Genomic DNA, 56,014 nt, shown 5'->3' with positions numbered 1-56,014 from the left:
CCTGGCCCGGGCCAAGGGCACCCCGGAGCGGCTCGTCGTCTGGAAGCACGGCCTGCGCAACGCCCTGCTCCCGACCACGACCCTCCTCGGCCTCCAGCTCGGCTTCCTCGTGGGCGGCTCGGTCCTCACCGAGACGATCTTCGCCTACCCCGGGGTGGGGCGAGCCATCTACGAGTCCGTCATCCGGCTCGACTTCCCGGTGCTCCAGGGGGCCTTCCTCCTGCTGGCCGCCACGGTCGTCGTCGCGAACATGCTGACCGACCTCGCGTACGGCCTGCTCGACCCGAGAGTGAGGAACTCATGACAGCGGCCCTCGAACAGGACCTCACGGGCGACCTCGCGCCCCGTGGGGAGGTGGGTGAGCCCGCCCGTCGTGAGACGTGGGAGGCCTTCCGCCGCAACCCGATGGGCGTCGCCTCCGCAGCGGTGCTCGGCCTCCTCGTCGTCGTGGCCCTCGCCGCGCCGCTGATCGCCGACTACCCGAGCGGCTTCAGCGCCGACGTGCTCCGGGAACCCTCGGCAGCGCACTGGTTCGGCACCGACAACCTCGGCCGCGACATCTTCGGCCAGGTCGTCTGGGGGACCCGCGTCTCGATGTTCGTCGGTGCCGCGGCGTCGGCCCTGGCCATCGCCCTCGGGGTGGTGGTCGGGGTGCTGAGCGCCTATGTGCGGCGGGTCGACGCGATCCTGCGCATGGTCGTCGACCTGTCGCTGTCGCTGCCCGTGCTGCCCCTGATGATCCTGGTCGCCGCCCTGGCCGGCCCCTCGCTCCCCACGATCATCCTCGTCATCTCCTTCTTCTCCTGGCCGGAGGTCGCGCGTGTCGTCCGGGCGCAGGCGCTGGCCGTGGTCGGGCTGCCCTACATGGACGCCGCCCGCGTGCTCGGCGGCGGGCACGGCTGGATCCTGCGCAAGCACCTCCTGCCCGCCGTGGCCCCCGTGATCAGCGTGACGGTCGTGCTCACCGCGAGCCGCGCGGTCCTGTCGGAGGCCGGGCTGTCCTTCCTCGGTCTCGGCGACCCGACGAGCTGGTCGTGGGGTCGGATCCTCTACGAGTCGCAGCAGTCCGGGTCGATGACGTCGGCGTGGTGGACCACCCTGTTCCCCTCGATCGCGATCCTCGTCCTCGTCATCGCGGCGACCCTCGTCGCCATCGCCTACAACGACGCCCGTAACCCGCGAACCCGGGAGGACTGAGTGGCTTTCCGCCAGCGGCTCGACGCCGAGCACCACCGCGCCGTCCAGCAGACCGTGCGCGACCTCGCGGCGCAGGAGGGGTTGTCGGGGCTGTTCCTGGACCACCCCGAGGACGTCGCCTACCTCACCGGCTTCTTCCACCACCCGTGCGAGCGCCCCGTCGCGGTGTGGCTCGGGGTCGACGGCACCACCGTCCTCCTCGTGCCGCGGCTCGAGCAGGAGCACGCCGGCTGGCAGCGGGTGTGCGCCGAGCTGGTCGTCTACCCGGAGTACCCCGGCGTCGTCGAGCCCCTCTCGCTGCTGGCCCCGCGCGTCGCACGCGGGCGGGTCGGCGTGGCACCGACCACCTCGGTCGGTCGCCTCGAGCTGCTGCAGGCGCTGCTGCCCGCCACCTCGTTCGTCACCTCGCGGGTCACCGTGACGGCGCGCAGCGTCAAGACGGCCGCCGAGGTCGCGCTCCACGCGGAGGCGGGCCGGATCACCGACCTCATGCTCGAGGCGGGCGTCGGGCTCGTCCGGGAGGCCCTCGAGGGTGGCGGTGAGCTGCCGTCGGAGGCCGAGCTGGCCGCCCACGTCGGCTCGGTCGGGGTTCGCACCATGTACGACGAGCACGAGGACGTCGTCGTCACCGGGTTCCTGGCCGGCGGCCTGGTCTACTCCGGCCCGAACAGTGCCCGCCCGCACGGGCTTCCCTCGGGCCACCGGCTGCGCCCGGGGGAGACGTTCATGCTCTCGCTGGGGTGCGCCGTGGGCGGCCGCTTCGTCGAGGGCGAGCGCACCTTCCTGCTCGGTGAGCCGTCATCGGACCAGGTCCGGCTCTACGAGGCGGTGCGGGCCGCGCACGCCGAGGGGCTGCGCAGCATCCGCCCGGGCGCCACCTGCGCCGAGGCCAACGCGGCCTGCCTCGGGGTCATCCGCGACGCCGGGCTCGGCGGGTTCCTCCAGCACCGCCAGGGACACGGCATCGGGCTCGGGATGCACGAGCCGCCGTGGCTCGAGGACGGCGACGACACCGTCATCCGCGAGGGCTTCGTCCTCTCCAACGAGCCCGGTGTGTACGTACCCGGCCACGCCGGCTACCGCATCTCGGACTCCGTGCTCGTCACCGCCGACGGCGCCCGGCCGTTCACCACCCACCCCACGTCGCTCGACAGCATCGTCATCGCGGCCTGAACCAGGAGAAGGTACCCATGTTCGTCGAGATCAACGGCAACGCCCTTGACGTCGAGCTGACCGGCCCGGAGGGGGCCCCGCTCATCATCGTCCACCACGGTGCGCCCGGGCTGGGCAGCAAGGCCGAACCGCGGGCCAGCTTCGGCCCGCTCGCCGACACCTACCGGGTGCTCGTGTTCGACGCCCGCGGCTCGGGCAACAGCGAGGGCAAGGAGCCGTTCACCCACGAGCAGTGGGTCGCCGACGTGGAGGCCCTGCGCGAGTGGGCCGGCGCCGAGCGGTTCGTCATGGCGGGCGGGTCCTACGGCGGCTTCATCTCGATGGAGTACGCCGTGCGTCACCCGGAGCGGTTGCTCGCCATGGTGCTGCGCGACACCTCGCCGGACTCCTCCAACGAGGAGCTGGCGCGGGCCAACGCGCTCGCGAGCGCGCGGGTCGAGCTGGACCTCGAGAAGTTCGGGCGGATCATGGACGGCGCGGTGCGCGACGACGACGACCTGCGCGAGTGCTGGGCCGAGATCCTGCCCCTGTACGACCACGTCTACGACCCGGCCGTCGTCGCCCGCAAGGTCGAGCAGACCCCGTACCGGTACCGCACCCACAACTACGCGTTCACCCACAACATGCCGGCCTACGACGTCACCGACCGCCTCGGCGCGGTGACCTGCCCGACCCTGGTCACCGTCGGGCGGGGTGACTGGATCACGCCCGTCTCGTGCAGCGAGCGCATCGTCGAGCTCATCCCCGGGGCGCGGCTCGAGGTGTTCGAGGAGTCCGGGCACTCACCGCAGGTGGAGGAGGCCGAGAAGTTCCAGAGTATTGTGCGGTCCTTCCTGAGGGAGGCGCTGGAGCGTACCGCTCCCGCGTGAGGGCCGAACCGTGACAGGGGGCGACACGAGGGTGGACGAGCTGGACCGGCGGATCATCGCCGCGCTGCAGGCCGACGGGCGCGCGAGCTGGACCGACCTCGCCGAGCGGGTCGGCAGCTCGCTGGCCACGGTCACCCGGCGTGGCCAGCAGCTCCTGGCCAGCGGGGTCGTGGCGGTGGGCGTCAGCCACGCGATCCACACCCCGCTCGCCGCCGACCTCTTCGTCCTGCGCATCCGCTGCCGCTCGGGCCGGCAGATGGACGTCGCGAAGGTGCTGGCCGAGCGGCGCGACCTGCGCTTCCTCTGCCTCGTGACCGGCGCCAACGACCTGGTCGCCGAGATCGTCATCCCGAAGCTCGACGTGCTGCACGCGCGGCTGATCGACGAGATCCAGGCCATCGACGGGGTCGAGACCTGCCGCACCGACCTCGTCCTCCACCAGTACAAGGTGTCCCAGCACTGGCTCCAGAGCGTCCTCGCGCGCCAGGAGCGGGGCGACGAGAGCGCCGCCGAGCCGCACGTCTGCGACCCGTCGCACTTCGGCGACACCGACCGGCAGATCCTCGAGGTGCTGAAGCTCGACGGTCGCGCCAGCTTCCGCTCGGTGGCCGACGAGATCGGCGTCAACGAGAGCACGGTGCGTCGCCGGTTCGAGGCGATGATCGAGCGGGGGTGCGCGGTCGTGCTGACCCTGGTCTCGGCGCCGGCCCTGGGGTTCGAGGCCGAGATCCTGCTCAACGTCTCGGTGAGCCCGGCCCGCCTCGACGACGTCGCGCGCGCCCTCACCGACTTCGTCGGGGTGCGCTACCTCGCGGCGACCCTCGACTGCTCGCTGATGTGCGAGCTCATCCTCCCCTCCACGTCCGAGGTGTACTCGTTCCTGACCCAGGTGCTCGGCCGGATCGACGGGGTCCTCGGATGGGAGGCCAGCCTGGAGCTCCTCACCATCACGCGCGGCTTCCTCGAGACCCCGTGGTGGCGCGCGGCGGCGGTGGCGTAGGACGGGCGCGCCCCCGCGCAGGGGTGGCGGCCGGTCGGTGTCCGGCCGGGATGACGACCACGCGCCACCCCCGGGGGACGAGCACGCCGGCCACCCGGCGTGCGAGAGTGGGCGTCATGTCCATGCGGCGGATCGACCGGGCGGTGGCCGACTACACCGCCCTGCGCCCCCGCCTCGAGCCGGCCACCCGGGAGTTCGTCGCCGAGGTCACCAGGACCATCGACGAGGCGGGCATCAACTACCTCAGCGTGACGGGGCGCACCAAGTCCGTCCCGTCGTTCGCGGCCAAGGCCCGGGGCGTGCTGGCCGACAGCGGCCGGGCCGACCCCCTGGTCGCCGTCACCGACCAGGTGGGCGTGCGGGTCATCACCTACGTCCAGCGCGACATCGACGCCGTGGCCGACCTGCTGGCCGAGCAGTTCATCGTCCTGGACGACCGCGACCTCGGTGAGGAGACCGCCGCGGCCGGCCGCTTCGGGTACGCCAGCCGCCACCTGCTCGTCACCCGCGCCGCGTCGGCCGACGCCGGGTACGAGCCGCTGCGGTGCGCGTCGATCCAGCTGCGCACGGTGCTCCAGCACGCGTGGGCCGAGTTCGAGCACGACATCCGCTACAAGGGCACGGTGCCGCCCGAGCAGGTCCCCGACCTCGACCGCCGCTTCACCCTGGCCGCCGGCCTGCTCGAGCTGGCCGACCGCGAGTTCGAGACCATCCGCGACCGCCTGCAGGTGGGGCTCGGCGACAGCGACGTCGGCGCCGGCGACGAGCACGACCCGCGCATCGGTGCCCCCGAGCTCGCCACCTTCCTCGCCGGGCGCTACTCGAGCGCCGGCTGGTCGCGCACCGAGCACTACGAGTGGATCTCGGGGCTGCTGCTCGAGCTGGGCATCGCCTCCCTGGAGGAGCTCGGGGCGACCCTGCGCGACGTCGACAGCGCCTCGGTGACGGCCGCCATGGGCTACCGCTACCCGCCCGGGGCGGTGCGCCGGCTCGACGACGACCTGCTCTCGCGGTTCGGCGATGCCTACCTCGGCCTGCACGGCAACGCCCACCGCCGCGAGGCACTCGCGGCGCGACGCGCCAACCTCCTCGGCTGAAGCGACGCGCCGACCGCTCGGCGACCCGGCACCCGCGCCCCCTGGTGGGCGGCTCCTCCGTCGGCGACGATGGCCGGGACGCCTCGGTCACCGACGACGGAAGGACGCAGCCATGCCCGCACGCCTCGACGCCGAGGTCTTCGCCCAGAAGGCCGACGCCATCCTCCAGGGCGTGGTCGACGCCCCTGCTCCCGTCGCCGGCGTGGTCGCCATGCTGACCGACGCCGACGACACGCTCTACGAGGGCACCGCGGGGCAGCGCGTGCTGGGCGGTGACCAGCCGATGACGGCTGACACCGTGTTCGCCATCTTCTCCACGACCAAGGCCGTCACGGCCACCGCCGCCCTCCAGCTGGTCGAGGACGGCCGGCTCGACCTCGACGCCCCGGCCCGGGAGTACGCGCCGGCCATCGGCACCCTCCAGGTCGTCGACGGCTTCGACGACGAGGGGCAGCCGCGGCTGCGGCCCCCCGCGAGCGACGTCACGACCCGCCAGCTGCTGACCCACACCGGGGGCTTCGGCTACGACTTCTTCAACGAGACGTACGCCCGCCTCAACCGCGACCACGGCCAGCCCGGCGTCATCACCGCCTCCCGCGCGGCACTGATGACCCCGCTGCTCTTCGACCCCGGTACGCGGTGGGAGTACGGCAGCAACATCGACTGGGTCGGCCAGGTGGTCGAGGGCATCACCGGGCAGCGGCTCGGTGATGTCCTCGCCGAGCGGGTCTTCGCCCCGTGCGGCATCACGTCGATGACCTTCGCCATCGACGACGCCCGTCGCGCGAAGGTGGCCGGGATGCACGCCCGCGCCGCCGACGGCTCGCTCGCCCCGATCGAGTTCGAGCTGCCCTCGCCGCCCGAGGTCGAGTTCGGCGGCCACGGCCTCTACGGCACCGTGCCCGACTACCTGCGCTTCCTCCGGATGTGGCTGAACGACGGCCGGGGCGAGAACGGGCGCGTGCTGGCGCCCGAGACCGTCGAGATGGCCGTGCAACGCCACCTCGCGAAGGACCTCGAGGTCACGAGGCTGCCCGGCGTCATCCCGTCGATCTCGAACGACGCCGAGTTCTTCCCGGGCCAGCGCAAGTCGTGGTCGCTGCCGTTCATGGTCAACGAGGAGGTCGCGCCCACCGGCCGGCCGGCCGGAGCGCAGGGCTGGGCGGGGCTGGCCAACCTCTACTACTGGGTCGACCGCGAGAACGGCATCGGCGGCTTCTGGGCCACCCAGATCCTGCCGTTCGCCGACGCGCCGTCCTTCACCGGCTACCTGGAGTTCGAGACGGCCGCGTACCAGTCGCTCACCGGCTGAGCGCGATCCGCGGCGTCAGCGGGCGGCGACCGCACGCCGGGCGCCCGCCAGCACCTGCTCGAGGACCCCGATGCCGTGGTCGACGTCGGCGGCGGTCGTGTACGGCGCCACCGAGAGCCGCAGCACCGGGCCCTCGTCGGTGAGGCCGCACCAGAGGTCGACGCCGCGGCCGTGCAGCTCGCGCAGCATCGCCTCGGGGTCGACGTCGGGGAGCTGCACCGAGACCATGGCGGGCGAGCGCGGGGCCCGGGCGAGGGTGCTGACCCCCGGGATGGCCAGCAGGCCCTCCTCGGCCCGCGCGGTGAGGACGCGCCAGTGCGTGAGCAGGCCCTGGGCCAGGACCTCGTGCTGGTAGGCGACCGCCTCGACGCCGACCAGGTGGGCGATGACGTCGTCGGTACCGGCCCACGAGAAGCGCCGGGGCATGGTCTCGGCCTCCGCGTACCAGCTCGTGACGACGGGCCGCACGTCGTCGGCCTCCTCGTCGGGGACCACCAGGAAGCCGGAGCCCTTGGGCAGGTGCAGCCACTTGTGCAGCGTCAGGCAGAGGTAGACCCCGGGCCGCATCACCGGCAGCGGGATCTGGCCCGCGGTGTGGGCGGCGTCGACGACGGTGGCCACGCCCCTGCCCTCGAGGGCGGCGGTGAGGGCGTCGACGTCGTTGACCTGCGACCACGGCGAGGTGACGTGGCTGACGACGACGGCGCGGGTGCGCGGCCCGCAGGCGTCGAGGATGCGCTCGACCAGCCCCTCGTGGCGGCCGTCGACGGTGTCGACCACCACACCACGCTGCTCGAGCAGGCGCATCAGCACGACGGTGGCCTCGTACTCGCGCGAGGTGGTGACGACGTGCTCGCCCTCGCGCAGCGCGAGGTGGTCGACGACCGTCTGCATGGCGGTGGTGGAGTTGCGGACGAAGACCCCGCGGCCCATCGGGATGCCGAGGTGGTCGCACACGGCGCGGCGCGAGCCCTCGAGGACGGGGAAGACGCGGTCGTAGTAGAAGGCGGGATAGTCCTGTTCGGCCTCGATGCGCAGCGCCCGGGCGGCCCGCAGCACGGGCAGGGGGGTGGCCCCGAACGACCCGTGGTTCAGGAAGGTCTTCCCCGGCACGAGCGGGTAGTCGTCGCGTCGGTCCATGCGGTCATCCTGCCCGCGATGGTGCGCCGCGGCGCGCGGGAGCGGGCCGCCACCGCCCGCGTCGAGCCCCTGACCACGGTGTTCGTCGGAATAAGAGGGGGCGCCGCGGGCGCTGGACCTGGCATGACCGTTCCCACCATCACACTCAACGACGGCTCGACGATCCCCCAGCTCGGCTTCGGGGTGTTCCAGATCGACCCCGCCGAGACCGCCGAGGCCGTGACCCGCGCGTTCGAGATCGGCTACCGCCACATCGACACCGCGCAGATGTACGGCAACGAGCGTGGGGTCGGGGAGGCCATCGCGGCCTCCGGCATCCCGCGCGACGAGATCTACGTGACCTCGAAGCTCAACAACGGCTTCCACCGGCCCGAGGACGCCACCCGCGAGTTCGCGCAGACCCTCGAGAAGCTCGGCCTCGAGCAGATCGACCTGTTCCTCATCCACTGGCCGCTTCCCACCCGCTACGACGGTGACTTCGTCTCGACCTGGCGCACCATGGCCTCGTTCGTCGAGGACGGCCGGGCCCGGTCGGTCGGCGTCTCGAACTTCCAGCCCGCCCACCTGCAGCGGATCATCGACGAGACCGGCGTCGTGCCGGCGGTGAACCAGATCGAGGTGCACCCGTACCTGGGCAACGAGGAGGCCCGCGCGGCCAACGCCGCCCACGGCATCGCGACCGAGGCCTGGTCGCCCATCGCCCAGGGCAAGGTCCTCGACGACGCCGTGCTCCGGGAAATCGCGGCGGCCAAGGACGTCACGACCGCCCAGGTGGCGTTGCGCTGGCACATCGAGCGTGGCGACATCGTCTTCCCGAAGTCGGTGACCCCCTCGCGGATGCAGGAGAACTTCGACATCTTCGGCTTCGAGCTCAGCCCCGACGAGGTCTCGCGGATCTCCGCGCTCGACCGTGGCGAGGCCGGCCGCACCGGCCCCAACCCCGACGTCTTCGACTACATCCCCGACTGACGCTCGGCCTGTGACGGCGGCCCCTCGACCCTCGGGTCGGGGGGCCGCTGCTCGCTCAGGGGTGGGCCAGCACCTCGCCGTGCAGGACCACGAACCAGCCGTCGGGGTCGGCCGTCCAGCGGCGCCAGGCCGCGGCGACGTCGGCCAGGTCGGCGCGGGTGCAGCGTCCCTCGGCGACCAGCTGGTCGGCCAGGGCCGAGCCGACGATGCGCTCGGCCCACATCCCACCCCAGTACTCGCGGTCCTCCGGCGTCGCGAAGCACCAGGTGGACGCCGTGGCGACCGGGTCGGGGAAGCCGGCCGCCCGTGCCCAGCCGAGGAGGCGGCGCCCGGCGTCGGGCTCGCCGCCGTTGGCCCGGGCGGCGGCGTCGTAGAGCCGCAGCCAGGTGTCGATCCCGGGATCGCGCGGCCACCAGGTGAAGCCCGCGTAGTCGGCGTCGCGCACCGCCACCAGGCCACCCGGCCGGCAGACCCGGCGCAGCTCGCGCAGCGCCGCGACCGGGTCGGCCACGTGCTGCAGGACCTGGTGCGCGTGCACGACGTCGAACGCGTCGTCGCGAAAGGGCAGGTCGTGCACGTCGCCCACGACCAGGTCGGCCCGGATGCCACGCCGCCGCAGCTCGGCGGCGGTGAGACCCAGTGCCTCGGCGGTGGCCTCGAGGGCGGTGACCTCAGCGGGGGCGACCAGGGCGGCCAGGTCGGCGGTGATGGTGCCGGGCCCGGATCCGACGTCGAGCAGCCGCAGCCCGGGCCGCAGGTGCGGCAGGAGGTACGCGGCCGAGTTCTCGGCCGTGCGCCAACGGTGCGAGCGCAGGACCGGCTCGGCGTGCCCGTGGGTGTAGGACGTCATGTCACCACGCTCCGCGCGGGGGCGCCACCGCGGCAACCGCCGCCCACGGACTGGTCCCCTGTCGGGGTCGGCTCAGTGCGTGACGCGCTCCCACGAGAACGGGCCGAACGACGTCGCGCTCGCCGGTGCGGTGCGCGGCGAGACCGTGAGCCGTAGGTACTCCAGCGGGACGGTGCTGCCGTGCACCACGACACGGTGGATGTTCGCCACGTCGTAGCCCGGGTGACTGTCGTGCGCGTCGTAGGCGCAGACACCGTCGTCCCCGGTGCACGACGCCCCGGCCCGGAACGGGTCGTCCGAGCGGTAGACGTGCGAGTCGCCGTTGAGGAGCAGCACCGGGCGACCGAACGCGGTGGCGCCATCGGCGAGCGCTCCGACCACGGGCTCGTAGCCGGCGACGTGGGAGGCCGCCTTGCCGTCGAGGTCCCAGAGGTCGGCCTGGGTCATCACGACCATGCCACGGGCCCTGGCCTCGCGGGCGGTGGCGAAGGAGCGCTGCAGCCACCGCAGGGCGGCGCCGGTGCGGTTCGCGACCTCCGTCACCTGCTGGGGCGAGGCGGTGGGGGCGCCGTACCAGGGGTCGGTGCCGTTGTTCGAGCCGCCGGGTACGTCGACGGCGACGAAGAGGATGCCGTCACGCATCCAGAGCACGTTCTCCACGTACTGGCCGTCGGTCGGGTGGGCACGGTTGTCGACCTGTGCCTGCGAGAGGACGCGCAGGGAGCCGCTGCCGAGGGTGCGGCCGGGTTGCGGGAAGAAGGTCGAGCGGACCAGGGCCAGGTTGTCGACCGGGTTGCCCCCGGCGTAGTCGGCCGGCGCACCCGAGGCGTCGGTGACGTAGTCGACCTGCCCCGTGGCGGGGTTGTACACGCCCCCTCCCTCCTTCTTCTTGTGGCAGTCGGCCCACTCGTTGTCACCCGGCGTGTAGACGAGCGGGTCGGTGAACCCCCGCCAGAGGTCGGCGACCTGCTGGTCGTAGGCCTGGGTGCAGTACTGGCTGCCGGAGTGGATGTCGCCGACGTGCAGCACGCCCGACACGGCGCGGTCGGCGTTGACGGCCGCGACGAAGGCGGGGGTGGCCTCGGTCTGGGAGGTGTCGGTGGGGGAGGTGCCGTACGGGGCATCCCCGTACACGGCGTACGCGAAGGTGCGCGGCGGGCGGTGGTCGTCGCCGCGCTCGCCGGCGGCGACCGCGGTGGTGGGGGCGGCCAGGGCCACGCCGAGGACGAGGGCAGCGGCGATGCGGGTTCGGGGCAGGCGGAGGACGGGCACGGGGCACCTCGGGGGGACGGAGGGGGCTGACCTTCGGAACCTGCCAGCGGACGAGCCGCGGCGGCCGACGCGGGGGCGAACGTCGGGTGAACTCCCGCCCGGTCGGCCGCGGCCCGGTCAGCCGTCCACGAGGTCATGGCGGTCGAAGGGCGAGCGCGGGATGCGGTCGGCGCCGGCCGCCGCGACGATGGCGTCGGTGCCCTCGGTGACGGTCTGCGAGCCGCGGTGGCCGTTGAGGTCGGTGGCGGTGTAGCCGGGGTCGACCGTCGCGACCCGCACGCCGGGCAGCGCCTTGCCGTACTGGTTCCCGATCATGGTCAGGGCCGCCTTGGACGACTGGTAGACCATCCCGGGCACGCCGAACTCCGTCCGCGAGGGGTCGTTGACGTGCTCGAGCCGGCCCAGCCCGCTCGACACCATCACGAGCCGGGGCCGGGACGAGGCGGTCAGCAGGGGCAGGAACGCGTGGGTGACCCGCACCGGGCCCAGGACGTTGACGCCGAACACCGGCAGGAAGTCGGCCGGTGTGGTCGAGAGGGTGTCGAGGCCGGCGCCGCTGATGCCCGCGTTGTTCACGAGGACGTCGAGCCCGGTGCCCGAGCGGGTCACGGCCTCGACGGCCGCGGCGACCGAGGCGTCCGAGGTCACGTCGAGGGCGACGACGCGCAGGTCGGCGTCGGGCTGCTCGGCGCGGATGCGGGCGGCCGCGGCCTCCGCAGCCGCGGTGTCGCGAGCGGCCATCCAGACCGTCCAGCCTAGGGCGGCGAGCCGGCGGCTGGTCTCGGCACCGAGGCCCTTGTTGGCGCCGGTGACGAGGGCGGTGGTGCGGTCGGTGGGGCGGGTGGTGGGGGTGTCGTGGGTGCTCATGCGTCCACCCTGCGGCCGGCCCGGAGGCTCGGCCAGGGTCGGCGCGTCGTGGGACCGGCGGTACCAGGATCGTCTCCCCGCGAGCGCCCGGGCCGCGTCATGATGAGGAGGTGAAGGGTGACCGCGACGAGCTCGCCACCGCGCTGCGCCGCGCCCGGTCCCGGGTCCGGCCCGAGGACGCGGGCCTGCCGGCGGGGGTCCGACGGCGCGTCCCGGGGCTGCGCCGGGAGGAGGTCGCGTTGCTCGCCGGCGTGAGCGTCGACTACGTCGTGCGCCTCGAGCAGGGGCGCGGCCCCCATCCGTCGGAGCAGGTCGTCGCGGCGCTGTGCCGGGCGCTGCGCCTCGGCGACGACGAGCGCGACCGCGTCTTCCGCCTGGCCGGGGTCGAACCGCCGCGGTCCGGGCGGATCGACCTGCGGGTGCGGCCCAGCGTGCTGCGCCTCATCGAGCGCTTCACCGACCTGCCGGCGCTGGTGCAGAGCGCCAAGGGCGACATCCTGGCCTGGAACGCGATGTCGTCGGCCCTGACCGGTGACTGGTCGGCGCTCGCGCCGGAACGCCGCAACCAGCTGCGGCTGCGGTTCCTCCCCGACCCGAGCGACCCGCCACGCTCGATGGTCGGCGGCTCGGCCGAGGAGCGTGCGGCGACCTCGCGCCAGAGTGTGGCGAGCCTGCGCTCGGCGGCCGCACGCTACCCCGACGACCCCGGCCTGCGGCGCCTCGTGGCCGACCTGCTGGCGGGGTCGGCCGAGTTCCGGCACCTGTGGGAGACGGCCGAGGCCGGCGCCTGGCGCAGCCACACCAAGACCGTGCTGCACCCCGCGCTGGGCGAGCTGGTGCTCGAGTGCGACACCCTCCACCTCCCCGACTGCGACCAGCTGCTGATCGTGTACTCGGCCGAACCGGGTTCTGCGGCAGCTGAGTCCCTCGCCCTGCTACGCGTCGTCGGCATCCAGGACCTCACCGCGCCGGCACCCCGGTAGCGGCCCGTCGGTGTCAGCGTCGCCGGCGCCGGGTGATGCGTTCGAGCGCCACGTCCAGACCCCAGTACAGGCTCGCGACGGCGAGCCCGAAGACCAGGATCGCGGCCAGGGTGCGGGCGACGGCGCCGTAGCCCAGGGCGGTCACGTTGGCGAAGTCGTACGGGTAGGCGCCGATGACGGCGCCGCGCAGGAGCATCCACGCGATCCACAGCAGCGGCACCGCCAGCGCCAGCGGCACCAGGCGGCCGCGCACCCAGCCGCGAGGGCCGGCGACGACCCACGCGAGCACGGTGAGTACCGGGGTGACCTTGTGCAGCATCGGGTCGGTGAGCAGCGACCAGCCCTGCACGTCGGCCGTGGGGGCCAGGAGCACCTGGTAGACGATGGCGGTGATGGTGATCATCAGCAGGGCGTCCAGGCGCAGGACCCGCGCCACCAGGCCCTGGTCGCGGGGCCGGACCAGCAGCAGGGTCGCCGAGAGGGCGACGACGACGTTGGACCAGATGGTGAAGTAGCTCAGGGTGTCCGAGACCCGTGAGAGCACCCCGGCCGCGCCGTCCGGGTGGCTGCCGTAGAGCCCGACGGGGGGCATGGTCTCGCGATACCCGCCGGCGGCGGAGATGACCGTGGTCAGGGCGACCCCGAGCCAGGCGACCCCCGCGTTGAGGGCGAGCAGCGTGCGGGCCGGGCGGGAGGACGGGACGAGGGGCGCGTGGGTCACGCACGGAGTATGCCGTGAGCCGCCCCCGGCGAGAACGGGTCTCGACCAACGCGCCCGGCTCGGTCACACTGTCGCCATGGCCAAGCCCTACACCGTGAGCCGCGAGACCATCGTCGCGGCCCCCCCGGAGCGCGTGCGCGCCCTCCTCGACGACTTCCATTCCTGGTCTCGCTGGTCCCCCTGGGAGGACCTCGACCCCGCGATGCAGCGCACGTACTCGGGTGCCGAGCGGGGGGTCGGCGCTCACTACGCGTGGGACGGCAACAAGAAGGCCGGGCGCGGCACCATGGAGATCACCGGTGCCGAGCCGGAGCGCGTCGAGGTGGCCCTGGCGTTCGAGAAGCCCTTCGCGTCGCGCTCGCAGGTCGAGTTCGTGCTCACCCCGCAGGAGGAGGAGACCCACGTGGAGTGGGTGATGCGCGGCGAGCTGACGGCGGTGATGCGGGTCTTCTCGGTGGTCAAGCCGATGGAGGAGCTCGTCGGGCCGGACATGGAGAAGGGGCTGGCCCGGCTGCGGGATGCGGCGCAGGAGGATTTCGCTGCCGGTCGGGTCTGAGGGCGCCGGCTGTGGGCCGTCTCGGGGTCCACTCGGAGGTCGGGCGGCTGCGCGAGGTGCTCGTCTGCCGCCCGGGCCTGGCGCATCGCCGGCTGACTCCCAGCACGTCGGCCGGCCTGCTCTTCGACGACGTGATGTGGGTCGAGCAGGCGCAGCGTGACCACGCCGACTTCGTCGGCCAGCTCCGGGCCCGGGGCGTCGAGGTGGTGGAGCTGCACGACCTCCTGGCCGACACCCTGGCGGTGCCCGGCGCGCGCGACTGGCTGCTCGACCGCACCATCGTGCCCAACCTGGTGGGGCTCGGGCTGGTCGACGGCACCCGGGCCTTCCTCGAGACCCTGGGTGCGAACCGGCTGGCGGAGTTCCTCATCGGGGGTCTCGCCATCGCCGACCTGCCCGAGGAGTTCCAGTCGCCGTGGTCGATGCTGGCACGCGAGCAGGCCGGTGCGCGGGAGTACCTGCTGCCGCCGCTGCCCAACACCCTCTTCACCCGCGACACGACGTCCTGGATCTACGGCGGCGTCACGCTGAACCCGCTGCACTGGGCGGCCCGCGAGCACGAGACCCTGCTCTACAAGGCCCTCTACTCCTTCCACCCCGACTACCGCGGCGCCCGCGTCTGGTGGGGCGACCCCGAGGCCGAGTGGGGCGAGGCGACCCTCGAGGGCGGAGACGTGATGCCGGTGGGCAACGGCGTGGTCCTCATGGGGATGAGCGAGCGGAGCTCACGCCAGGGCATCACCCAGGCCGCGGCCGCGCTCTTCGCCCAGGGGGCCGCCGACAAGGTGGTCGTGGCCGGGATGCCGAGCCTGCGGGCCGCGATGCACCTCGACACGGTGTTCACCTTCGCCGACCGCGATGTCGTCACGCTCTACCCGCGGATCGTCGACGACGTGCACACCTTCGTGCTGCACCCGGCCGACACGGCTCCCGGCGTGGAGATCGAGGACCGCGGCGCCGGGACGGTCACCCGCGTGGTCGCCGAGGCGCTCGGGCTGGGCGGGCTGCGGGTCATCGAGACCGGGGGCGACGTCTACGCCTCCGAGCGCCAGCAGTGGGACAGCGGCAACAACGCCGTGGCCGTCGAGCCGGGGGTGGTCTTCACCTATGACCGCAACACCACGACCAACGCTCTCCTGCGGGGGGCCGGCATCGAGGTCCTCGAGATCGTCGGCTCCGAGCTGGGCCGGGGCCGCGGTGGCGGGCACTGCATGACCTGCCCGCTGGTGCGCGACCCGGTCGACTACTGACCCGGCGTCGGCGCGAGGGCGTCGAGCTCCTCGGCGACGGGCGTGGCCCCGCCGTTGAACTCGAGGACGTGCCCCGCGGTGGCCGGCCGGTCCAGGACGTCGGCGATGACGTGGGCCACGTCGGCCCGGGGGACCGAGCCCTTGCCGGCGCCGGTGCGCGGGGTCTCGATGCCGCCGGTGGGCTGGTCGTCGGTGAGGGCGCTGGGGCGGACCAGCGTCCACGCGAGGGCCGACTCCTGGAGCCGCTGGTCGGCCGCGGTCTTGGCTTCGGCGTACGCGAAGAACGGGTCATCCTGGGGCACGCCGTGGTTCGGCCCGGCGCCGAAGTACGACACCATCACGTACCGCTGCACTCCGACCGCCTCGGCGGCGTCGATGGAGCGGATCGCGGCATCGCGGTCGACGGCGTAGGTACGCTCCGGACTGCCGCCCCCGGCACCGGCCGACCACACCACGGCGTCGTAGCCGCGCACGAGGTCGGTGAGCTCGGTGGTGTCGAGCTGCTGGACGTCGGCGACGAGCGGGGTGGCCCCGTCGCGCTCGACGTCGTCGGCGTGCTCGGGGTTGCGGATGACCGCGGCCACCGTGTGCGAGCGCTGGGCGAGGAGGGGGTGCAGGAGCCGGGCCACCTTGCCGTGGCCGCCGATCACGAGAACGTTCATGTGAGGGCCAACCCCCGCGCGACGGTCGCTGTTCCGCCGGTCGGCCTCGGGTGGCGGCCCTCACAGGGCCAGGAGCGCGGCGACCAGCCCAGTGACCGTCAGGGCCGCCCGCACCCGGTCGACCCCGAGCAGCCGGCGGAGCAGCGCCGGCTCGGCACCCCGGCGTCCGAGGGCCGCGTGCAGCGGGGCGGCCTGGGCGGCGGTGACGAGGAGGACGGCGGCCTGCGCGGCCAGGGCTGTGAGCGCCGCGGCGCCGAGCGGGGCGGCCACGAGGGCCCATCCGCCCACCAGCAGGACGCCGAGGTAGACGAGCCCGACGAGGGGGACGATGCGGCGCGAGTGGGCGCCGTGCGCGGCCGCGAACCGGTCGGCGGGGACGGTGGCCAGGGCCGGGTAGGCGAGGGCCGTCACGGTGACCTGGAACCCGGCGTGCGCGGCCGCCACCACTGCCAGGGCGACCAGGGGGCTCATCGGGGGCGGGCGAGCCGGCGGGGCATCCCGAACTCGGTCGCGGTCCCGCGCGAGTGCAGGACGCTGGACGGTGGGGTGGCCGCCAGCCCGGGGAACCCGGCCGCCTCGACCAGCTCGTCCTCGAGCGTGACCAGGGTGGCGCGGCGCAGGGGCCAGGGCTCGTGGGTGTTGGGGATCCACCAGGTGCGCCCGGCGATGCGGGTGTGCAGGCCGAAGCGCGCGGTGACGAAGTGCTCCTCCGGCGTCGGCTCGGCCACCGCCTCGCCGACCTCCACGACCATCCGGCTGTGGGCGCCCCGCGGCGCCGGCCAGCGTCGGGTCGAGTCGTACTGCCGGCGCTCGCCGCGCCGTGACTCGCGCATCCGGGCCCAGGTGTAGGGGGTCCCGACGAGGGCCCGGGCGGCCAGGACCACAGGGAGCCGCGACGCCTCGAGCGAGGCGAAGACCACCCCGTGCCGCCCCTGGTCGTCGACCGAGTAGAGCCGGACGTTGGTCTCCAGGAAGGTGCCCAGCCACGGGACGGCGGGTCCGCGGCCGAGGCCCGCCCCCACCATCCGGAACGGGATGAGGCCGACGTAGGTGGCGCCGTCGAGGACGTCCGGGCGGGTGCCGGCCGGCAGGTGGGGGGCGACGACGGCCGGGTCGACGGCCCAGTGCACGAAGGTGATGTCGAGCCACTGCTGGTTCATCGAGCGGGGACCCACCAGTGGCGGGGGGAGAGGGTCGAACGGCACGGGTCGAGTCTGTCCAGCCGGTGCGGGCGTTCGCGCGGCGGGGTGACCACCCTCACGGCGGGCTGTCGAACCTCGACGGGCCGCCCGGCGTGGCTCAGCGCCAATGGCTCAGGCGGACGGGGCGGGGCGGCGGCCGGCCTGCTTGCCGGCGCGGTACTCGGCGAGCCGGCGCTCGGCGTCGTCGCCGAACAGGATGCGGGCGACCTCGTTCAGGCCTTCGGAGCCGTCGATCTCGTCGTCGGGGACGACCAGCTCGATCTTGGAGCGCCGGCGCATGAAGTCGTCGAGCGTCACGACCATCTCGGCCTCGGCCGCGGTGTACAGCTCGGCGCGCAGGTAGTCGGCCGAGCCCATCACGTCCTCGCCCATCGCCGGGTCGGCGCGGATGGCCTCCAGCAGGTCGAAGGCCCGGCGCCCGTAGCGCCGCCACAGGCGGTCGGTGAGCGGCTCGGTGTCGGGCTTGGTGCGCAGGGCGTCGAGCCGCATCAGACGGGCCTGGCGGTAGAACTCGGCGCGGGTCTGGGCGGCGGGCTCGCCGTACCAGGTGCCGTGGTCCTTCTCGAGGGGGATGCCGAGGGCCGCGACCTCGTGGCAGACCTCCTCGCCGACGTTGAGGCAGTCGGTGAGCTTGCCGCCGAGGACGGAGACGACGGCCTCGTGGTCGTCGCGCTCGATCTCGTGCTTGCGCGACAGCGACGTCCAGTCGGCTTCGTTCTGGTCCCCGGTGCCGCGGGTGACGACCAGGGGGCGCACCCCGCAGCGTTCGGCGATGACGTCGTCGGTGGTGAGGGGGCGGGGCAGGTCGAGGCGCGCGTTGATCTGCTCGAGCAGGAACTCACGGTCCTCGTCGGTGACCTCCGTGTACGGCGACTCGACACGGGTGTCGGTGGTGCCGATGACCGAGCGGCGCCCCATCGGGATGACGTAGAAGAGGCGGCCGGTGTCGTCGAAGAACGCGAGCACGCGGTCGTGGCGGGTCGTGGTCAGCCGAGGGACGACGAGGTGGATGCCCTTGGAGTAGACGATGCGGTGCTCGGTGTCGACGCCCCAGGCCTCGTTGAGCCCGTCGGCGAAGGGACCGGCGGCGTTGACGAGGACCCGAGCACTGGTCGTGATCTCGGCGCCGGAGTCGGTGTCGCGCAGCGTGACGACCCAGCGGTCGCCGACCCGCCGGGCGGTGACGACCTCGACGTAGTTGGCGACGGCGGCGCCCGCCTCGAGCGCCGAGCGGACGAACGAGAAGACGAACCGGGAGTCGTTGTCGACGAGGTAGGCGTCCTGGTACTGGATGGCTCCACGCACGTCGCGGGTGTCGATCGCGGGTTCCTCGTCCTTGACGGCCTCGGCGTCGAAGAGCCGCGGGCGCTTGGTGCCGAACAGCCCGATGCCCCAGTAGGCGGTGGCCCCGAGCCCGGCGAACCAGGGGGCGTAGGGGGCGTCCTTGGAGAGCGCGGCCAGGAAGCCGATCTCCTTGATGTTGTCGGGGTAGGCCTTCATCAGGCGGTTGCGCGAGCGGCACAGGCCGAAGACGAGGGGGAGCTCGTAGTTCTCGAGGTACTTGAAGCCGCCCCAGACCAGGTTGGAGGACTCCTGGCTCGTGAAGGCGCCGAAGTCGCCCCGGTCGACGAGGGCCACGGAGGCCCCCCGACCGGCCAGCGCGGCCGCCGACACGGCACCGTTGATGCCGGCTCCGACGACGAGGACGTCGAAGAAGCCTCCGTCGATACGCTCGATGTTCGCCGACCTCAGGCTCATGGCTCCAGCCTATGCCGCGGCCCGGCGGCGCGGGGCGACGGACAGCGAGAGGGGCGGCGCGACGACCCGTCAGAACGGTGGGCGGTCCTCGGGCTCGGGTGGCTGGTGCCGGGGTGGATGGGTTGCGGTGTCGGTGAGGTGGGCGCCGGCGGCTGTCGGGTGGTGGTGGTCGATGCGGCAGCGGGGGTGGGGTCGGCTCGGTTCGGGTGGGCCGAGGGTGTGTTCGAGGTGGTACTCGAGGGTGCTGTGGGGCCCGTCGGGGGTGACGAGGCGGGGGTTGGAGATCACGGGGGCGGGGTCGCTTCCCCGGTCGGGTAGGACGGCGCGGTGGAGGTGGTCGACGGGGTGGGTGGTGCGGTTCCGGCCGGTGGGGTCGGTCCAGGTGAGGGTGGCGGCGGGGTGGAGAACGGCGCGCCAGCCGGGGCGTTGTTTGATGCGGTGGTGTCGGCGGCAGAGGCAGGCCAGGTTGGCTGCTGATGTCGGGCCGGTGGGCCAGGGGGTGACGTGGTCGAGGTCGCAGAAGCGGGCGGCGACGTGGCAGCCGGGGAAGCGGCAGTGTCCGTCGCGGGCCTTGACCAGCGCGACCAGGGCTTTCCCGGGCCGGTAGGAGTCGGTGGTGAGGGCGCCGTCGGGGTCGAGCAGGGCGCCGGTGAGCGGGTCGCATGCTCGCTGCTCGGTCGGGCGTGAGGTGGCGTCCCTCGCGGCGCCGGAGCCTTCGCCAGGGGGTAGAGCGTTCGGGCCGACGCGGTCGAGCCATTCGCGGGGCACGAGCATCGGCTCGCCGGGGCGCACTCCCGTCACCTCGACGAAGTCCGTCGCGCGTTCGTCGTTGTGGACGACCTCGCTCGCGGGAGCGCCCACCGCGACTGCGTGGACGACCTGGACGTCGATGGTCGCGTTCCCGGCGACGAGGTCGGTCAGGGCCTTCGCCCTCGCCCGGTCGACCCGGTCACAGACCCCGTCGGTGACGTACTGCTGGGCGAGGGCGTCGATGGCGGCCCAGGCCTGGGCTGCTTCTTCGGAGGGGAAGGTCCCGTGCCAGGTGTCGACCCCAGGCTCACCGACCCACCGCTCGAGGCGGCACTCGGACCGGGCCCGCACCGCGCGCTGGCGAAGCAGGTCGGGCGAGATCCGGGCGAGCATCCGCCGGACCCGGCGCCGCAGCCTCGGCCCGTCCTCGCTGCCGAAGTACTCGTCCAGGCCGCCGACCACCGACGCGGCGACCTCGGCCGGTGCCTCCTCCAGCTCGGTCGCCACCACCGACGCCCGGTAGGCGTCCAGGCGGCCGGCACCCATCGCCTCGTGCAACCCACCCAGCCCGGTCTCGGTGGGCGTGCCTTCCGGACCGTCCGCGGCCAGCCGCACGGCGGCCCGCACCCGCCGCTCGGCCTGCACCGCCGACAGATTGAGCGTCCACGACACCATCGCGGGTGCGTCAAGCGCGACGTGGCCGAGGGCGCGATGGGTCTCGATGACCTCCCCGTCGTCGAGGACCTGCGGCTCGATCGCCGCCAGCCGCACGATCGCGGCATCCTGCGCGGCGGTCGCGGTGTCGATCACGGCCTGCAGCTCGCCCAGGGCCTGGGCCCACTCCTCCTGCGACCCGCACAACTCGCTCGGGGACAGAGCGTCCGTCAACATCTGACGCGCTGAACGTGCGGCACTCAGAACGTCCTGCGGACCGGTCGTCACTGCCATCGGAACCCCCTCCCCTGTACCCACGATCCTACCCGGAGGAGGTGGCACGAACAAGCGTTCGAGGACACCAATTCAGAATTGGGCCAACGAGTTTCCCGCCAACAGCGCAACGGAAGGGGCGGATGTGACGACCACAGGAGAAGGCGCCGGGCCGCGGCGAGGAGCGACCGCGGAACCCGCCATCCAGGCCGCCTGTGAAGGCCACGCGCAGTGCCACAGCCGGGCCCCAGCCGGGCCCCAGCCGGCCCCGTTGGGTCAAGCCGCCCCGTCGGGCGAAAGCCGGCCCGTCGGGCAGAAGCCGGTCGGGCCTCAGCCGGCGCGCGGGTCGTCGAGCACGTCGCGCCACGAGTGCTGCGGCTCGTACCCGAGCAGCCGGCGCGCCTTCTCGATCGAGTAGAACGTCTCCCGCTCACCCAGCTCGCGGCGCACCTCGACGCCGTCGTAGAACCGCGCCACCAGCTCCGAGGTCGGCGCCGCCACCGAGTGGTCGGCCGCCGCGACGTTGAACACCTCGTAGCCCAGCCCGTCGGTGTGCAGGCAGCGGTCGATGATCTGGCCCAGGTCTCGGGCGTCGATGTAGGCGAAGATGTTCCGCCGCCGCTGCTCGGGCCTCTCGAGGAACGTCGGGAACAGCTCGGCGTACTCGTGCGGCTCGATGACGTTGTTGATCCGCAGCCCGTAGACGTCGGCCCCGGTGCGCCGCTGCACCGAGCGCGCCGTCACCTCGCTCGCGACCTTCGAGATCGCGTAGGCGTCCTCGGGCACCGTCGGGTGCTCCTCGTCGACCGGCAGGTACTCGGGCCGCCACTCACCGCGGGCGAAGCAGATGCCGTAGGTGGTCTCCGACGACGCGAAGACGACCTTGCGGATGCCGAGCAGCGCCGCGGCCTCCAGCACGTTCCACGTCGACACCACGTTGGTGACGTACGTGTCGTGGTCCGAGCGCAGCAGGATGCGGGGCACGGCCGCGAGGTGCACGACGGCGTCGTACGCCCGCTCCTGGGGCTCGTCGAGCTCGGCGAACGAGGCCGGCATCCGCAGCGCCGACACGAGCGCACCGAGGTCGGTCAGCTCGACGTCGAGGTCGGTGACCCCGTCGAGGCCCAGCGGCGCCCGGTCGAGGTTGGTGACGGTGTGCCCGTGCTCCAGCAGGTACGGGACGACGTGGCGGCCGGCCTTGCCGCTGCCGCCCGTGACGAGGATGCGCATGGCCGTCATCCTCACACCGACGCGGCCGCACCGCCGACCGGGGTCAGAACCGGAAGACGACGCCGGTGAGGTCCTCGGAGCGGTCCCACAGCGTGCGGGCCAGGGTCTCGTCGCGGGCCCACTGCGAGCGCTTGGCCTCGCCGACGGCGCCGCGGCTCTCGCCGATGCCGGTGGGGCCCGAGTACGACCCGGGCCGGGCGACGGTCGCGGCGTAGAGCGGGCCCTGCGCACCCTTCTCGGGGCCCGGGAAGACGACCTTGGAGGCCAGCTGCATCAGGGAGCCGACCACGGGGATGGCGCCGAGGCCGTCCTTGCTGGCGATGAGGTTGGTGGCCGAGACTCCCGGGTGGGCGGCGGTCGAGGTCAGGGGCACCCCGGCGGCCGAGGCGCGCCGCTGCAGCTCCTGGGCGAACAGCAGGTTGGCCAGCTTCGAGCGCCCGTACGCGGTCTGCGGGTCGTAGCCCTGGCGCGGGTTGCCCTCGCACACCGCGCCGTCGCCGGCCTGGTGCGCGATGGACGACACCGTGGTCACCCGCGCGGTGGGGGCCTCGAGCAGCCGCGGCAGCAGCAGCCCGGTGAGCGCGAAGTGGCCGAGGTGGTTGGTGCCGAACTGCAGCTCGAAGCCGTCCGCGGTCTCGCGGTAGCGCGGCGGCATCATCACGCCGGCGTTGTTGAGCAGCAGGTGCAGCGGGCCGGTGAACCGCTCGGCGAGGGCCCGGACCGACGCCAGCGACGCGAGGTCGAGGGTCTCGACCGTGACCGACCCCGGGGCGCCGGTGCGGCGGATGCGCTCGGCGGCCTGCTCACCCGCGGCGGTGTTGCGGACCGCCAGCACGACGTCGGCGCCCTTCTGGGCCAGCGCGCGGGCCTCGACGAGCCCGATGCCGGAGTTGGCCCCCGTGACCAGGGCTCGCTTCCCGGTGAGGTCGGGGATGTCCTCGGCGGTCCAGCGGCTCATGGCGTCCTCTCGTGGTGCGGATGGGCGGGGTGGCCCGACGGTGGAACGAGCGAGGCGGACGCACCATTCCGCGCCGCGGGCCCTCCCGGCGGTCCGTGGCTCCCGGCCGGGGCCGGATCGCGCCGGGATCGGGCAGGATGGCCGGATGACGGTCGCGGTGATGGCCACGTGCCTCGGGGACGCGATGTTCCCCGACGCCCCACGGGCCACGGTGCGCCTCCTGCGCCGGCTCGGGGTCGACGTCGCCGTGCCCGACGCCCAGACGTGCTGTGGCCAGCCGATGGTCAACACCGGCTATCTCGACGAGGCCGTCCCACTCGTGCGCACCACCGTCGGGGCGTTCGAGGGGTACGAGGCCGTCGTCGTGCCGTCCGGCTCCTGCGCCGGCTCGGTGCGCCACCAGCACCGCCTGGTGGCCGAGCGCAGCGGTGACGCCGCGCTGGCCGACGGGGTCGCCCGCCTGGCCCCGCGCACCTACGAGCTGAGCGAGTTCCTGGTCGACGTGCTCGGCGTCACCGACGTCGGGGCCACCTTCACCCACCGGGTCACCTACCACCCCACCTGCCATTCCCTGCGGATGCTGCGGGTCGGCGACCGCCCGCTGCGCCTGCTGCGCGAGGTCCGCGGCATCGACCTCGTCGACCTGCCGGGGGCCGAGGAGTGCTGCGGCTTCGGCGGAACCTTCGCGGTGAAGAACGCCGACACCTCGGTCGCCATGGGCTCGGACAAGGCCCGCCACGTGCGCGAGACCGGGGCCGAGGTGCTGGTCGCGGGCGACGCCTCCTGCCTGATGCACGTGGGTGGTCTGCTCTCGCGGCAGCGGGCCGGCGTGCGCACCATGCACCTGGCGGAGGTCCTGGCCTCGACCGCCGAGCACCCGGCCGGGGAGCGCTGATGGGCGCCACCTTCGTGGGGATGCCGCCCTTCCCCGAGGCCGCCCGCACCGCCCTGGCCGACACCCGGCTGCGCCGCAACCTAGGGCACGCCACCGCCACCATCCGGGCCAAGCGGGCCGCGGTCGTGGCCGAGCTCGACGACTGGGAGGACCTGCGCCGGCAGGCCGCGGCCGTCAAGGACGAGACGCTGACCCACCTCGACGAGCACCTCCTGACCCTCGAGGCGGCCCTCACCGAGCGCGGCGCCATCGTGCACTGGGCCCGCGACGCCGCCGACGCGTGCGCCGTGGTGGCCGAGGTCGCCCGGGCCCACGGCATCGACGAGGTGGTCAAGGTCAAGTCGATGGCCACCCAGGAGATCGGGCTCAACGAGGCCCTGGCCGCTCGCGGGATCGCCGCGTGGGAGACCGACCTGGCCGAGCTCATCGTGCAGCTGGGCGACGACCTGCCGAGCCACATCCTGGTGCCGGCGATCCACCGCGGCCGCAGCGAGATCCGCGAGATCTTCCGCACCCGGATGGCGGCCGCCGGCCGCCCGGCACCGGACGACCTCACCGACGACCCGGCCGCGCTGGCCGGGGCGGCCCGCCTGCACCTGCGCGAGAAGTTCCTGGCGGCGCGGATGGCCGTCTCGGGGGCCAACTTCGCCGTGGCCGAGACGGGCACGCTGGTCGTCGTCGAGTCCGAGGGCAACGGCCGGATGTGCCTGACGCTGCCCGAGGTGCTGGTCTCGGTGGTCGGCATCGAGAAGGTCGTGCCCACCTACGCCGACCTCGACCTCTTCCTGCGGCTGCTGCCACGCTCGTCCACCGGCGAGCGGATGAACCCGTACACCTCGACCTGGGCCGGGGTGACCCCCGGCGACGGCCCGCAGGAGGTGCACGTCGTCCTCCTCGACAACGGCCGCACCCGGGCGCTGGCCGACGAGTACGCGCGCCAGGTGCTGCGCTGCATCCGCTGCTCGGCCTGCCTCAACGTCTGCCCGGTGTACGAGCGGGTCGGCGGGCACGCCTACGGGTCGGTCTACCCCGGCCCGATCGGCGCGATCCTGAACCCGCTGCTGAAGGGCGTCGGCTCCGACCCCGTGACCGACTCCCTGCCGTACGCCTCGACCCTCTGCGGCGCGTGCGGCGACGTGTGCCCGGTGGCGATCGACATCCCCGGCATCCTCGTGCACGAACGCGTCAAGGTCGTCGACGCCCACCGCGGTGACCGGCCCAAGGCCGAGGCGCTCGCGATGCGGGCGGCCGCGTGGGGCCTGGGCGAGGCCGGCCGGATGGCGCTCGGCGAGAAGGTCTCGGGGCTGGTCGGCCGGCTGCCGCGCCGGCGGGGGATGCCAGGGGGCCGGGGCGCGCTGTCGTGGCTGCCGTTCCCGGGGTCGCGCTGGACCGGGGCCCGCGACCTGCCCACGCCGCCCGTCGAGTCGTTCCGCGCCTGGTGGCGCCGGGCCGGCCGCGACGAGGAGGTCCGCCGGTGAGCGCCCGCGACGACGTGCTCGCCGCGGTCCGGGCCGCCCTCGGCCCCGAGCGGCGCCCGGCGGTCGAGGTCGACCGCGCCTACCGGGGCCGTGACCCGCTGCCGGCCGGTGCCGGTGTGGTCGACCTGTTCGTCGAGCGCGTCGAGGACTACCGGGCCACCGTGACCCGTTGCACCGCAGCCGATCTCGTGGACGCCGTGGCTCAGGCGCTGGGCGGCGCCGCGCGGGTGGTGGTGCCCGACGGCCTCGACCTCGACGTGCCCGGGGCGGTCCCCGACGACGCCCTCACGGCCACCGCCCTCGACGCGGTCGACGCGGTCGTCACGCGAGCGACCCTGGGCATCGCGGAGACCGGCACCGTCGTGCTGGACCACGGCCCGGGGCAGGGGCGGCGGGCCCTCAGCCTCGTCCCCGACCTGCACGTGTGTGTCGTGGAGGCCGGTCAGGTCGTCCGCGGGGTCACCGACGCCGTGGCGCGGCTCGACCCGGTGCGCCCCCAGACCTGGGTCTCGGGGCCGAGCGCCACCAGCGACATCGAGCTCGACCGGGTCGAGGGGGTGCACGGGCCGCGACGGCTGCACGTCGTCCTGGTCGAGGGCTGAGGTGGTCGGCCGCTCCTCGCCGGGCGTCAGCCGTCCTGCCTCTCGGTGGCGTTGCGCAGGATGCAGAGCTCGTTGCCCTCGGGGTCGGCCAGGACGACCCAGCCGGTGCCCGGCCCGTACTGGCCGCGGTGGTCGGACACCTCCGTGGCCCCGTGGGCCAGGAGCCGCGCCAGCTCGTCGTCGCGGGTGCCCTCGACCGGCTCGAGGTCGAGATGGAGGCGGTTCTTGACCGTCTTGCCCTCGGGGACCTCGATGAACAGCAGCCGGTGCGCGCCGTCGCGCGAGACGATCAGGCACTCCTCGTGGCCGGGCAGGTTGGGGTCCCCCTCGAGGTCGACGTAGTCGAGCACCCCCTTCCACCACTGCGAGAGTGCGTAGGCGTCGTGGCAGTCGACGGTCGTGTGCGCGACACGGGAGGTCATGCCCGCGAGCCTGCCACCGGCCTGCCCACGGTCGCCACCGGGTTCTGGCTCAGACCGTGATGGCGGCCGGGATGCCGTCGGAGAAGACCTCGGGCGGGTCGGGCAGGCGGTGCGAGCGCCCGGCCACCCGGCGGGCGACGGTCCAGGCGACGGCGCAGGCGTCCAGGACGTCGTCGGCCGCGTAGCCGCGACCCTCGAGCACCGACGGCCGGGCGATCCCGGCGGCGGCCAGCGACGCCAGCCGGGCGGCCCGGCCGGCGTCGGTCTTCTTGCCGGGAGCCAGCGGGGCCCCGGCCATGGCCGCGAACGAGACCTCCGGGTGCACCTCGAGCACCTCGACCGTGGGGTGCGAGCGCACCCAGGCGTCGACCTCGAGGATCTTGGCGCGCAGGGCGAACGCCTGGGCCCCGACCCCCTGGCCGCTGAGCCCACGGTTGACGGCGTCGGCCGTGGCGCGGTCGGGCGCGGCGTACGCGGCCCGCGTCAGGGTCGTGAACACCGACGACGCCTTGCCGGGCAGCGCGCGGCGCGCCAGGGCGTCGGCCTGCCGCGTGGTGTCGTCGGGCAGGCCGATGGGGATGTCGATGCCGACGACCCGCACCGCGGCGTTCTCGCGCACCGTCTCGACGAGCTGGGCGATCGTGGCGGCCACCACGACCCGGGGGCGGGGGGCGCCGGGTTCGAGCAGGGCCCCCACCCACCCGGCCGGGCAGCCGTCGACGCCCAGCACCGGCTCGGTGAGCTCGACCGGCGCGGGGGAGCCGCCGCCCGCGGCGGCCGCGAGGAGCTCGGCCACCGCCGCCACGACCTGGTCGGCGAAACCGGCGCCGGCCAGCCGCCGCACGACCTCGGCGGCCACGACGGCCTGCTCCTCGTCGGCTCCCACGGCGCCAGCCTAGGGTCGGGCGGGGCCGGCCTCCACGAGGGAGCCCTCGACGACGTCGCCGCGGTGCTCGTCGATCATCGTGGTCTCGTCGAACGGCCGGTGGCCCGCCAGGACCGCCTCCATCTGCTCGCGGTCGACCGCGTGGACCCAGGTGCCGATGAGCACACAGGCGATGGAGTTGCCCGCGAAGTTGGTCAGCGCCCGTGCCTCGCTCATCAGCCGGTCGATGCCGACGATGAAGCCCACGCCGTCGACCAGGTCGGGGCGGTGCGACTGCAGACCGCCGGCCAGCGTGGCCAGGCCCGCGCCGGTGACGCCGGCCGCGCCCTTGCTGGCGATGATCATGAAGACGAGCAGGCCGATCTGCTGGCCGATGCTGAACGGCTTGTCGAGCGCCTCGGCGATGAACAGCGAGGCCATCGTCAGGTAGATGGCGGTGCCGTCGAGGTTGAACGAGTAGCCGGTCGGGACGGTGATGCCGACGACCGGACGCGACACTCCGAGGTGCTCCATCTTGGCGATGAGCCGCGGCAGGGCCGACTCCGACGACGAGGTCGACAGGATGAGGAGGAACTCACGCGCCAGGTAGCGGAACAGCGAGAACACGCTGATGTGCGCGACCATCCGCAGGATCGTGCCCAGGATCAGGAACACGAAGATGGCGCAGGTGATGTAGAAGGCCACCATGATCAGGCCGAGGCTCTTGAGCGCCTGGAGGCCGGTCGCGCCGACGACCGCGGCCATGGCCCCGAAGGCACCGACGGGTGCGACCCACATGATCATGGCCATGAGGCGGAAGACCAGCTTCTGGAAGTGCGTGATGCCGCGCAGGATGGGCTCGCCGGCGGGGCCCATCTTCTGCAGCGCGAAGCCGACGAGCAGCGCGACCAGCAGGGTCTGCAGCACCGAGCCGGAGGTCAGGGCCGACACGAGGGTGTCGGGCACCAGGCCGAGCAGGAAGTCGACGGTCGTCTCGGCCTCGGCGCCCACCTGGCTCTGCCCGGTCTTGGCGAGCTCGTCGGTGAGGTGCAGGCCCGCACCGGGCTTGACGATGTTGCCGACCACGAGGCCCACGGCCAGCGCGACGGTCGACATGGTGAGGAAGTAGCCGAGGGCCAGACCGCCCACCCGGCCGACCTGCGCCGCACGCCGCACCGAGCCGATGCCGAGCACGATGGTGGCGAAGATGATGGGGCTGATCATCATCTTGATGAGGTTGACGAACAACGTCCCGAGCGGCTTGAGCTCCTTGCCGAACTCCGGGAAGAGGAACCCGATGAGGATGCCGAGCAGCATCGCGACGATGACCGCGATGTAGAGGATGTGGGTGCGGTCACGGCGGGGGGCCGGTCCGGGCTCCCCCTCGTGGCGCCGGGCGGGCGCGTCTGCGGTCATGGCGTGAACTCCTTCGTCCGACGCAGGGGTCCTGCGGTCAGGGGTCATCGTGCTCGCCGGCGCGGCTAGGGTCGCGGTTGTGTACGCAGTGTTCACGGGCCGTCGCGACGGGCCGGCGTGACGACCACCGCGGGCCCCGAGGCCGAGGGAGGCCGCGGCCTCAGCGTCGCGGGGCAGACCGCGGCCCTGGTGGTGGCCCTGGTCTTCGGGGTGATCGCGGCCGGGCTCGGCGCGGCCTACCTGCAGGCGCGGCGGGCGGTGACGGACGAGTCGACGGCCCAGGTGCTGGCCGTCGCCCGGTCGGTGGCGGCCGAGCCCGACGTCGTGGCGGGCACCGCGGCCGGCGACCCCGGCGGTGCCCTCCAGGCCCTCGGCGAGGGGGCCCGCGCCGCCACCGGCACCGACTTCGTCGTCATCATGAGCCCGGCCGGCATCCGCTACAGCCACCCCAACCCGGCCCAGGTGGGCCAGCGCTTCGTGGGCCACATCGCGGCGGCGCAGGCCGGCGGCACGGTGGTCGAGGACTACGTCGGCACCCTCGGGCCCAGCCGCCGCGCCGTCGTCCCGGTGCGCCAGGGCGAGCGGGTCGTCGGGCTGGTCGCCGTCGGGCTGCGCAAGGAGGCGGTGAACGCGCGCCTGACGGGCGAGCTGCCGCCGTTGCTGGTCGCGGGGTCGGTGGCCGGGCTGCTGGCCGCGGTCGGCACCACCCTCATCGCGCGACGGGTGCGCCGCCAGACCCGAGGCCTGCGGGCGGCCGAGCTGCAGGCCATGCACGACCACCACGACGCCGTGCTGCACTCGGTCTCCGAGGGCCTGGTGCTCGTCGACCCCGAGGGGCGCGTCCGCCTGGCCAACGACGAGGCCCGCCGGCTGCTCTCCCTGGATGCCGACCCGCGCGGGCGGCCGGTCGCCGACCTCGGGCTCGCGCCGGCGCTGGTGGAGGCGATGACCGATGCCGACGTGCGCGAGGACGACCTGCACGTGACCGGCGCCCGGGTGCTGGTGCTCAACAAGGCCCGGGCCCACCGCGACGGCGCGGACCTGGGGGCGGTGGTGACCATCCGCGACCGCACCGACCTCGAGGAGCTCACCGGTGAGCTCGGCGCCACCCGCAGCCTGGCCGAGGCGCTGCGCTCGCAGGCCCACGAGTCGGGCAACCGGCTGCACACCATGGTCTCGCTCATCGAGCTCGGCCATCCCGAGCGGGCGGTCGAGTTCGCGACCGGTGAGCTGGCACGGGCCCAGTCGCTGACCGACCGCGTGGTCGAGGGCGTCGACGACCCCGTGGTGTCGGCCCTGCTGCTGGGCAAGGCGGCCGAGGCGCACGAGCGCGGGGTCGACCTCGTGCTCGACCCCGCGTTGCGCTGGCCGGCCGGGGTGGCGGCGCCCCGTGACCTCGTGACGGTGGTCGGCAACCTCGTCGACAACGCCCTCGACGCCGTGCTGCCGCAGACCGGCGAGCGGCGGATCGAGCTGGCGGCCCGTGACCTGGGCGACCGGGTCGAGCTCGTCGTCGCCGACACCGGCCCCGGCATCCCGGCCGAGGTGCGCGAGCGCGTGCTCGAGCGGGGGTTCTCGACCAAGGCCGGTGGCGGGTCCGGGGCGGGGCGCGGCATCGGGCTGGCCCTGGTGCGGGAGACCGTCGAGCGCCTGGGCGGCAGCCTGGTCATCGACGACCCGCCGGGGGCGACCGTGACCGTGGTGCTGCCGGTGGTAGGGGAGGCGCCGTGAGCGGGGCCACGGACACCACGGGTGACGGGGTCGGCCGCGTCGACGGGGTCAGCGGTGCCATCGCCGTGCTGGTCGTCGAGGACGAGCCGGTGGCGGCCCGCGCGCACGCCACCTACGTCGGCCGTGTCGAGGGCTTCGTGGTCTCCGGCGTCGTGCACACCGCGCGCGACGCGCTGCGCCACCTCGGCACCGAGCGCGTCGACCTGGTGCTGCTCGACATGGGCCTGCCCGACCTGCCCGGGCTGGACGTCGTGCGCGCGATGCGGTCCCACGGGCACCGGGCGGACGTCATGGCGGTCACCTCGGCCCGCGACCTGGCACTGGTGCGCGCGGCGGTGTCGCTCGGGGTCGTGCAGTACGTGCTCAAGCCGTTCGTCTTCGCGACCCTGCGTGACCGCCTGCTCGCCTACGCGGAGTACCGGCGCGAGGCGGGGGAGGCCGACACCCAGGCCGAGGTCGACACCCTGTTCACGCGGCTGCGCCCGGTCACGTCGTCGAGCGTGCCGAAGGGGATGACCGAGGAGCTGCTGGGGCGGGCCGCCGTGGCGGTGCGCGAGGCGGTCTCGGCCGACGGCATCTCGGCGGCCGAGCTGGCCGCGGTGCTCGGGGTGAGCCGGGTGACGGCCCGCCGGTACGCCGAGCACCTGGTCGACTCCGGCCGCGCGCGCCGCGGCAACCGGTACTCCGGTGCGGGCCGGCCGGAGGTCGTCTACGCCTGGGAAGGCCCTCGGCAGGCCTCCCACCTGTGACGACGCGGTGTTCTCTCAGGAACCCGCGGGCCATCGGGCCCGCCCGGGATGCGAGAGTGGGGGCATGCCCGAGAACAACCGTGTCACCCGCATGCTCGAGCCCTGGCGCGGTGCGCCCGAGGCCGATGTCGACCCCACCGACGTCGACGTCCACCACCGGCGCAAGGCCGCCGCCGGCCTCGAGGCGGTCGCCGTCTCGATGAACCGCGGCATCGGGCAGATGGGACCGCTGCGCACCCTCAACACGCTGCGCCGGCTGAACCAGACCGAGGGCTTCGACTGCATGGGCTGCGCCTGGCCCGACCCCGATCCCGAGCACCGCAGCTTCGCGGAGTTCTGCGAGAACGGCGCCAAGGCCGTCGCCGAGGAGGCCACCAAGCAGCGCGCCGACCCGGCCTTCTTCGCGCAGCACTCGGTGGCCGAGCTCGCGACCTGGAGCGACTTCCAGCTCGGGCGCGCCGGGCGCATCACCGAGCCCATGCTGCTGCGCGAGGGCGGCACGCACTACGAGCCGGTGTCGTGGGACGAGGCGTTCGCGGTCGTCGCCGACGCGCTGCGCGGGCTCGACAACCCTGACGAGGCCGTGTTCTACACCAGCGGCCGCGCGTCCAACGAGGCCGCCTTCGTCTACCAGCTCTTCGTCCGCGCCTACGGCACCAACAACCTGCCCGACTGCTCGAACATGTGCCACGAGTCGACCTCGGTCGCGCTCGCCGAGTCGATCGGCATCGGCAAGGGCTCGGTGAGCCTCCAGGACATCCACGAGGCCGAGCTCATCATCATCGCCGGCCAGAACCCGGGCACGAACCACCCCCGGATGCTCAGCGCGCTCGAGAAGTGCGTGCAGGGCGGCGGCAGGATCGTGGCGGTCAACCCGCTCCCCGAGACGGGGCTGATCAAGTTCGACAACCCCCAGAAGGTCAAGGGCCTCGTGGGCCTCGGCACCGACCTTGCCACCGAGTTCCTGCCCATCCGGCTCGGCGGCGACCTCGCGCTCTTCCAGGCGCTGGGTGCCCTGCTCATCGAGCGCGGCGCCGTCGACCACGACTTCGTCGACGGGCACACCACGGGGTACGAGTCCTACCGTGCCCACGTCGCCGACCTGGACTGGGACGAGGTGCTGAAGGCCACCGGCCTGCCGCGGGCCCAGATCGAGAACCTGGCCGACATGCTGGCCGCCTCGAACAAGACGGTGTTCTGCTGGGCGATGGGTGTGACGCAGCAGAAGCACGCCGTCGCCGCCATCAAGGAGATCACCAACGTCGCTCTGCTGCAGGGCAACATCGGCAAGCCCGGTGCCGGCCTGTGCCCCGTGCGCGGCCACTCCAACGTGCAGGGCGACCGCACGATGGGCGTCTGGGAGAAGCTCCCCGCCCACTTCTCCGACGCGCTGCGCCAGGAGTTCGGCTTCGACCCGCCCACCGAGCGTGGCCACGACGTCGTCAACACCATCCGGGCCATGCAGGAGGGCAAGGTCAAGGTGCTGGTGGGCCTCGGCGGCAACTTCGCCTCGGCCACCCCCGACACCGACGCCGTCTTCGAGGCGCTGCGCTCGGTCGACCTCGGCGTCCAGATCTCGACCAAGCCCAACCGCACCCACGTGATCCCCGGCAAGCAGATGCTCATCCTGCCGTGCCTCGGGCGCACCGAGAAGGACATCACCGAGGCCGGCTGGCAGGGCCTGACGGTCGAGGACTCGATGTCCGACGTGCACCTGTCGGTCGGCCGCAACGAGCCGGCCGGCCCGATGCTGCACGGCGAGCCGTGGATCATCGCGAAGATGGCCGAGGCCGCGATCGGCGACCGCCCCGAGAGCGCGAGCATCGACTGGGCCGCGATGGCGCAGGACTACCGCGCCATCCGCCGCCACATCGCCAACGTGGTGCCCGGCTGCGACGCGTACGAGGAGAAGGTCTCGCGACCCGGCGGCTTCACCCTGCCGCACCCCCCGCGCGACGGCCGCATCTTCGAGACCCCGTCGGGCAAGGCCGAGATCGCCGTCAACCCGATCGCGGTGCTCGAGGCACCCGAGGGGCACCTGCTGCTGCAGACCCTGCGCAGCCACGACCAGTTCAACACCACCATCTACGGGCACGACGACCGCTACCGCGGGCTCGCCGGTGGCCGGCAGGTCGTGATGGTGCACCCCGACGACATCCGCGAGCTGGGGCTCACCGACGGTGAGCTCTACGACGTGGTGTCGGTGTGGACCGACGGCTCGGAGCGCGTGGTCCACGGCTACCGCGTCGTGTCGTACCCGACGTCGCGCGGGTGTGCCGCCGCGTACTACCCCGAGTGCAACGTGCTGGTGCCGCTCGACCACACCGCGGAGGGCAGCAACTGCCCGGTGTCCAAGGCCGTGGTGGTGCGCTTCGCGCCGCACGGGTCCTGCGACGCGCACAGCGGCAGCGAGCCCTCGCGGGTGTCGTCGGGCAGCGACCGGTCCCACCGCAGCGAGGTCGAGCCCCACCACCTCAGCTGACCCCGCCGGGCAACTTTTCGCCCGATGCGGCAACCGTCAGCCCGGCACCGGAACCGAAGGGGTGCGGACCCCAAGGTTCCGGTGCCGAGCTGCGAGCCGGCTTCCGGATGCTCTCAGGTGTCGCCGGGCGCGGGCGCGGGCTCGGCGTCGGTGTCGGTGTCGGGCGACGGGGCCCGGTTCGGCAGCAGCGCGGCGAGCACCACGACCCCGATGGCGAGCACGGCCGCGACCCCGAAGGCCGCCCGCACCCCACCGACGTAGGCCGCGGCCTCGGTGGCACCACCCCTCGCCAGCTGCGCCGAGCGCCACGACAGGACCGTCACGGTGAGCGCCGTGCCGACCGCCGCCGCGACCTGCTGGGCGGTCGCCAGCAGGGAGCTGCCGTGCGAGTACAGGTGCGGCGGCAGGGCCCCCAGCGCCAGCGTGAAGGCCGGCGTGAACAGCGCGGCCAGCCCGACCATCAGCACCACCTGGATGCCGAGGATGAGCGCGTACGGCGTGCTCTCGGTGAGCCGGCTGAGGCCCACCAGCGCGGCCAGCACCCCGAGCGCGCCCGGCACCATCAACGGCCGGGCCCCGACGCGGTCGAAGACGCGCCCGACCACCGGCCCCAGGAGCCCCATCGCCAACCCACCTGGGGCCACCAGCAGGCCGGTCTGCAGGGGGCTGAGACCACGCAGGTCCTGGAGGTAGAGCGGCAGCAGGATCATCGCGCCGAGCATCGCCAGGAAGGCCAGCGACTGCATCGCGACCGACAGCGCGTAGGTGCGATGGGTCAGGGTGCGCAGGTCGAGCAGCGGCTTCGAGCGACGGGTCAGGGAGCGCTGGCGCAGCACGAAGACGCCCACCAGCGCCAGGCCGCACGCGACGTAGACCCCGGCGGGGACCGCGCCCGCGTGCTGCTCGCCGATGCGGCTCAGCCCGAACACGAGCCCGCCGAAGCCCAGGGCCGAGAGCACGACCGAGAACCCGTCGATGCTGCTGACGCGCGGCTCGCCCACGTCGGTGAGGCGCCGCATCCCGGCCACCGACACCAGCGCCACCACCGGCAGCACCAGCCCGAACAGCCAGCGCCAGCCGGCGAAGCCCAGCACGACGCCGGACAGCGCCGGGCCGAGGGCGGGAGCCACCGAGATGGCGAGGGTGACGTTGCCCATGACCCGGCCACGGTCGCGCTCGGCGACCACCGTCATCAGGGTCGTCATGAGCAGCGGCATCATCACGGCGGTGCCGGCCGCCTGGACGACCCGGCCCGCCACGAGCACGAGGAAGACCGGGGCCAGGGCGCACACCAGCGTGCCGACCGAGAAGACCGACATGGCGACGGCGAAGGCCGTGCGCGTGGTGACGCGCTGCAGGAACCAGCCGGTGACCGGGATGACGACCGCGAGGCTCAGCATGAACGCCGTCGAGAGCCACTGGGCCGAGCGGGCGTCGACCTCGAACTGAGCCATCAGCCGGGGGATGGCGTTGACCATGACCGTCTCGTTGAGGATCACCGTGAACGTCGCCGCCACGAGCCAGCGCAGCACGGGGTAGGTCGCGCGCTCGCCCGGGGTGGCCGACGCCGCCGGCGATGCGGTGTGGGTGGCGGGGTCGACGGTCGTCATGGTGGGATCGACCGGGCGGTACGGGGAAACTCATCGGGGCCGCGACGGATCTCCCGGGCCCGATGAGTCCGCGGGTTCCGTACGGTCGGTACAGGTACGGCGCCGTCCGGTGCCCCGAGGAGGCCCCAGATGACGACCAGCCCCAGCGACGCGACCACCCCCGACGGCTCGCCCGGCTCGACCGGCTCGACGGGCACGACCACCGCGACCCGGCCGGCACCGGCCCCGAGCGACCCCGCGTTCGACGACGCCGTCATCCGTTACCGGCGAGAGCTGCTCGCGCACTGCTACCGGATGACGGGCTCGCCCACCGAGGCCGAGGACCTCGTGCAGGAGGTCTACCTGCGGGCCTGGCGCGCCTACGGCTCGTTCGAAGGTCGCTCGTCGCTGCGTACCTGGCTGCACCGCATCGCCACCAACGTCTGCCTCAGCGCCCTCGAGGGCAAGGAGCGGCGCACCCTGCCCACCGGGCTCGGCGCCCCGTCGTCCTCCGGCGCCGACCCGCTCGACGAGCGCGTCGAGGTGCCGTGGCTCGGGCCGATGCCGGATGCCGCGCTCACCGGCACCGCCGACCCGGCCGACATCGTGGCCGAGCGTGACACCCTCCGCATCGCGTTCGTGGCGGCCCTGCAGCACCTGCCCCCGCGGCAGCGGGCCGTGCTGGTGCTGCGCGAGGTGCTCCGCTGGAGCGCGGCCGAGGTCGCCGAGGCCACCGGGAGCAGCGTGGCGTCGGTCAACAGCGCGCTGCAGCGGGCCCGCGCCACCCTGGCGGCTGTCGCACCCTCGCCGGACGCGCCGTCGCGCCCCGACCTCAGCGACGAGCAGCGGGCCCTCCTCGACCGCTACGTCGACGCGTTCTGGCGCAAGGACGTCGATGCCATCGCCGCCCTGTTCACCGATGACGCCGTCTGGGAGATGCCGCCCTTCGCGGGCTGGTACCGGGGCCCGCGCACCATCGCCGAGCTGGTCGACACCCAGTGCCCGGGCGGCCGTTACGACATGCCCCTGGTCCCCACCGACTGCAACGGCCAGCCGTCGTTCGGGCTGTACATGCGCGAGGACGGTCCCGACGGCGACCGCTACCTGCCGTTCCAGCTGCACGTCCTCGACCTCGAGGGCTCGGCGGTCAGGCACGCCACCGTGTTCTTCGACGAGACCTACTTCGCGCTGGCCGGGCTCCCCGCCGAGCTCGGCCCCCAGGACGTCCCGGCCCGGCCGGGGTCGTGAACGGGCGGCCCGCCGGCCTCCGGCCCCGGGTCGACGTCGAGCTGCTCGAGCGTGCCGTGGGCTGGACCCGGGGTGCGCTGGCCGGCGTCGCCGACGACGAGGCCGGCCGGCCGACGCCCTGCGCCGGCTGGGTGCTCACCGACCTGCTGGTGCACATGGTCGACACCCTCGAGGTGGTGACCGAGCTGTCGCTCGGGAGGATGGCGCGGGTCGGGCCGTCTCCGGCGTCCACCCGCCCGTCGGTGCTGGCCGACCACCTCTCGGTGCTCGGCTGCGCGCTGCTGGAGGGCTGGCTGCGCGGGCCGCCGCCGGGGCCGTTGGCCGTCGGGGAGGGACGCATCGAGCCGGAGGTGGCGGTGGAGGTGTCGGCCCTCGAGATCGCGGTGCACGGCTGGGACGTGGCCCGCGCGCGTGGGCTGGCGACGCCGCTCCCCCCACTGCTGGCGGCGGCCCTGCTGCCGGTGGCCGTGCGACGGGTGCCGCGGGTCGGCCGCGGAGGGCGCTTCGCCCCGCCGGTCACGCCCTCGGCCACCGACCCGGCCTCGTTGCTGCTGGCCCACCTCGGGCGCGCGTGACCGGGGGACGCCTCGTCAGCCAGCGGTCGGCGCCACGACCAGGCGGACGGTGTCGCCCGGGCGCAGCTGGGCCGCGCGGTCGGAGGCGGCCTCGGTGAGCACCGCCACGACGGGATAGCCGCCGGTGACCGGGTGGTCGGCCAGGAAGATCACGGGCTCACCGCCGGGCGGCAGCTGCACGGCGCCGCGGACCATCCCCTCGCTGGCCAGCTCGGCGTCACGCCATCGGTCGACACGCGCGACGCCGGCTCCGCGGGGATCGCTGAGCCGCAGGCCGATCCGGTTGCTGTCGGTCCCGACGACCCAGGCCGGAGCGACGAGAGGTCCGAGGCCGCCGACCCAGGCGGTGCGTGGTCCGGGAAGGACCGCGAGGCGGACCGGCCCGGGGGACGGCGGCCGGTGCGCGACGGCATCCACCTGCGGGAAGGTCGAGGGGGCACGCCCGACCGGCAGGACGTCGCCGGGTGCCACGCGGGGCGGCCCCACCCCCGAGAGGGTGTCGGTGGAACGCGACCCGAGGACCGGCTCGACGTCGATGCCGCCGCGGACGGCGAGGTAGGTGCGCAGCCCGACCGGCGGGGGCGCCAGGGAGAGCAGCCCGCCGTGGGGCACGTCGATGAGGGCGTGGTGGGCCACCGGCCGGCCGTCGAGGGTCGCGGGTGCCGGGGCTCCGGTGAGCGCCACCATGATCCGCCCGCGAGCCCGGACCGTCAGTCCACCCAGGGTGACCTCCAGAGCGGCCAGGTCCTCACCGTGGCCCACCAGGCGCGCGCCCAGGCGGTACGCGCCCCGGTCGGCCGCGCCCGCGCGACCGACACCCACGGCGGCGTAGCCCGGCCGCCCGGCGTCCTGCACGAGGGTGAGCGGGCCGGTGCGCACGACCTCGAGCGCGGGCGTCACGGTCGCGCCCGCTCTGGACCGGCCGCCGTGAACCGGACGACGGCGCCCGGGCGCAGCAGGGCCGGGGGGTCACGCCGCTCGTCCCAGAGCGCCGCGTCGGTCGTGCCGATCAGCTGCCAGCCACCCGGCGAGGCGCGCGGGTAGACCCCGGAGTAGCCACCGGCCAGGCCCACCGCCCCGGCCGGGACCGACGGGCGGGGTGCGCCCCGGCGGGGCACGGCCAGCCGGGGGTCGCCGCCCACGAGGTAGGCGAAGCCCGGGGCGAAGCCGCCGAAGGCCACCCGCCACGGGGAGCCCGTGTGGGCGGCCACCACCTCCTCGGCCGCCATCCCGGTGAGGTGGGCGACCTCGTCGAGGTCCGGGCCGTCGTAGCGGACGGCGATCTCGAGCACCGGTCGCCCGGGGGAGCCGGCGGCGAGCGCACCCGGCGACGGCTCGAGCCCGGCGGCCAGCCGGCGCACGTCGGCCGCGAGGGCGTCGAGGCGGCCGCCCTCCGTGACGTGGAGCAGCACCGTCCGGGCGGCCGGGACGACGTCGCGCACCGCGGCCCAGGGGCCCGCACCGGCGGCGGCGCAGGCGCGGAAGGTGGCGTCGAGGGCGAGCACGGCGCCGATCTCCGACGCGCCGTCCCCCTCGCCATCGGCCCGGCCGACCTCGGGCGCGGCGACCTCGACGAGCAGCGCGCGCTCGCCGGCGGGCAGCAGCCGCACCAGGATGCCGGTCACGGCCGGGCGAAGGCCTCGAGCGCGACCCCGGCGTCGGCCAGGGCCGTGCGCACCGCCGCCGCCAGCCCCACCGCGCCCGGGGTGTCGCCGTGCACGCAGACCGAGCGGGCGTCGACCGCGACCTCGGTACCGTCGACCGCCTTGACGACCCCCTCGCGCGCCATCCGCACGACCCGTGCGGCGACCTCGGCGGGGTCGTGCAGCAGGGCGCCCGGGGCCGACCGCGCGACGAGCCGGCCGTCGGCGTCGTACCCCCGGTCGGCGAACGCCTCGCCGACCGGGGTCAACCCCCGCTCGCCGGCCACCCGCAGCAGCACCGAGCCCGGCAGCCCGAGCAGGGGCAGGGTCGCGTCGTAGGCGGCGACGGCATCCACCACCGCCCGGGCCTGGCTCTCGTCGACGGCGGCCGTCGTGTACAGCGCGCCGTGCGGCTTCACGTAGGCGACGCGGGTGCCGGCGACCCGGCACATCGCCTCGAGGGCGCCCAGCTGGTAGAGCACGTCGGCGGTGAGGTCCTCGGGCGCGACGTCCATCCGGCGCCGGCCGAAGCCCGCGAGGTCGCGGTAGCCGACCTGGGCGCCGACGACCACGCCGCGCTCGGCCGCGCGGGCGACGGTGCGCCGCAACGTGGTCGGGTCGCCGGCGTGGAAGCCGCACGCGACGTTGGCGCTCGTGACGACCCCGAGCATCGCGTCGTCGTCGCCCAGCACCCAGGTGCCGAAGGACTCGCCGAGGTCGGCGTTGAGGTCGATGACGAGGCTCACCTCGCCGACGCTACCGGGCCTGGGTCACGGCCGGCCCGGCCTAGCCTGGGGACATGGACGCCCTCCTCCACCCCCTGGCCGCCGCGAAGTACGTGCAGCTGACGACCTTCCGGCGCGACGGCACCCCCGTCGCGACGCCGGTGTGGGTCGCGCCGGCGGGCGACGGCTCGGAGCGCCTGGTCGTCATCACCGTGGACCGGACGGGCAAGACCAAGCGGCTGGGGCACACGTCGCGCGTGGAGCTGCGCGCGTGCGACATGCGTGGGCGGGTGGCCGAGGGGGCGCCGACCTACCGCGGCGAGGGCGTCGTGGTACGGGATGCCGCCGGGGTGGCGGCTGTCCGAGCGGCGATGGTCGCCAAGTACGGGCTGCCGGCGCGCTTCTCGGACCTGGTCGACGCGGTGACCTCGCGCGTCGGCATCCGGCGGGCGGCGCGGGCCGGCATCGTGCTCACCGTCGCGCCCGAGCCTGAGCCCGCCGGCGCCTGAGGCCCGAGACAAGAGCTCCTGCACGGGACCCCGGCTGCCAGGTCTTGTCCGGTGCACTTTTCGGGGTCACCCCGAAAAGCCGGGAGGGCTCCGGGAGGCGGGACGCACGACCGCCGCCCGGCGAGGCCGGACGGCGGTCATGGGGTGCGCCCGAGGGCGCGGTGGGGCTCAGGTCAGAGAACGGTGATGTTCGCGGCCTGGGGACCCTTGGGGCCCTGCTGGGTCTCGTACTCGACCTTGGCGTTCTCGTCGAGCGAGCGGTACCCGCTGGAGTTGATGGCCGAGTAGTGGGCGAAGACGTCGGCGGAGCCGTCGTCGGGGGCGATGAAGCCGAAGCCCTTCTCGGCGTTGAACCACTTCACGGTGCCAGTAGCCATGTTGGCCTTCTTTCCGGGTGGGCGCTCCGCGTGTCGGAGTCGCCCGGCGTTGGTGATGCTTGCTGCGTACCTCTGATCGGAAAGTGCCTCGGGCCCCGGCGGGGCCATGCTGCTACTACGTCACAACGGAAAGCTCAACAACTGGTTACGAGCGTAGCGGGTCCTGGCGAGATCCGCCTCATCGGGGGCGCTCGTCCGCCACGAGCCGTCCGAGGGCCCAGCGGGCGATCGGCGCGTAGGCCACCACGACAGGCCACAGCGAGTGCACCCGCGCCCATCCCGTGCTCCCCCCACCGGCGGCCTCGACCCCGTGCTCGAAGCGCAGCCGCAACGGCCCCGACCGCACGCTCCAGGCCCAGACCCGCGCCTCGTGGTCGACGGCGTCGATGCGGAAGACCGCCACCACTCCCGCCGGCCCCGTGACCCGACCGGTGCTGCCGGGGCGGATGACGGCGTGCGGGTAGTCGACCTCGCGGATCTGCGGCGCCCACTCCGACCAGCGCCGCGGCTCGGTGTAGCGCGCCCACGCGTGCTCGGGGCCGAGCGGGCCGGTGGCCTGGATGCGCAGACTGCCGAGGGCGAGCGAGGGAAGGTCCACGAGCCCATGGTGGCGCACCGTCGAACCTCGTGGTGGCGGGGTCGCCGCCCCGGGCGGGGCGGGACTAGCGTGGCGGGCGTGAGCCTCCTCCGGACCGACCGCTCCTGGCGCGCGGAGGTCCGCGGCCGGGTGCCGGTCCGCTACCTCCCGCAGACCACGCCCGACCACCTGCGCGGGACCTGGCGCGAGGCCCGGCCCGCCCGGATCGACGCCGCCCTGGCCGCGGCGCAGCGCCGCCCCACCCACGGCTGGCTGGTGGCCGGCGCCTCGGGCGAGGTCCCGGCCCGGCGCTCGGTGGTGCGCACCGTCGCCGGCCGCGAGGTCGTGCTCTGGCGGGATGCCGGGGGCGCGCTCCTCGCCGGGCCCGGCGCCTGCCCGCACCTCGGGGCGCGCCTGCACGACTGCGACGTGGTCGACGGCACGGTGCTGTGCCGCTGGCACGGGATGCCGCTGGGCCGCGACTCCGAGCCGCCCTGGGCCACCTATGCCGCGTACGACGACGGCGTGCTGGTCTGGGTGCGCCTCGGCCCGGTCGAGGAGGGTGCCGAGCCCACCGACCGGCCCGTCCTGGCCGCCCGTCCCGCCCCGGACGGCGCCATCGCGTCGGTGATCTCGCTGGCCGCCACCTGCGAGCCGCGCGACATCGTGGCCAACCGCCTCGACCCCTGGCACGGCGCGTGGCTGCATCCCTACGCCTTCAGCGATCTGCGGGTCGACGACGCCGCCTCCAGCGACGACCGGCTCGTGCTGGACGTCGCCTACCGGCTGGGGCGCACCTTCGCGGTGCCGGTGCGGGCCGAGTTCACCTGCCCCGACTCGCACACCATCGTCATGACCATCACCGGCGGCGAGGGCACCGGCAGCGTCGTCGAGACGCACGCGACGCCGCTGACCGCACCCGGCGCCCATCCCGCCCGCACCGTGATGACCGAGGCGATCGTCGCGACCTCCGACCGGGTCGGCTTCGGGGTCGCCCGGCGGGTGGCGTCGCTGGTGAAGGTGGGGATGCGGGCCTCGGCCGTGCAGCTGTGGGCCGACGACCTGATGTACGCCGAGCGGCGCTACGCGCTGCGGCGGGGCGCCGTCGGCTGACGCGGCACTGGCCGGACGCGGGCGGGGCTCCTACCCTGGCGGCATGGCCGGACACCGCATCTTCACCACGAGCCTCGCCGACATCCACGCGCTCTACGTGGCCAAGGTCGAGCGCAAGGGCACACCCGGGCGGAGGTCGACGAGGTCCTCCGGTGGCTCACCGGGTACGACCAGGAGGGTCTCGAGCGGGTGCTGGCCGACGGCACCGACCTGCAGACGTTCTTCGCGCAGGCGCCGGCGATGAACCCGAACACCGGCCTCATCACCGGCGTCGTCTGCGGCATCCGCGTCGAGGAGATCCAGGACCCGCTGATGCAGCAGATCCGCTGGATGGACAAGCTCGTCGACGAGCTCGCGCGCGGCAAGCGGATGACCTCGATCCTGCGCGAGCCGAAGGCGCCGGCCGCCCGCTGACGAGCGCAATCCGGACGCGTTCCGTCCGCAGCCCGTGCCAGGGTGGCGGGATGAGCGCAGCCGCCGAGGTGTCCGTCGCGTGGGAGCGGGCGCTGGCGTGGCGGCTCGGGCGGCAGCTGCTCGACCCGGTGGGGTCCGCGTCGGCGGCCGACGTGGTGCGCCGGCTGGGAGCGGTTCCCTCGATGGACGAGTCCCTGGCCGAGCTGGCGGTGCGGACCCGCTGCACCAGGTCGCGCCCCGGCGAGCTGGCGGCAGCGCTGGCGGCCGGGGCCGTCGTGAAGGTGTTCGCCTTCCGGGGCGCGGTGCACTACCTCTCGGCCGAGGACGGCGGGATGTACCTCGCCCTGCGTGCGGCCGGGCGCCAGTGGGAGCGCACCAGCTGGGTCGAGTACTACGGGCTGACGCCGCACGCCTGGCCCGACTTCCGCGCGGCCGTGCGCGAGGCGCTGACCGCCGGCCCGCTGACGGTCGGCGAGCTGGGCGAGGCGCTGGCGGCGCACCCCGAGTACCGGCACCTGCTGCCGGTGTTCGACGCGGGCGCCGGCACCCTGGTGAAGCCGCTCACCTGGCAGGGCGACATGGGGTTCGGCGCGCCCCGTGACGGGCGGCCGACGTTCCGGCGCCTCGACACGAACCCGCACTGGCGCGGCATCCCGCCGCTGGAGGAGGCCGGGCCGCGGGCGGTCGAGGCGTACCTGCGCGCCTACGGCCCCGCTCCCCGCGAGAACCTCCACCACTGGCTGGCCGACGGGCTCAGCGCCGGGACCCGGCGCATCCACGGCTGGCTGGCCGGGCTGGCCGACCGCGTGGTCGAGGTCGACGTCGAGGGCACGCCCGCACTCCTGCTGCGCGACGACGTGGACGACCTGCTGGCGACCGAGCCGTCGGATGCCGTGCGCCTGCTGCCGGGGCACGATGCCTGGGTGATGGGGCCGGGGACCGGGGACGAGCACGTCGTGCCCCCGGCGCGGCGCGAGGCGATGACCCGCAAGGCCAACCCGGTGCTCGAGGGCGGCGTGGTGCGGGGGACCTGGACCCGGCGCGGGGACGAGGTCACGGTGGCCTGGCTCGACGACCGGCCGAGGCCCGACGCCGCGATCGCGCGGGAGGTCGAGCGGCTGGCCGGCATCCTCGGGGAGGGGTAGGCACCGGGACCTTGGGGGTCGCACCTCTACCGAAGCGGTGCGAGGGTGAAGGTTCCCGCAGGGGGCGAAAAAGTTGCCGGGGGGTCAGGCGGGGCGGGCGGCCCGGTAGCGGCGGATGCCGTGGCGCGCCAGCGCGGGCAGGCGCCCGAGCCGGGGGCCGGTGGGCACCGACCACACGCCGTGCCCGGGCAGGCCCCACCCGGTGAGCAGGGCGTCGGCCGCGAGCCAGCCGGTGGTCGCGGCGCGCTCCATCAGGGCCACCGGCAGGTCGCAGCGCACCGCGTCGCCGGCGAGCACCAGCCGCGGGTCGGGCGTGACCACGCCGGGCCGGGACGCCCACGGCTCGAGCCCGACGAGCACGCAGTCACGCTCGACCAGCCACTCGTCGTGCACCGCCGTGAGGGCGGCCGTCTCGGGGTAGACCCGGTGCAGCGCGTCGAGCAGCCGCGCCCGCAGGTCGTCCTCGGTCGTGCCGTCGGGCACCGCGTAGGCGTGCAGCTCGACGACCGACCCGTGGTGGGCGTCGGCCCAGGCCGCCGCGTGGTCCTCGAACCGCTCCAGCACCGAGACGTTGTCGAGCGGCCCGTAGCCGCTGGTGCCCAGGAACGGCGGCCGGTCGGCGCCCACCCGCCCGTCGAGCCAGAGCCGCCACACCGCGAAGGCCGGCGCCGACCGCACCCCGGCCACCCGCTCGCGCCAGCCGAGCCCGGCGTCGTCGGTGCCACCCAGCCGCGGTGAGCCCGCCACCACCTCGCGCAGCCCGACCGGGTCGAGCGCCAGCACCACGGCGTCGGCGTCGACCCCGCGCCCCGGGTCGCCCCCCGCGGCCGCGCGGTGGTGCACCGCCAGCCTCCCGCCGGCGCTCTCGAGCACCGCCGTGACCTCGCGCCCCACGGCCACCTCGACCCCGAGCCCGTGCAGGTGCCGGCCCAGCGGCCCCCACAGCGTCGTGTCGTAGTCGTCGCGCGGCACGTCGAACAGCAGCCCCTCGGCCGACCCCACGAAGTACAGGTGGAGCATCGCCAGCAGCTCGGCCCCCGAGAACTCCTCGGGCGCCGCGAAGAAGCTGCGGGCGAAGACCTCCAGGGCCAGGTGCCGCGCCTCCTCGGGGAAGTGCAGCCGGTCGAGCACCTCGGCCGCGCTCACCCCGTCGAGCGCCGCGAACGTCGCCGGGAAGTCGACGTCGAGCATCCCCAGGGCCTGCTCGACGTCGACGCCGCGCAGCCCGGCGAGGCCGAAGCTGGGGCTGCGCGCCACGAAGGCGGCCAGGTTCAGCGGGGGCGTGCGGGGGATGCCGGCGAACGAGTCGGACGCCCCGCCCTCGCGCACCAGCGGGTAGTCGGCCAGCGGCCGCAGCCGGGCCAGGGTGGGGTCGGTGCGCCGCAGCACCGCACGCAGGTTGTAGTACTGCCGGAAGAACGCATGGAAGCCGCGGCTCATCTGCGAGGGGCTGCCGTCGGGCAGCGTCACCGGCCACGAGGCCACCCGCCCGCCGAGGCGCTCGCCGCGCTCGAGCAGGGTGACCCGCACCCCGCGCTCGGCCAGGCCCAGGGCCGCCGTGAGCCCGGCGATGCCGCCCCCGACCACCACCACGTGCCGCTGCTCCGCGGGCCCGTCCTGGGTCGCCGGAGCCGGCGGCGGGTGGAAGACGGCCCGCCGGTCGCGCCCCGGCACGAACCGCGGCGTCCCGGGCCACGGCATCCAGGGCGGGGGCGTCACGACGGCGAGCTCCCCACGACGGTGTGCACGACGCCACTCTGCCACCCGGGGTACGTGCGGTGCCGGACGTCGACGAGCCCCACCTCCTGGAGCCGCCGGCAGATCCGCGCCACCGAGTCGAAGTCGCGCACGCTGGTGTAGAGGTAGCGGTGCAGCGGCACGTCGGAGCGCTTGACCACGGCCAGCGGGATGATGATGCCGTGGCACACCGCGGCCCAGATCGCCTGTGCCACAGCGCTGCCGGCCACCGAGTAGTCGTGGATGACGAACGCGCCGCCGGGCCGCAGCACCCGCGCCACCTCGGCCACCAGGGCCCCGCGGTCGGGTACGTTGCGCAGCAGGTAGGCCCCGAGCACCCCGTCGACCGAGGCGTCGGGCTGCTCGCGCAGGTAGGCCACGGCATCGGCGACCACCAGCTCGACGCCCGGGCGCCAGGCCTTGGCCCGGGCCTGCGCCACCATCCCCTCGGAGGCGTCGACGCCGGTGGCGGACAGCCCGGCCGGCGAGCGCCCGGCCGCGGCCCACGCGTCGAGCAGGGCCTGGGTCGAGGCGCCCGACCCGCAGCCGAGGTCGAGCACCCGCGCCGACCCCGCGCCCGACGGCATCCGGGCCACCAGCGCCTCGGCCGCCGTGCGCAGCTGGTCGTGGTAGCCCGGCGACAGGGCGACCATCGCGTCGTACGTCGGGGCGGCGCGGTCGAACGCGTCGGCCAGCACCCACTCGCGGCCGGTCATCCCGCCACCTCCTCGTGTCGTCGACCCCAGCGGACCCAGAGCAGGATCGTGAGGGTCACCATGCTGAACCCGAAGAGGTAGTCCTCGACGGGGATGTCCCAGGGGAAGCGCACACCGACCGTCTGCGACTCGTCGTAGATGACGACCGGCGCCGAGAGCTTGGTGAGCCAGCCGTCGACCAGCACCTGGAAGGCGAACACGATCGCCATCGACAGCCAGTACTGGAGGCGACCGAACAGCCCGGTGCGCAGCCAGAACACCTCGACCGCCACCGTGAGCAGCACCGACAGCACGGCCAGCGCCGTGTACTCAGGCATCGCGGCCCTCCCGCCGCGGCGCGCGGCGGCGCAGCAGCCCGAGCATGGTGCCCACGGCCTCGTAGGTCAGCAGCCCGCAGATCGGGATGACGACGAAGAACACCAGCTCCTCGAGCGGCACCCGCAGCGGCAGCAGGATGCCGGTGGTGTACCGCGCGCTGTAGGTCCAGTGCCCGCGCTCGATGCCCAGGACGTCCCAGGCCACGAACAGCGCGACCACCGGCAGCAGCGCCACCAGCAGCCGCACCGGGCGGCGGTAGACGCGCGCCCGGAGGACGAGCTCCAGGGGAAGGGTGATGAGGAGGCACCCCGCCATGAGCAGCAGGTACTGGTAGCGGTCCACCGCTCAGACCATCCCGGCCGGCACGGCCCGCGCCGCCTCCGGGAGCTCGGCGCGCCCGGCCGTGGGCCACGCGAGCGGGTCGGGGCCGAGGGCCGCCAGCAGCGGCACCTGCTCGGCGCACCACGGCGAGACGGCGCGCCGCCCGGCCAGCACGTCGGCGCTGAACTCGCCCCACGGCACCCACGCGGCGTCGTCGACCTCGGCCGGGTCGGGCGCCAGGGCCGCATCCTCGACCCGCGCCACGAACACCGGGCACAGCTCGTGCTCGACGACCTGCCCCATCGCGGCGCGGTACCGGAAGCGCGGCAGCACGAGGCGCAGCTCGCCGACCTCGACGCCCAGCTCGTCGCGGGCGCGGCGCCGCACGGCGTCCTCGAGGTCCTCGCCCGGCAGCGGGTGCCCGCACACGGTGTTGGTCACGACCCCGGGGAAGCTGGGCTTGCTGGCCGCGCGGGTGGTGACCAGCAGACGCCCGGCGGGGTCGAGCACGTAGCAGGAGAAGGCCAGGTGCAGCGGGGTGTCGTCGTGGTGCACCTGCGACTTGGGGGCGGTGCCGAGGGCCCGGCCGGCGTCGTCGACGAGCACGACGGGCTGGTCGGCCACCCAGCCCAGCGCGGGGGCCGCCGCGGCGCGGTCGGCGCGCACGAGGCGCATCGGCTCGCGGGCCGTCACCATCCGGGCCGACAGCGCCAGCTTCTCGCGGGTGGGGACGCGCCGCCGGGCGGAGAAGACGTCGGCGTCGGCGGCCTCGATCCGCTCGAGGATGCGGGCGTAGAGGACGCGCGCGGTGGCCACGCAGCGGCGCGAGGCCGGCGGCAGGGTGGGGATGCCCTCGTCGGCCTCGCGGTAGAGCCGCCGGTTGCGCGCGACCTCGAACGCCATCAGGGCCCGCCACTCGGGGGTGACCCGGCGCGCCCACGGGTCGGCCCCGAAGCGGCGCAGGTCCTCCTGGGGGACGTAGACCCGGCCGCGGTCGAGGTCCTCGCCGACGTCGCGCAGGAAGTTGGTCAGCTGGAAGGCCAGGCCCAGGGCACGGGCCGGGGTGCGGGCGTCGGCGCCGGGCTCGAGCACCGGCAGCATCATCTCGCCGATGACCGCGGCGCTGCCGTCCATGTAGCCGAGCAGGTCGTCCCAGGTCTCGTACGTGGTGCGGCTGAGGTCGGTGCGCATGGCGCCGAAGAAGCGCGCGAAGCACTCGTCGGGGATGCCGCAGGCCCGCACGGTCTCGGCCACGGCCGCCATCACCGGGTCGGTGGAGCCGCCGTCGGCCAGCGCCGACCAGAAGGAGGCCTCGAACGCGTCGAGCGCGGCCCCGGTGGCCGCGCCCGGCTCGGGCCCCGCGAGGTCGACGATGTCGTCGGCCCGGCGGGCCAGGGTGTAGATCGCGTGCACGTGGCGGCGGCGCGCGGCCGGCAGCAGCCGGGCGCCCCACCAGTAGGTGGTGCCGTAGCGCCGGGTGACGTCGGCGCACTCGGCGTAGCCGCGCGCCAGCAGGGCGGGATCGCTCATCGCGCCACGGCGGGGGTCACCCGGCGCGCCGGGCGGGCGCGCCCGGCGTAGGCGTCGACGCGCTCGGCCGCGAGCTTGCCGCTGATCAGGACCATCGGGATGCCCACACCGGGCGTGGTGCCCGAGCCGGCGAACACCAGCCCCGGCACGCGCCGGTCGATGTTCGACGCCCGGAACGGCCCCGACTGGGTGAAGGTGTGCGCCAGCGCGAACGGCGTGCCCAGGTGCATCCCCTGCGCGGCCCAGTCGTCGGGGGTCACGAGGCGCTCCTGCACCACGTCGGTGGGGTAGCCGTTGGTCCCGAGGAACGCGTGCAGGCGCTCGCGCATCGGCCCCGCCTCGCGCGCCCAGTCGATCCCGGAGCCGGTGTGCGGCACCGGCTCGAGCACGTACAGCGTCGAGCAGCCCTCGGGCGCGGCCGTGGGGTCCGAGACGGTGGGGACGGTGACCAGGCGGCTGGGGTCGGGCATCAGCTCGCCGCGGTCGATGAGGGCCTCGAAGGCGGTGTCCCACTCGTGCCCGAAGTGGATGTTGTGGTGGGCGACCCCGGGCCCCGGCACCCCGCGCACCCCGACGTGCCACACGACGGCCGACGGCGAGAACGAGCCGCGCCGCACGACCCGGGGCGCGGTGACCCCGGGCAGGAGCCGTTCGTAGACCACCGGCAGGTCGACGGTGCAGACCACGGCGTCGGCGGCGATGCGGGTGCCGTCGGCGGTGGCGACCCCGGCCACGGCGCCGTCGCCGCGGCGCAGCACCTCGGCCACCTCGACCCCGAGGTGCAGGGTCGCGCCGGCCTCGGTGAGCGCGGTCGCCATCCCCACCGGCACCGCGTTCATCCCGCCCTCGGGGTGGAACACCCCGCGCACGGTGTCCATGTAGGTGATGACGGCGAACACGGCGCGGGCGGCGGCCGGGGCCACCCCGGCGTACAGCGCCTGGAACCCGAAGATGCGGTGCAGCCGCTCGTCGTCGAAGAACGAGGCCACCTTGGGGCCGAGCGCCCCGAGGCCGCCGAGCCGCAGCAGCTTCGCGGCCGTGAGCGGGTGCTGCAGCAGGTCGAGCGGGCTGTCGAAGTTGTGGTCGATGAAGGTGTCGAACTCGACCTGGTACATCTGCTCGAGCCAGTCGAGGAAGCGGTCGAACCCGGCGGCGTCGCGCTCACCCGAGAGCCGGCGCACCTCCTCGCGCAGGTCCGCCATGTCGGCCCGCACCGAGAGCTCGGAGCCGTCGGCGTAGCGGGCGCGGTAGGCGGGGTCGAGGCGGTGCATCGGCACCAGGCGCTCGGGGTCGCCGCCCACGGCCCGGATGGGCGCGTGCACCAGCTCGGGCATCGTCATCACGACCGGGCCGGTCTCGAACCGGAAACCGCCGAGGTGGAGCAGCCCCGCGCGGCCACCGACGATGTCCTCGCGCTCGAGCACGGTGACGTCGTGCCCGGCCGCGGTGAGGTGGCAGGCGGCGGCGAGCCCCGACAGGCCCGCGCCGACGACGACGACCCTCATCGGGTCCGCCAGGCGACGGCGTGCGCGACGGCCCGCAGCGACTCGGCGGTGCCGCGGTCGGCGCCGAGGTCCTCGAGCGCCTCGTGCGAGCGCTGGACGAGGTCGTCGACGCTCTCCTCGGCGCGGGCCAGCACGCCGGCGCGCTCCATGGCCCGCTGCAGGGCGTGGACCCCGGTGTCGTCGAGCGCCCCTTCGTCGCAGGCGGCCAGCAGCGACAGGCCCGACTCGGGCAGCATCTCCTCGGCCCAGACCAGCAGCACGGTGGGCTTGCCCGAGCGCAGGTCGTCGCCGGCGGGCTTGCCGGTGACGGCCGGGTCGCCCCAGACGCCGAGGATGTCATCGCGCAGCGCGAAGGCGTCGCCGACGAGGTCGCCCCAGGTCATCAGGCGATGGACCAGCCCCGGCTCGGCGCCGCCCACGAGCGCGCCGAGCTCGAGGGGGCGGGTGATGGTGTAGCGGCCGCTCTTCAGGCGCGCGATGCGGCGGGAGGCCGCGAGGTCGCGGCGCCGGCCCGCGGTGTGGGTGACGTCGAGCAGCTGGCCCTCGACGAGCTCGGTGGCCATCCGGCGCCAGGCCCGCGCCAGGTCGGGCCCGGCCTCGGCCGCCAGCAGGGTGGCCTCGCTGAGGGCGAGGTCGGCCACCAGGACCGCCACGCTGTCGCCGAACAGGGCGGGGTCGCCCAGCCCGGCGCTGGCCCGGTGCCGTTCGGCCGCCACGACGTGCAGGCTCGGGCGGCCGCGCCGCTCGGCGGAGCGGTCCATGACGTCGTCCTGCACCAGCGCGAACAGCTGGAGCAGCTCGAGGGCCGCGGCGACCCGCACCAGCGCCTCGCGCGACCCGGGGCCGCCCCCGGCGACCTCCCAGCCCCAGCCGGCCAGGATGGGGCGCAGCCGCTTGCCGTGGTGGCGCACGCGGGCCGCGAGCTCGCCGACCAGGTCGAGGCCGAGAGGGCCGGGCGAGCCGCAGGGCGGCAGGTCGCCGACCTCGACGAGGATGCCGCGGAGCTGGCCGATGACGTCCTCGAGCAGGGCGTCGACGTCGTCGAGCAGGAGGGCGGAGTGCTCACCCCCGCGCAGGGCGTCGAGGGACACGGTGTCGGGCTCGGTGCTCATGCCACGGTCCGCCTCGTCGCCTCATCCCGATCTCACGCTGTACGTCGTCCGGACGCCGGTCGGTCCGGCGTCCTCGATTCAACCATCGGCACGACGCGACGCGGAGACGAGGCAGCCCAACCCTAGACGGCGGCTGCGGTCGGCGCACCGGCGTCCGACACCCGCGTACTACGGTGCCAGCGTGGATGCGGACGTCGTCGTCGTCGGGGCCGGGCTCGCGGGGCTGCGGTGCGCCGACCGGCTGGCCGAGGCCGGGCGGCGGGTCATCCTGCTCGAGCGCGACGAGGTCGTGGGGGGTCGCCAGCGCACCGACGAGGTCAACGGCTTCCTGCTGGACCGCGGCTTCCAGGTGCTCAACCCCGTCTACCCGGCCGTCCAGCGCTGGGTCGACGTCGACGACCTGGCGCTGCGGCCCTTCGGGGCCGGGCTGCTGGTGCGGCGCGCCCGGGGCCTGGTCGCGCTGACCCATCCGCTGCGCTCGCCCGCGGGGGTGCCGGCCACGCTGCGCAGCGGGCTGCTGCGTCCCCGCGAGCTGGGGGCCCTGGCCCGCTGGGCCGCCCCTGCCCTCGCCCGCCCGCGTGCCGTCATCAGCGGGCCCGACCGCGCCGTGCGCGAGGGGCTCGATGCGGCCGGCGTCACCGGGCCGCTGCGCCACGAGGTGCTCGAGCCGTTCCTGGCCGGCGTCGTGGCCGAGGACCGGGGCGAGACCTCCGAGGCGTACGTGCGACTGCTGGTGCGGATGTTCGCGCTCGGCGTGCCGGGGCTGCCGGCCCGCGGCATCGGGGCCCTGCCGGCCTGGATGGCCGACCGGATGACCCGCCGCGCGCAGGCCCCAGAGGTGCGGCTCTCGGCCGGGGTGGTGGGCGTCCGGGCCGGGGCCGAGCCCGGTGTGGAGTGCCTCGACGGGACGAGCCTGACGGCGCGTGCGGTCGTCGTGGCGGTCGGGCCGGAGGCCGTCGCCGGGCTCGTCGACGTGCCCGCGCCGCAGACGCGGGGCCTGCGGACCTGGTGGTTCGCGGCCCCCGAGGCCCCGACCGACTCCGACCTCGTCGTGGTCGACGGGCGGCGGCGCGGGCCGATGGTCAACGCGGCCGTCGTCAGCAACGCCGTCCCGTCCTACGCCCCGCCGGGCGAGCACCTGGTGCAGGTCACCACGCTACTGGGCGACGGCGCCGACCCCTCCGAGGACGACGTGCGCCGCCAGGCCGCCGAGGTGTTCGGCCGCCCGACCACCGCCTGGCGCACCATCCGCCGCGACGACGTCTTCGACGCCCTGCCCGCCCAGCCGGCCCCGCTGCGGGTCACCTCGCCCGCTCGCGTCGCGGCCGGGGTCTACGTGGCGGGCGACCACCGCGACACCGCCAGCATCCAGGGGGCGCTGGTCTCGGGGCACCGGGTGGCCGGCGTGGTGCTCGGCGACCTGGGCGCGGCGTGAGCGGCCCGCGGCTGCGCCTGGTCTTCCCCCACCAGCTGTTCGAGGCGCTGCTCGACGAGCCCGCCGGGACCCGGTTCGTGCTGGTCGAGGACGACCTGCTGTTCCGCCTCCAGCCCGTGCACGCGCAGAAGCTGGTGCTGCACCGGGCCTCGATGCGCCTGTTCGCGGCGCGGCTGCGGGAGGCGGGCTTCGCGGTCGACGTCGTCGAGACCGACGCCGCCGCGCCCACCGGCGAACGGCTGACCGCCCTGGTGGCGGCGCTCGCGCCGGCCGAGGTGCGGCTGTACGACGTGGTCGACGACTGGCTGCTGCGCGACACCCGGGCCGCCCTGGCCGCCGCCGGGGTCGAGCTCGCGCCCGAGGACGTCGACGAGACACCGAACTTCTTCTGCACCCGGCCCGAGCTGGCCGCGTGGTTCGGGGAGCACCGGGCCCGGATGCAGTCCTTCTACCAGTGGCAGCGGTGCCGGTTCGACGTGCTCGTCGAGGGCCCCGAGCACGACCGGCCGGTGGGCGGCCAGTGGTCCTACGACCCCGAGAACCGCAAGAAGCTGCCGAAGGGGCACCGGGTGCCGTCGCGCCGCCCGCTCGAGCGGCGGCCCGAGGTCGACGAGGCCGTGGCCTGGGTGGGCGAGGCGTTCCCCGACGCGCCCGGCCGGGCCGACACCTTCGACTGGCCGGTGACGCACCAGCAGGCCCGGGCCCGGCTGCGGGAGTTCGTCGACGAGCGGCTCTCGCAGTTCGGGCCCTACGAGGACGCCGTCGCCACTGCGCATCCGTTCGTCTTCCACGCGGCCATCAGCCCGGCCCTGAACTGCGGGCTGCTGGACCCCCGCGAGGTGCTCGAGACCGTGCTGGCCGCGGCCGAGGAGCACGACGTCGACCTGCCCTCGCTCGAGGGGTTCGTGCGTCAGCTCATCGGCTGGCGCGAGTACATGCGGGCCACCTACCACCTCTACGGGCGGCGGATGCGCACGGCGAACCACCTGGGGCACACCCGGTCGCTGGCGCCGGGCTGGTGGGACGCCACCACCGGCCTCGACCCCGTCGACCACGTCGTGCGGGGGGCGCTGGAGCGCGGGTACGCCCACCACATCGAGCGCCTCATGGTGCTGGGCAACGCGATGTGCCTGCTGCGCACCGACCCCGACGAGGTCTACGCGTGGTTCATGGCGTTCTTCGTCGACGCCTACGACTGGGTCATGGTGCCCAACGTGTACGCGATGTCGCAGTTCGCCGCCGGCACCGGCATCACGACCAAGCCCTACGTCTCGGGCAGCAACTACCTCAGGAAGATGACGGACTTCGGCACCGGGGAGTGGCGTGACGACTGGGACGCCCTCTACTGGACCTTCGTCGCCGACCACCGCGAGGTGTTCGAGGGCAACGTGCGGGCCCGGATGGCGACGCGCTCGTGGGACGGGATGGACCAGGGCCGGCGCGACGAGCTGCTGGCGCGCGGCCGCGCCGTCCTCGCCCGCCTCTGAGCCCAACTTTTTCGCCCCCTGCGGGAACCTTCACCCCGGCCCGCAACGGTGGGGGTGCGAACCCGAAGGTTCCGGTGCCCAACCCGTCGCGAGCCCCCGCGGCCCGGCCCCAACGTTCGACAGCCCGGGACTGCCGCGGGGGGCCCCGGCGTTGGCCCCGACGACGGCATCCGAGCAGCGACGACAGGAGAGCACGTGTCCGCGAGCACCCCCACCACCGCGACCCCCGCCACCGACCGCCACCAGCAGGGGACGGCGCAGGTGGCCGTGACCGGGCTCGCCGTCATGGGCCGCAACCTCGCGCGCAACCTGGCCCGCAACGGCTTCCGCGTCGCCGTGCACAACCGCACGACCAGCAGGGCCGAGGCGCTGGTCGAGGAGTTCGGCCACGAGGGCGACTTCACCCTGGCCCGCACCGCCGAGGAGCTCGTGGCCGCACTCGAGCGGCCCCGCCGCATCATCGTGATGGTCAAGGCCGGCGAGGCGACCGACGCCGTGCTCGACGAGCTCGTGCCGCTGCTCGACGAGGGCGACATCGTGGCCGACGCCGGCAACGCGCACTGGCGCGACACCGTGCGCCGCCACGCCGCGCTGGCCGACAAGGGCATCCGCTTCGCCGGGGTCGGGGTCTCGGGCGGCGAGGTCGGCGCGCTCGAGGGACCGTCGATCATGCCGGGCTGCGACGCCGACACCTACGGCGAGCTGGGTCCCTTCCTCGAGATCATCTCGGCCCACGTCGACGACGAGCCGTGCTGCACCCTCATCGGCCCCGACGGCTCGGGCCACTTCGTGAAGATGGTGCACAACGGCATCGAGTACTCCGACATGCAGCTCATCGCCGAGACCTACGACCTGCTGCGCGGGCCGCTGGGTCTCCCCGTGGATGCCGTCGCCGACACCTTCCGCGCGTGGAACGACACCGAGCTGGAGTCCTACCTGGTGCAGATCACCGCCGAGGTGCTGGCGCACACCGATGCCGACACCGGGCGCCCGTTCGTCGACGTCGTGCGCGACGCCGCCGAGCAGAAGGGCACCGGGCGCTGGACCGTGCAGACCGCCCTCGACCTCGGGGTGCCGGTCACCGGCATCGCCGAGGCCACGATGGCGCGCGCGGTCTCCGGCGACACCGAGCGCCGCGCCGCGGTCCGCGAGGCCCTCGAGCCCGTGGACGACGGGGACGAGGGGGGCTCGGATGCCGCCGCCGTCGACCTCTCCGTCGACGACCTGCGCGCCGCCCTCTACGCGGCCAAGGTCGTCTCGTACGCCCAGGGGCTCGACATGGTCCGCGAGGGCTCGCGCGAGAACGACTGGGACATCGACCCGGCCGACCTCTCGCGGATCTGGCGCGACGGCTGCATCATCCGGGCCCGACTGCTCGGCGACATCACCCAGGCGGTCGAGGAGCACCCCGACGCCCCGAGCCTGCTCGCCACGCCCACGTTCGCGGCCGCCGTGGCCGACCGGCTGCCGGCGCTGCGCCGGGTCGTCACCGCGGCGGTGGCCTCCGGGACACCGGCGCCGGTCTTCTCGGCGGTGCTCGCCTACGTCGACGCGCTGCGGGCCGAGCGCCTGCCGGCCGCCCTGGTGCAGGGGCTGCGCGACTACTTCGGGGCGCACACCTACGAGCGCGTCGACCGCGAGGGCACCTTCCACACCGAGTGGTCGAAGGACCGCGCCGAGGTCGAGGCCTGAGCCGCCGGCCACCGGTCAGGGGCGTGCGGCCTCGAGCTCGGCCAGCGCCTCGCCGGTGTGCACCGCCAGGTGCTGCAGGTGTGGCAGCGCCTCGCGGTCGCCGATGAAGCCGATGTCGAGGGTGCCGGCGTAGGACTGGGCCGTGATGTTCAGCGCCATCGAGTGCCCCGGGATCGAGACCGGGAAGGCGGCCTCGAGCCGGGCCCCGCGCCAGTAGAGGTGCTTGGTCGGGCCGGGCACGTTCGAGATGCAGACGTTCAGGGTCAGCGGCCCGGGCAGCGGCAGGCCGCTCATGGCCCGGGTGATCTGCAGCCCGGCGGGCGCCAGCAGCATGGCGCTGTAGGCGATCACCGCGTCCCCGTCCATCCCGCGCATCCGGGCCTTGGCCGCCCGTGACGACGAGGCGATGGCGGCCAGCCGGGCCACCGGGTCGTCGATGTCGGTGGCGAGCGAGACCAGGGTCGCGCCGACGTAGTTGCCGCCACCGTCGCTCGACGCGGCCCGCACGTTCACCGGGATGAAGCCGATGAGCGGGCGGTCGGGCAGCTCGTCGAGCTCGCCCAGGAAGCGCCGCAGCCCGCCCGCGCAGATCGCCATCAGCACGTCGTTGAGGGTCACGCCACGGGTCCGGGCCACCGCGCGCAGCCGCTCGAGGTCGTACTGCTGGGTCGCGAAGCGGCGCGAACGGCCAGTGCGGCCGTTGAGCACCGACATCGGCGCCTGGTACGAGGTGACAGCCCGCGTCGAGGTCTGGCCGCGGCGCAGCTGGGTCTCGGCCAGCGTCCGGGCGACCGCGGGCAGGGACGTGAGCGCGGACGACACACTGCGCAGGATGGAGGCGACGTCGCCCACCGGCTCGGGGC

Annotated in this window: 54 protein-coding genes and 1 pseudogene (2 of these 55 running past the window's edge); 26 read left to right on the top strand and 29 right to left on the bottom strand. The window is 74.5% G+C overall.

The window, feature by feature from the left end; genetic code table 11:
* The 7 genes from ATL31_RS13470 to acmB all read left to right on the top strand — a co-directional run.
* Positions 1-304: the final stretch of an ABC transporter permease gene (locus ATL31_RS13470; protein WP_101396221.1), read on the top strand. 662 nt of this gene lie to the left of the window's left edge; the window shows 304 of its 966 coding nt (coding positions 663-966); the start codon falls outside the window, past its left edge; its stop codon occupies positions 302-304.
* Complete coding sequence (locus ATL31_RS13465) at positions 301-1,197, top strand: ABC transporter permease (protein WP_101396220.1); 897 nt, start codon at positions 301-303, stop codon at positions 1,195-1,197. The genes ATL31_RS13470 and ATL31_RS13465 overlap by 4 nt, the downstream gene beginning before the upstream one ends.
* Positions 1,198-2,370 (top strand): M24 family metallopeptidase, encoded by a 1,173-nt coding sequence (locus ATL31_RS13460; protein ID WP_245862446.1) that lies wholly within the window; start codon positions 1,198-1,200, stop codon positions 2,368-2,370. It abuts the gene before it with no gap.
* 17 nt (positions 2,371-2,387) lie between these two features.
* Positions 2,388-3,239, top strand: coding sequence for an alpha/beta fold hydrolase (locus ATL31_RS13455; protein WP_101396219.1), 852 nt, complete (start codon positions 2,388-2,390; stop codon positions 3,237-3,239).
* A 31-nt stretch (positions 3,240-3,270) separates the two neighbouring features.
* On the top strand, positions 3,271-4,239 hold the full coding sequence (locus ATL31_RS13450; RefSeq protein ID WP_158239851.1) for an Lrp/AsnC family transcriptional regulator: 969 nt from the start codon (positions 3,271-3,273) through the stop codon (positions 4,237-4,239).
* A gap of 116 nt (positions 4,240-4,355) precedes the next feature.
* Positions 4,356-5,336: a GTP pyrophosphokinase gene (locus ATL31_RS13445; RefSeq protein ID WP_281256270.1), complete on the top strand. Its 981-nt coding sequence runs from the start codon at positions 4,356-4,358 to the stop codon at positions 5,334-5,336.
* Positions 5,337-5,448: 112 nt separating this feature from the next.
* Complete coding sequence (gene acmB / locus ATL31_RS13440) at positions 5,449-6,648, top strand: methyl acetate hydrolase AcmB (protein ID WP_101396216.1); 1,200 nt, start codon at positions 5,449-5,451, stop codon at positions 6,646-6,648.
* Between the two features lie 15 nt (positions 6,649-6,663).
* Here acmB and ATL31_RS13435 read toward each other — a convergent pair whose 3' ends face one another.
* Positions 6,664-7,788, bottom strand: a complete 1,125-nt coding sequence (locus ATL31_RS13435) for an aminotransferase class V-fold PLP-dependent enzyme (protein WP_101396215.1) — start codon at positions 7,786-7,788, stop codon at positions 6,664-6,666.
* A 123-nt stretch (positions 7,789-7,911) separates the two neighbouring features.
* Here ATL31_RS13435 and ATL31_RS13430 point away from each other — a divergent pair, with 123 nt between their 5' ends.
* Complete coding sequence (locus ATL31_RS13430) at positions 7,912-8,757, top strand: aldo/keto reductase (protein WP_101396214.1); 846 nt, start codon at positions 7,912-7,914, stop codon at positions 8,755-8,757.
* Between the two features lie 55 nt (positions 8,758-8,812).
* On the opposite strand, the gene ATL31_RS13425 is transcribed toward ATL31_RS13430, so the two are convergent.
* The 3 genes from ATL31_RS13425 to ATL31_RS13415 all read right to left on the bottom strand — a co-directional run bounded on the left by ATL31_RS13425 (position 8,813) and on the right by ATL31_RS13415 (position 11,746).
* Entirely contained in the window at positions 8,813-9,607 is a 795-nt protein-coding gene (locus ATL31_RS13425; protein ID WP_101396213.1) for a class I SAM-dependent methyltransferase, read from the bottom strand.
* A gap of 72 nt (positions 9,608-9,679) precedes the next feature.
* Positions 9,680-10,879 carry a hypothetical protein gene (locus tag ATL31_RS13420; RefSeq protein ID WP_211284039.1) on the bottom strand — a complete coding sequence of 400 codons (1,200 nt, stop codon included), beginning with the start codon at positions 10,877-10,879 and terminating at the stop codon, positions 9,680-9,682.
* A 117-nt stretch (positions 10,880-10,996) separates the two neighbouring features.
* Positions 10,997-11,746, bottom strand: coding sequence for an SDR family NAD(P)-dependent oxidoreductase (locus ATL31_RS13415; RefSeq protein ID WP_101396212.1), 750 nt, complete (start codon positions 11,744-11,746; stop codon positions 10,997-10,999).
* Positions 11,747-11,856: 110 nt separating this feature from the next.
* Here ATL31_RS13415 and ATL31_RS13410 point away from each other — a divergent pair, with 110 nt between their 5' ends.
* Complete coding sequence (locus ATL31_RS13410) at positions 11,857-12,729, top strand: helix-turn-helix transcriptional regulator (RefSeq protein ID WP_101396211.1); 873 nt, start codon at positions 11,857-11,859, stop codon at positions 12,727-12,729.
* Positions 12,730-12,742: 13 nt separating this feature from the next.
* Here the strand turns inward: ATL31_RS13410 and ATL31_RS13405 are convergent, their stop codons facing one another.
* Positions 12,743-13,450 (bottom strand): Pr6Pr family membrane protein, encoded by a 708-nt coding sequence (locus ATL31_RS13405; protein WP_101396210.1) that lies wholly within the window; start codon positions 13,448-13,450, stop codon positions 12,743-12,745.
* A gap of 76 nt (positions 13,451-13,526) precedes the next feature.
* On the opposite strand from ATL31_RS13405, the gene ATL31_RS13400 reads away from it, so the two are divergent.
* Positions 13,527-14,006 carry an SRPBCC family protein gene (locus ATL31_RS13400; protein WP_101396209.1) on the top strand — a complete coding sequence of 160 codons (480 nt, stop codon included), beginning with the start codon at positions 13,527-13,529 and terminating at the stop codon, positions 14,004-14,006.
* Between the two features lie 11 nt (positions 14,007-14,017).
* Positions 14,018-15,256: an arginine deiminase gene (locus tag ATL31_RS13395; RefSeq protein ID WP_101396208.1), complete on the top strand. Its 1,239-nt coding sequence runs from the start codon at positions 14,018-14,020 to the stop codon at positions 15,254-15,256.
* On the opposite strand, the gene ATL31_RS13390 is transcribed toward ATL31_RS13395, so the two are convergent.
* From ATL31_RS13390 to ATL31_RS13360, 7 genes are all read right to left on the bottom strand, one after another.
* The gene (locus ATL31_RS13390) at positions 15,250-15,918 is read right to left on the bottom strand and encodes an SDR family oxidoreductase (RefSeq protein WP_101396207.1); all 669 of its coding nucleotides are present in this window, start codon (positions 15,916-15,918) and stop codon (positions 15,250-15,252) included. The two genes, ATL31_RS13395 and ATL31_RS13390, sit on opposite strands and share 7 nt — an antisense overlap.
* Positions 15,919-15,978: 60 nt before the next feature.
* Positions 15,979-16,389, bottom strand: coding sequence for a hypothetical protein (locus tag ATL31_RS13385; RefSeq protein WP_101396206.1), 411 nt, complete (start codon positions 16,387-16,389; stop codon positions 15,979-15,981).
* Positions 16,386-17,123, bottom strand: coding sequence for a YqjF family protein (locus ATL31_RS13380; protein ID WP_245862443.1), 738 nt, complete (start codon positions 17,121-17,123; stop codon positions 16,386-16,388). Before ATL31_RS13380 ends, ATL31_RS13385 begins: the two co-directional genes overlap by 4 nt.
* A 108-nt stretch (positions 17,124-17,231) precedes the next feature.
* Positions 17,232-18,878: a glycerol-3-phosphate dehydrogenase/oxidase gene (locus ATL31_RS13375; RefSeq protein ID WP_101396205.1), complete on the bottom strand. Its 1,647-nt coding sequence runs from the start codon at positions 18,876-18,878 to the stop codon at positions 17,232-17,234.
* A 69-nt stretch (positions 18,879-18,947) separates the two neighbouring features.
* Complete coding sequence (locus tag ATL31_RS13370; RefSeq protein ID WP_143598392.1) at positions 18,948-20,519, bottom strand: HNH endonuclease signature motif containing protein; 1,572 nt, start codon at positions 20,517-20,519, stop codon at positions 18,948-18,950.
* Between the two features lie 366 nt (positions 20,520-20,885).
* Positions 20,886-21,785: an NAD-dependent epimerase/dehydratase family protein gene (locus tag ATL31_RS13365; RefSeq protein WP_101396203.1), complete on the bottom strand. Its 900-nt coding sequence runs from the start codon at positions 21,783-21,785 to the stop codon at positions 20,886-20,888.
* A gap of 43 nt (positions 21,786-21,828) precedes the next feature.
* A complete protein-coding gene (locus ATL31_RS13360; protein ID WP_101396202.1) occupies positions 21,829-22,743 on the bottom strand; it encodes an oxidoreductase in 915 nt (304 codons plus the stop codon).
* A gap of 145 nt (positions 22,744-22,888) precedes the next feature.
* Here ATL31_RS13360 and ATL31_RS13355 point away from each other — a divergent pair, with 145 nt between their 5' ends.
* The 3 genes from ATL31_RS13355 to ATL31_RS13345 are packed head-to-tail and all read left to right on the top strand — an operon-like array spanning position 22,889 to position 25,718.
* A complete protein-coding gene (locus ATL31_RS13355) occupies positions 22,889-23,638 on the top strand; it encodes a (Fe-S)-binding protein (RefSeq protein WP_101396201.1) in 750 nt (249 codons plus the stop codon).
* Positions 23,638-25,116, top strand: a complete 1,479-nt coding sequence (locus ATL31_RS13350; protein ID WP_101396200.1) for a lactate utilization protein B — start codon at positions 23,638-23,640, stop codon at positions 25,114-25,116. Before ATL31_RS13355 ends, ATL31_RS13350 begins: the two co-directional genes overlap by 1 nt.
* On the top strand, positions 25,113-25,718 hold the full coding sequence (locus ATL31_RS13345) for a LutC/YkgG family protein (protein WP_101396199.1): 606 nt from the start codon (positions 25,113-25,115) through the stop codon (positions 25,716-25,718). The genes ATL31_RS13350 and ATL31_RS13345 overlap by 4 nt, the downstream gene beginning before the upstream one ends.
* Positions 25,719-25,744: 26 nt before the next feature.
* Here the strand turns inward: ATL31_RS13345 and ATL31_RS13340 are convergent, their stop codons facing one another.
* Genes ATL31_RS13340 through ATL31_RS13330 form a run of 3 tightly spaced genes read right to left on the bottom strand, consistent with a single transcriptional unit; the run spans position 25,745 to position 28,421 of the window.
* Entirely contained in the window at positions 25,745-26,140 is a 396-nt protein-coding gene (locus ATL31_RS13340; RefSeq protein WP_101396198.1) for a VOC family protein, read from the bottom strand.
* 49 nt (positions 26,141-26,189) lie between these two features.
* Positions 26,190-27,026, bottom strand: coding sequence for a DUF429 domain-containing protein (locus tag ATL31_RS13335; protein WP_101396197.1), 837 nt, complete (start codon positions 27,024-27,026; stop codon positions 26,190-26,192).
* A gap of 9 nt (positions 27,027-27,035) precedes the next feature.
* Positions 27,036-28,421, bottom strand: a complete 1,386-nt coding sequence (locus tag ATL31_RS13330; RefSeq protein ID WP_101396196.1) for a cation:dicarboxylate symporter family transporter — start codon at positions 28,419-28,421, stop codon at positions 27,036-27,038.
* Between the two features lie 117 nt (positions 28,422-28,538).
* On the opposite strand from ATL31_RS13330, the gene ATL31_RS13325 reads away from it, so the two are divergent.
* From ATL31_RS13325 to ATL31_RS13315, 3 genes are all read left to right on the top strand, one after another.
* The gene (locus ATL31_RS13325) at positions 28,539-30,152 is read left to right on the top strand and encodes a sensor histidine kinase (RefSeq protein ID WP_101396195.1); all 1,614 of its coding nucleotides are present in this window, start codon (positions 28,539-28,541) and stop codon (positions 30,150-30,152) included.
* Positions 30,149-30,901, top strand: coding sequence for a response regulator (locus ATL31_RS13320; RefSeq protein WP_245862440.1), 753 nt, complete (start codon positions 30,149-30,151; stop codon positions 30,899-30,901). Before ATL31_RS13325 ends, ATL31_RS13320 begins: the two co-directional genes overlap by 4 nt.
* Before the next feature lie 64 nt (positions 30,902-30,965).
* Positions 30,966-33,383 carry an FdhF/YdeP family oxidoreductase gene (locus ATL31_RS13315; protein WP_101396194.1) on the top strand — a complete coding sequence of 806 codons (2,418 nt, stop codon included), beginning with the start codon at positions 30,966-30,968 and terminating at the stop codon, positions 33,381-33,383.
* 113 nt (positions 33,384-33,496) lie between these two features.
* Here ATL31_RS13315 and ATL31_RS13310 read toward each other — a convergent pair whose 3' ends face one another.
* Complete coding sequence (locus ATL31_RS13310; protein ID WP_101396193.1) at positions 33,497-34,993, bottom strand: MDR family MFS transporter; 1,497 nt, start codon at positions 34,991-34,993, stop codon at positions 33,497-33,499.
* Between the two features lie 129 nt (positions 34,994-35,122).
* On the opposite strand from ATL31_RS13310, the gene ATL31_RS13305 reads away from it, so the two are divergent.
* Entirely contained in the window at positions 35,123-36,220 is a 1,098-nt protein-coding gene (locus tag ATL31_RS13305) for a sigma-70 family RNA polymerase sigma factor (RefSeq protein WP_101396192.1), read from the top strand.
* Positions 36,217-36,795: a TIGR03086 family metal-binding protein gene (locus ATL31_RS13300; RefSeq protein ID WP_101396191.1), complete on the top strand. Its 579-nt coding sequence runs from the start codon at positions 36,217-36,219 to the stop codon at positions 36,793-36,795. The genes ATL31_RS13305 and ATL31_RS13300 overlap by 4 nt, the downstream gene beginning before the upstream one ends.
* Positions 36,796-36,810: 15 nt before the next feature.
* Here ATL31_RS13300 and ATL31_RS13295 read toward each other — a convergent pair whose 3' ends face one another.
* From ATL31_RS13295 to ATL31_RS13285, 3 genes are read right to left on the bottom strand one after another with little or no spacing between them, the layout of a single operon-like run.
* The gene (locus ATL31_RS13295) at positions 36,811-37,695 is read right to left on the bottom strand and encodes a 5-oxoprolinase subunit C family protein (protein WP_101396190.1); all 885 of its coding nucleotides are present in this window, start codon (positions 37,693-37,695) and stop codon (positions 36,811-36,813) included.
* Positions 37,692-38,420, bottom strand: a complete 729-nt coding sequence (locus ATL31_RS13290) for a 5-oxoprolinase subunit B family protein (protein ID WP_342749477.1) — start codon at positions 38,418-38,420, stop codon at positions 37,692-37,694. The genes ATL31_RS13295 and ATL31_RS13290 overlap by 4 nt, the downstream gene beginning before the upstream one ends.
* A complete protein-coding gene (locus ATL31_RS13285) occupies positions 38,417-39,184 on the bottom strand; it encodes a LamB/YcsF family protein (protein WP_101396189.1) in 768 nt (255 codons plus the stop codon). The genes ATL31_RS13290 and ATL31_RS13285 overlap by 4 nt, the downstream gene beginning before the upstream one ends.
* Positions 39,185-39,237: 53 nt before the next feature.
* On the opposite strand from ATL31_RS13285, the gene ATL31_RS13280 reads away from it, so the two are divergent.
* A complete protein-coding gene (locus ATL31_RS13280; RefSeq protein WP_101396188.1) occupies positions 39,238-39,672 on the top strand; it encodes a PPOX class F420-dependent oxidoreductase in 435 nt (144 codons plus the stop codon).
* Between the two features lie 173 nt (positions 39,673-39,845).
* On the opposite strand, the gene ATL31_RS13275 is transcribed toward ATL31_RS13280, so the two are convergent.
* Positions 39,846-40,049 carry a cold-shock protein gene (locus tag ATL31_RS13275; protein WP_055810113.1) on the bottom strand — a complete coding sequence of 68 codons (204 nt, stop codon included), beginning with the start codon at positions 40,047-40,049 and terminating at the stop codon, positions 39,846-39,848.
* A 178-nt stretch (positions 40,050-40,227) separates the two neighbouring features.
* Positions 40,228-40,647 (bottom strand): SRPBCC family protein, encoded by a 420-nt coding sequence (locus tag ATL31_RS13270; protein WP_211284037.1) that lies wholly within the window; start codon positions 40,645-40,647, stop codon positions 40,228-40,230.
* 78 nt (positions 40,648-40,725) lie between these two features.
* Between ATL31_RS13270 and ATL31_RS13265 the strand changes: the two genes are divergently transcribed.
* From ATL31_RS13265 to ATL31_RS13255, 3 genes and pseudogenes are all read left to right on the top strand, one after another.
* Complete coding sequence (locus ATL31_RS13265) at positions 40,726-41,739, top strand: DUF5914 domain-containing protein (protein WP_211284036.1); 1,014 nt, start codon at positions 40,726-40,728, stop codon at positions 41,737-41,739.
* Positions 41,740-41,782: 43 nt separating this feature from the next.
* Positions 41,783-42,153, top strand: a pseudogene (locus tag ATL31_RS13260) (DUF2200 domain-containing protein).
* Positions 42,154-42,203: 50 nt separating this feature from the next.
* On the top strand, positions 42,204-43,298 hold the full coding sequence (locus ATL31_RS13255; RefSeq protein WP_101396186.1) for a DNA glycosylase AlkZ-like family protein: 1,095 nt from the start codon (positions 42,204-42,206) through the stop codon (positions 43,296-43,298).
* A gap of 84 nt (positions 43,299-43,382) precedes the next feature.
* Here ATL31_RS13255 and ATL31_RS13250 read toward each other — a convergent pair whose 3' ends face one another.
* From ATL31_RS13250 to ATL31_RS13220, 7 genes are read right to left on the bottom strand one after another with little or no spacing between them, the layout of a single operon-like run.
* Complete coding sequence (locus ATL31_RS13250) at positions 43,383-45,017, bottom strand: FAD-dependent oxidoreductase (protein ID WP_342749475.1); 1,635 nt, start codon at positions 45,015-45,017, stop codon at positions 43,383-43,385.
* Positions 45,014-45,751 carry a class I SAM-dependent methyltransferase gene (locus tag ATL31_RS13245; RefSeq protein WP_101396185.1) on the bottom strand — a complete coding sequence of 246 codons (738 nt, stop codon included), beginning with the start codon at positions 45,749-45,751 and terminating at the stop codon, positions 45,014-45,016. Before ATL31_RS13245 ends, ATL31_RS13250 begins: the two co-directional genes overlap by 4 nt.
* Complete coding sequence (locus ATL31_RS13240) at positions 45,748-46,068, bottom strand: lycopene cyclase domain-containing protein (protein ID WP_101396184.1); 321 nt, start codon at positions 46,066-46,068, stop codon at positions 45,748-45,750. Before ATL31_RS13240 ends, ATL31_RS13245 begins: the two co-directional genes overlap by 4 nt.
* Positions 46,061-46,411, bottom strand: a complete 351-nt coding sequence (locus tag ATL31_RS13235; protein WP_101396183.1) for a lycopene cyclase domain-containing protein — start codon at positions 46,409-46,411, stop codon at positions 46,061-46,063. The genes ATL31_RS13240 and ATL31_RS13235 overlap by 8 nt, the downstream gene beginning before the upstream one ends.
* A gap of 3 nt (positions 46,412-46,414) precedes the next feature.
* On the bottom strand, positions 46,415-47,920 hold the full coding sequence (idi, locus tag ATL31_RS17150; protein WP_101396182.1) for an isopentenyl-diphosphate Delta-isomerase: 1,506 nt from the start codon (positions 47,918-47,920) through the stop codon (positions 46,415-46,417).
* Positions 47,917-49,425: a phytoene desaturase family protein gene (gene crtI, locus ATL31_RS13225; RefSeq protein ID WP_101396181.1), complete on the bottom strand. Its 1,509-nt coding sequence runs from the start codon at positions 49,423-49,425 to the stop codon at positions 47,917-47,919. Before crtI ends, idi begins: the two co-directional genes overlap by 4 nt.
* Positions 49,422-50,537 (bottom strand): polyprenyl synthetase family protein, encoded by a 1,116-nt coding sequence (locus ATL31_RS13220; RefSeq protein WP_101396180.1) that lies wholly within the window; start codon positions 50,535-50,537, stop codon positions 49,422-49,424. The genes crtI and ATL31_RS13220 overlap by 4 nt, the downstream gene beginning before the upstream one ends.
* A 181-nt stretch (positions 50,538-50,718) precedes the next feature.
* Between ATL31_RS13220 and ATL31_RS13215 the strand changes: the two genes are divergently transcribed.
* The 3 genes from ATL31_RS13215 (at position 50,719) to gndA (ending at position 55,151) form a co-directional block, all read left to right on the top strand.
* A complete protein-coding gene (locus tag ATL31_RS13215) occupies positions 50,719-51,972 on the top strand; it encodes an NAD(P)/FAD-dependent oxidoreductase (protein ID WP_245862438.1) in 1,254 nt (417 codons plus the stop codon).
* A complete protein-coding gene (locus ATL31_RS13210) occupies positions 51,969-53,459 on the top strand; it encodes a cryptochrome/photolyase family protein (RefSeq protein ID WP_101396178.1) in 1,491 nt (496 codons plus the stop codon). The genes ATL31_RS13215 and ATL31_RS13210 overlap by 4 nt, the downstream gene beginning before the upstream one ends.
* 195 nt (positions 53,460-53,654) lie before the next feature.
* Complete coding sequence (gene gndA, locus ATL31_RS13205; RefSeq protein ID WP_281256269.1) at positions 53,655-55,151, top strand: NADP-dependent phosphogluconate dehydrogenase; 1,497 nt, start codon at positions 53,655-53,657, stop codon at positions 55,149-55,151.
* Between the two features lie 15 nt (positions 55,152-55,166).
* Here gndA and ATL31_RS13200 read toward each other — a convergent pair whose 3' ends face one another.
* Positions 55,167-56,014, bottom strand: the 3' portion of a protein-coding gene (locus ATL31_RS13200; protein WP_101396177.1) for a WS/DGAT/MGAT family O-acyltransferase. The gene runs 547 nt beyond the window's last position; only the last 848 of its 1,395 coding nucleotides appear in the window; its start codon lies beyond the right edge, outside the window; its stop codon occupies positions 55,167-55,169.

It is taken from the genome of Phycicoccus duodecadis (assembly GCF_002846495.1).
GTDB lineage: Bacteria > Actinomycetota > Actinomycetes > Actinomycetales > Dermatophilaceae > Phycicoccus > Phycicoccus duodecadis.
Note: the sequence above shows the minus strand (reverse complement) of the source record. Positions and strands in the feature narration are given on the sequence as shown.

Excerpts from the sequence above, each read along its gene's own strand:
- ATL31_RS13415 (WP_101396212.1), bottom strand. The coding sequence starts at position 11,746 with ATGAGCACCCACGACACCCCCACCACCCGCCCCACCGACCGCACCACC.
- ATL31_RS13355 (WP_101396201.1), top strand. The coding sequence starts at position 22,889 with ATGACGGTCGCGGTGATGGCCACGTGCCTCGGGGACGCGATGTTCCCC.
- ATL31_RS13370 (WP_143598392.1), bottom strand. The coding sequence starts at position 20,519 with ATGTTGACGGACGCTCTGTCCCCGAGCGAGTTGTGCGGGTCGCAGGAG.
- ATL31_RS13310 (WP_101396193.1), bottom strand. The coding sequence starts at position 34,993 with ATGACGACCGTCGACCCCGCCACCCACACCGCATCGCCGGCGGCGTCG.
- ATL31_RS13240 (WP_101396184.1), bottom strand. The coding sequence starts at position 46,068 with ATGCCTGAGTACACGGCGCTGGCCGTGCTGTCGGTGCTGCTCACGGTG.
- ATL31_RS13275 (WP_055810113.1), bottom strand. The coding sequence starts at position 40,049 with ATGGCTACTGGCACCGTGAAGTGGTTCAACGCCGAGAAGGGCTTCGGC.
- ATL31_RS13375 (WP_101396205.1), bottom strand. The coding sequence starts at position 18,878 with ATGAGCCTGAGGTCGGCGAACATCGAGCGTATCGACGGAGGCTTCTTC.
- ATL31_RS13305 (WP_101396192.1), top strand. The coding sequence starts at position 35,123 with ATGACGACCAGCCCCAGCGACGCGACCACCCCCGACGGCTCGCCCGGC.
- idi (WP_101396182.1), bottom strand. The coding sequence starts at position 47,920 with ATGAGCGATCCCGCCCTGCTGGCGCGCGGCTACGCCGAGTGCGCCGAC.
- ATL31_RS13350 (WP_101396200.1), top strand. The coding sequence starts at position 23,638 with ATGGGCGCCACCTTCGTGGGGATGCCGCCCTTCCCCGAGGCCGCCCGC.
- ATL31_RS13220 (WP_101396180.1), bottom strand. The coding sequence starts at position 50,537 with ATGAGCACCGAGCCCGACACCGTGTCCCTCGACGCCCTGCGCGGGGGT.
- acmB (WP_101396216.1), top strand. The coding sequence starts at position 5,449 with ATGCCCGCACGCCTCGACGCCGAGGTCTTCGCCCAGAAGGCCGACGCC.
- ATL31_RS13315 (WP_101396194.1), top strand. The coding sequence starts at position 30,966 with ATGCCCGAGAACAACCGTGTCACCCGCATGCTCGAGCCCTGGCGCGGT.
- ATL31_RS13400 (WP_101396209.1), top strand. The coding sequence starts at position 13,527 with ATGGCCAAGCCCTACACCGTGAGCCGCGAGACCATCGTCGCGGCCCCC.
- ATL31_RS13255 (WP_101396186.1), top strand. The coding sequence starts at position 42,204 with ATGAGCGCAGCCGCCGAGGTGTCCGTCGCGTGGGAGCGGGCGCTGGCG.
- crtI (WP_101396181.1), bottom strand. The coding sequence starts at position 49,425 with ATGAGGGTCGTCGTCGTCGGCGCGGGCCTGTCGGGGCTCGCCGCCGCC.
- ATL31_RS13435 (WP_101396215.1), bottom strand. The coding sequence starts at position 7,788 with ATGGACCGACGCGACGACTACCCGCTCGTGCCGGGGAAGACCTTCCTG.
- ATL31_RS13340 (WP_101396198.1), bottom strand. The coding sequence starts at position 26,140 with ATGACCTCCCGTGTCGCGCACACGACCGTCGACTGCCACGACGCCTAC.
- ATL31_RS13465 (WP_101396220.1), top strand. The coding sequence starts at position 301 with ATGACAGCGGCCCTCGAACAGGACCTCACGGGCGACCTCGCGCCCCGT.
- ATL31_RS13280 (WP_101396188.1), top strand. The coding sequence starts at position 39,238 with ATGGACGCCCTCCTCCACCCCCTGGCCGCCGCGAAGTACGTGCAGCTG.
- ATL31_RS13360 (WP_101396202.1), bottom strand. The coding sequence starts at position 22,743 with ATGAGCCGCTGGACCGCCGAGGACATCCCCGACCTCACCGGGAAGCGA.
- ATL31_RS13245 (WP_101396185.1), bottom strand. The coding sequence starts at position 45,751 with ATGACCGGCCGCGAGTGGGTGCTGGCCGACGCGTTCGACCGCGCCGCC.
- ATL31_RS13365 (WP_101396203.1), bottom strand. The coding sequence starts at position 21,785 with ATGCGCATCCTCGTCACGGGCGGCAGCGGCAAGGCCGGCCGCCACGTC.
- ATL31_RS13390 (WP_101396207.1), bottom strand. The coding sequence starts at position 15,918 with ATGAACGTTCTCGTGATCGGCGGCCACGGCAAGGTGGCCCGGCTCCTG.
- ATL31_RS13330 (WP_101396196.1), bottom strand. The coding sequence starts at position 28,421 with ATGACCGCAGACGCGCCCGCCCGGCGCCACGAGGGGGAGCCCGGACCG.
- ATL31_RS13430 (WP_101396214.1), top strand. The coding sequence starts at position 7,912 with ATGACCGTTCCCACCATCACACTCAACGACGGCTCGACGATCCCCCAG.
- ATL31_RS13425 (WP_101396213.1), bottom strand. The coding sequence starts at position 9,607 with ATGACGTCCTACACCCACGGGCACGCCGAGCCGGTCCTGCGCTCGCAC.
- ATL31_RS13455 (WP_101396219.1), top strand. The coding sequence starts at position 2,388 with ATGTTCGTCGAGATCAACGGCAACGCCCTTGACGTCGAGCTGACCGGC.
- ATL31_RS13385 (WP_101396206.1), bottom strand. The coding sequence starts at position 16,389 with ATGAGCCCCCTGGTCGCCCTGGCAGTGGTGGCGGCCGCGCACGCCGGG.
- ATL31_RS13445 (WP_281256270.1), top strand. The coding sequence starts at position 4,356 with ATGTCCATGCGGCGGATCGACCGGGCGGTGGCCGACTACACCGCCCTG.